54 protein-coding genes, 1 other RNA gene and 1 pseudogene (1 of these 56 running past the window's edge) are annotated in these 57,392 nt (G+C 51.3%); 29 read left to right on the forward strand and 27 right to left on the reverse strand.

The features are described 5' to 3' along the window. A protein-coding gene (locus NDA02_RS09940) for a cysteine peptidase family C39 domain-containing protein (RefSeq protein ID WP_190793218.1) crosses the window boundary here: on the reverse strand, positions 1-875 show its 5' portion. It extends 238 nt beyond the left edge of the window; 875 of the gene's 1,113 nt are visible here — the first part of the coding sequence; its start codon is at positions 873-875; its stop codon lies off the left edge, out of view. 289 nt (positions 876-1,164) lie between these two features. Between NDA02_RS09940 and NDA02_RS09945 the strand changes: the two genes are divergently transcribed. The 3 genes from NDA02_RS09945 to NDA02_RS09955 are packed head-to-tail and all read left to right on the forward strand — an operon-like array spanning position 1,165 to position 3,526. Next, positions 1,165-1,665, forward strand: a complete 501-nt coding sequence (locus NDA02_RS09945; RefSeq protein WP_190793217.1) for an ABA4-like family protein — start codon at positions 1,165-1,167, stop codon at positions 1,663-1,665. 18 nt (positions 1,666-1,683) lie between these two features. Then, positions 1,684-2,874 (forward strand): TonB family protein, encoded by a 1,191-nt coding sequence (locus NDA02_RS09950; protein ID WP_190793216.1) that lies wholly within the window; start codon positions 1,684-1,686, stop codon positions 2,872-2,874. Between the two features lie 4 nt (positions 2,875-2,878). Then, positions 2,879-3,526 carry a precorrin-8X methylmutase gene (locus tag NDA02_RS09955; RefSeq protein WP_190793215.1) on the forward strand — a complete coding sequence of 216 codons (648 nt, stop codon included), beginning with the start codon at positions 2,879-2,881 and terminating at the stop codon, positions 3,524-3,526. 77 nt (positions 3,527-3,603) lie between these two features. On the opposite strand, the gene NDA02_RS09960 is transcribed toward NDA02_RS09955, so the two are convergent. Together NDA02_RS09960 and NDA02_RS09965 are read right to left on the reverse strand one after the other, a co-directional pair. Next, a complete protein-coding gene (locus NDA02_RS09960; RefSeq protein WP_190793231.1) occupies positions 3,604-4,137 on the reverse strand; it encodes a tetratricopeptide repeat protein in 534 nt (177 codons plus the stop codon). Positions 4,138-4,301: 164 nt separating this feature from the next. Then, positions 4,302-5,030, reverse strand: a complete 729-nt coding sequence (locus tag NDA02_RS09965; protein ID WP_190793214.1) for a Bax inhibitor-1 family protein — start codon at positions 5,028-5,030, stop codon at positions 4,302-4,304. Between the two features lie 358 nt (positions 5,031-5,388). On the opposite strand from NDA02_RS09965, the gene NDA02_RS09970 reads away from it, so the two are divergent. The 3 genes from NDA02_RS09970 to NDA02_RS09980 all read left to right on the forward strand — a co-directional run bounded on the left by NDA02_RS09970 (position 5,389) and on the right by NDA02_RS09980 (position 6,965). Then, positions 5,389-6,171 carry an RNA polymerase sigma factor SigF gene (locus tag NDA02_RS09970; protein ID WP_190793930.1) on the forward strand — a complete coding sequence of 261 codons (783 nt, stop codon included), beginning with the start codon at positions 5,389-5,391 and terminating at the stop codon, positions 6,169-6,171. Positions 6,172-6,350: 179 nt separating this feature from the next. After that, positions 6,351-6,623 carry a 2TM domain-containing protein gene (locus NDA02_RS09975; protein ID WP_190793929.1) on the forward strand — a complete coding sequence of 91 codons (273 nt, stop codon included), beginning with the start codon at positions 6,351-6,353 and terminating at the stop codon, positions 6,621-6,623. Positions 6,624-6,656: 33 nt separating this feature from the next. Further along, the gene (locus tag NDA02_RS09980; RefSeq protein ID WP_190793928.1) at positions 6,657-6,965 is read left to right on the forward strand and encodes a DUF3181 family protein; all 309 of its coding nucleotides are present in this window, start codon (positions 6,657-6,659) and stop codon (positions 6,963-6,965) included. 257 nt (positions 6,966-7,222) lie between these two features. On the opposite strand, the gene NDA02_RS09985 is transcribed toward NDA02_RS09980, so the two are convergent. The 3 genes from NDA02_RS09985 to NDA02_RS09995 form a co-directional block, all read right to left on the reverse strand. Next, on the reverse strand, positions 7,223-8,944 hold the full coding sequence (locus tag NDA02_RS09985) for a diflavin flavoprotein (RefSeq protein WP_190793927.1): 1,722 nt from the start codon (positions 8,942-8,944) through the stop codon (positions 7,223-7,225). A 131-nt stretch (positions 8,945-9,075) separates the two neighbouring features. After that, the gene (locus tag NDA02_RS09990; protein WP_190793926.1) at positions 9,076-9,654 is read right to left on the reverse strand and encodes a phosphate-starvation-inducible PsiE family protein; all 579 of its coding nucleotides are present in this window, start codon (positions 9,652-9,654) and stop codon (positions 9,076-9,078) included. Positions 9,655-9,905: 251 nt separating this feature from the next. After that, positions 9,906-11,633 (reverse strand): diflavin flavoprotein, encoded by a 1,728-nt coding sequence (locus NDA02_RS09995; RefSeq protein WP_348254878.1) that lies wholly within the window; start codon positions 11,631-11,633, stop codon positions 9,906-9,908. 393 nt (positions 11,634-12,026) lie between these two features. On the opposite strand from NDA02_RS09995, the gene NDA02_RS10000 reads away from it, so the two are divergent. Further along, on the forward strand, positions 12,027-12,752 hold the full coding sequence (locus NDA02_RS10000; protein WP_190789591.1) for a response regulator transcription factor: 726 nt from the start codon (positions 12,027-12,029) through the stop codon (positions 12,750-12,752). A 76-nt stretch (positions 12,753-12,828) separates the two neighbouring features. On the opposite strand, the gene NDA02_RS10005 is transcribed toward NDA02_RS10000, so the two are convergent. The 7 genes from NDA02_RS10005 to NDA02_RS10035 form a co-directional block, all read right to left on the reverse strand. Continuing rightward, positions 12,829-13,362: an N-acetyltransferase gene (locus tag NDA02_RS10005; RefSeq protein WP_190789590.1), complete on the reverse strand. Its 534-nt coding sequence runs from the start codon at positions 13,360-13,362 to the stop codon at positions 12,829-12,831. Positions 13,363-13,400: 38 nt separating this feature from the next. Next, positions 13,401-14,699: an ABC transporter substrate-binding protein gene (locus NDA02_RS10010; protein ID WP_348254880.1), complete on the reverse strand. Its 1,299-nt coding sequence runs from the start codon at positions 14,697-14,699 to the stop codon at positions 13,401-13,403. 311 nt (positions 14,700-15,010) lie between these two features. Then, a complete protein-coding gene (locus NDA02_RS10015; RefSeq protein ID WP_190792204.1) occupies positions 15,011-15,313 on the reverse strand; it encodes a hypothetical protein in 303 nt (100 codons plus the stop codon). 29 nt (positions 15,314-15,342) lie between these two features. Further along, a complete protein-coding gene (locus tag NDA02_RS10020; RefSeq protein ID WP_190792203.1) occupies positions 15,343-15,729 on the reverse strand; it encodes a hypothetical protein in 387 nt (128 codons plus the stop codon). Between the two features lie 228 nt (positions 15,730-15,957). After that, complete coding sequence (locus NDA02_RS10025; RefSeq protein ID WP_348248954.1) at positions 15,958-16,923, reverse strand: hypothetical protein; 966 nt, start codon at positions 16,921-16,923, stop codon at positions 15,958-15,960. 152 nt (positions 16,924-17,075) lie between these two features. Next, positions 17,076-17,372 (reverse strand): Mo-dependent nitrogenase C-terminal domain-containing protein, encoded by a 297-nt coding sequence (locus tag NDA02_RS10030; RefSeq protein WP_348254882.1) that lies wholly within the window; start codon positions 17,370-17,372, stop codon positions 17,076-17,078. A 51-nt stretch (positions 17,373-17,423) separates the two neighbouring features. Then, positions 17,424-17,672: a hypothetical protein gene (locus tag NDA02_RS10035; RefSeq protein ID WP_190794178.1), complete on the reverse strand. Its 249-nt coding sequence runs from the start codon at positions 17,670-17,672 to the stop codon at positions 17,424-17,426. A gap of 410 nt (positions 17,673-18,082) precedes the next feature. Between NDA02_RS10035 and NDA02_RS10040 the strand changes: the two genes are divergently transcribed. After that, entirely contained in the window at positions 18,083-18,280 is a 198-nt protein-coding gene (locus tag NDA02_RS10040; protein ID WP_190794179.1) for a hypothetical protein, read from the forward strand. A gap of 331 nt (positions 18,281-18,611) precedes the next feature. On the opposite strand, the gene NDA02_RS10045 is transcribed toward NDA02_RS10040, so the two are convergent. Next, positions 18,612-19,010: a response regulator gene (locus NDA02_RS10045; RefSeq protein ID WP_190794180.1), complete on the reverse strand. Its 399-nt coding sequence runs from the start codon at positions 19,008-19,010 to the stop codon at positions 18,612-18,614. 534 nt (positions 19,011-19,544) lie between these two features. Between NDA02_RS10045 and NDA02_RS10050 the strand changes: the two genes are divergently transcribed. Then, complete coding sequence (locus tag NDA02_RS10050; protein ID WP_190794181.1) at positions 19,545-20,045, forward strand: orange carotenoid protein N-terminal domain-containing protein; 501 nt, start codon at positions 19,545-19,547, stop codon at positions 20,043-20,045. Positions 20,046-20,398: 353 nt separating this feature from the next. Here NDA02_RS10050 and NDA02_RS10055 read toward each other — a convergent pair whose 3' ends face one another. Then, on the reverse strand, positions 20,399-22,111 hold the full coding sequence (locus tag NDA02_RS10055; protein ID WP_348254884.1) for a mechanosensitive ion channel: 1,713 nt from the start codon (positions 22,109-22,111) through the stop codon (positions 20,399-20,401). A gap of 682 nt (positions 22,112-22,793) precedes the next feature. Between NDA02_RS10055 and NDA02_RS10060 the strand changes: the two genes are divergently transcribed. The 5 genes from NDA02_RS10060 (at position 22,794) to NDA02_RS10080 (ending at position 26,829) form a co-directional block, all read left to right on the forward strand. Beyond that, positions 22,794-23,252 carry an SRPBCC family protein gene (locus NDA02_RS10060; protein ID WP_190790395.1) on the forward strand — a complete coding sequence of 153 codons (459 nt, stop codon included), beginning with the start codon at positions 22,794-22,796 and terminating at the stop codon, positions 23,250-23,252. A gap of 217 nt (positions 23,253-23,469) precedes the next feature. After that, positions 23,470-24,321, forward strand: a complete 852-nt coding sequence (locus NDA02_RS10065) for a hypothetical protein (RefSeq protein WP_190790396.1) — start codon at positions 23,470-23,472, stop codon at positions 24,319-24,321. A gap of 75 nt (positions 24,322-24,396) precedes the next feature. Then, positions 24,397-24,528 carry a hypothetical protein gene (locus NDA02_RS10070; protein ID WP_277879036.1) on the forward strand — a complete coding sequence of 44 codons (132 nt, stop codon included), beginning with the start codon at positions 24,397-24,399 and terminating at the stop codon, positions 24,526-24,528. Continuing rightward, complete coding sequence (locus NDA02_RS10075) at positions 24,512-25,903, forward strand: mechanosensitive ion channel family protein (protein WP_190790397.1); 1,392 nt, start codon at positions 24,512-24,514, stop codon at positions 25,901-25,903. Before NDA02_RS10070 ends, NDA02_RS10075 begins: the two co-directional genes overlap by 17 nt. Positions 25,904-26,019: 116 nt before the next feature. Beyond that, entirely contained in the window at positions 26,020-26,829 is an 810-nt protein-coding gene (locus NDA02_RS10080; protein ID WP_190790398.1) for a glucose 1-dehydrogenase, read from the forward strand. Here NDA02_RS10080 and NDA02_RS10085 read toward each other — a convergent pair. From NDA02_RS10085 to NDA02_RS10095, 3 genes are all read right to left on the reverse strand, one after another. Next, positions 26,796-27,713, reverse strand: coding sequence for an alpha/beta fold hydrolase (locus tag NDA02_RS10085; protein WP_348254886.1), 918 nt, complete (start codon positions 27,711-27,713; stop codon positions 26,796-26,798). The genes NDA02_RS10080 and NDA02_RS10085 overlap by 34 nt on opposite strands. A 261-nt stretch (positions 27,714-27,974) precedes the next feature. Next, the gene (locus tag NDA02_RS10090; protein WP_190790400.1) at positions 27,975-28,328 is read right to left on the reverse strand and encodes a FeoC-like transcriptional regulator; all 354 of its coding nucleotides are present in this window, start codon (positions 28,326-28,328) and stop codon (positions 27,975-27,977) included. Continuing rightward, positions 28,318-29,103: a MinD/ParA family protein gene (locus NDA02_RS10095; RefSeq protein WP_190790401.1), complete on the reverse strand. Its 786-nt coding sequence runs from the start codon at positions 29,101-29,103 to the stop codon at positions 28,318-28,320. Before NDA02_RS10095 ends, NDA02_RS10090 begins: the two co-directional genes overlap by 11 nt. Positions 29,104-29,205: 102 nt before the next feature. Here NDA02_RS10095 and NDA02_RS10100 point away from each other — a divergent pair, with 102 nt between their 5' ends. The 5 genes from NDA02_RS10100 to NDA02_RS10120 are packed head-to-tail and all read left to right on the forward strand — an operon-like array spanning position 29,206 to position 34,447. Next, complete coding sequence (locus NDA02_RS10100; protein WP_190790413.1) at positions 29,206-29,718, forward strand: cyclic nucleotide-binding domain-containing protein; 513 nt, start codon at positions 29,206-29,208, stop codon at positions 29,716-29,718. 34 nt (positions 29,719-29,752) lie between these two features. Continuing rightward, on the forward strand, positions 29,753-30,538 hold the full coding sequence (locus tag NDA02_RS10105) for an amino acid racemase (protein WP_347277821.1): 786 nt from the start codon (positions 29,753-29,755) through the stop codon (positions 30,536-30,538). A 30-nt stretch (positions 30,539-30,568) separates the two neighbouring features. Next, the gene (locus NDA02_RS10110) at positions 30,569-31,576 is read left to right on the forward strand and encodes an ABC transporter substrate-binding protein (RefSeq protein WP_190790403.1); all 1,008 of its coding nucleotides are present in this window, start codon (positions 30,569-30,571) and stop codon (positions 31,574-31,576) included. 7 nt (positions 31,577-31,583) lie between these two features. Next, positions 31,584-32,957 (forward strand): cation:dicarboxylase symporter family transporter, encoded by a 1,374-nt coding sequence (locus NDA02_RS10115; protein ID WP_190790404.1) that lies wholly within the window; start codon positions 31,584-31,586, stop codon positions 32,955-32,957. 11 nt (positions 32,958-32,968) lie between these two features. Further along, entirely contained in the window at positions 32,969-34,447 is a 1,479-nt protein-coding gene (locus tag NDA02_RS10120) for a cache domain-containing protein (RefSeq protein WP_190790405.1), read from the forward strand. Between the two features lie 73 nt (positions 34,448-34,520). Here the strand turns inward: NDA02_RS10120 and NDA02_RS10125 are convergent, their stop codons facing one another. Continuing rightward, positions 34,521-35,543, reverse strand: a complete 1,023-nt coding sequence (locus tag NDA02_RS10125) for a spore photoproduct lyase family protein (protein WP_199296370.1) — start codon at positions 35,541-35,543, stop codon at positions 34,521-34,523. A gap of 478 nt (positions 35,544-36,021) precedes the next feature. Between NDA02_RS10125 and NDA02_RS10130 the strand changes: the two are divergent. Continuing rightward, positions 36,022-37,085: pseudogene (locus tag NDA02_RS10130) on the forward strand (spore photoproduct lyase family protein). Between the two features lie 73 nt (positions 37,086-37,158). On the opposite strand, the gene ssrA reads toward NDA02_RS10130, so the two are convergent. Together ssrA and NDA02_RS10140 are read right to left on the reverse strand one after the other, a co-directional pair. After that, positions 37,159-37,544, reverse strand: a transfer-messenger RNA (tmRNA) gene (gene ssrA, locus NDA02_RS10135). A 219-nt stretch (positions 37,545-37,763) separates the two neighbouring features. Beyond that, positions 37,764-38,339, reverse strand: coding sequence for a L,D-transpeptidase (locus NDA02_RS10140; protein WP_347277822.1), 576 nt, complete (start codon positions 38,337-38,339; stop codon positions 37,764-37,766). Between the two features lie 99 nt (positions 38,340-38,438). On the opposite strand from NDA02_RS10140, the gene NDA02_RS10145 reads away from it, so the two are divergent. Next, the gene (locus NDA02_RS10145; protein ID WP_348254889.1) at positions 38,439-38,990 is read left to right on the forward strand and encodes a hypothetical protein; all 552 of its coding nucleotides are present in this window, start codon (positions 38,439-38,441) and stop codon (positions 38,988-38,990) included. A gap of 85 nt (positions 38,991-39,075) precedes the next feature. On the opposite strand, the gene NDA02_RS10150 is transcribed toward NDA02_RS10145, so the two are convergent. Both NDA02_RS10150 and NDA02_RS10155 read right to left on the reverse strand, forming a co-directional pair. Then, entirely contained in the window at positions 39,076-40,905 is a 1,830-nt protein-coding gene (locus tag NDA02_RS10150) for a protein kinase (RefSeq protein ID WP_348254891.1), read from the reverse strand. Between the two features lie 414 nt (positions 40,906-41,319). Beyond that, entirely contained in the window at positions 41,320-42,387 is a 1,068-nt protein-coding gene (locus tag NDA02_RS10155) for an SGNH/GDSL hydrolase family protein (RefSeq protein WP_348248926.1), read from the reverse strand. Positions 42,388-42,680: 293 nt separating this feature from the next. Here NDA02_RS10155 and NDA02_RS10160 point away from each other — a divergent pair, with 293 nt between their 5' ends. Continuing rightward, positions 42,681-44,042 carry a DUF3370 domain-containing protein gene (locus NDA02_RS10160; RefSeq protein ID WP_347277823.1) on the forward strand — a complete coding sequence of 454 codons (1,362 nt, stop codon included), beginning with the start codon at positions 42,681-42,683 and terminating at the stop codon, positions 44,040-44,042. Positions 44,043-44,093: 51 nt separating this feature from the next. On the opposite strand, the gene NDA02_RS10165 is transcribed toward NDA02_RS10160, so the two are convergent. Continuing rightward, entirely contained in the window at positions 44,094-44,471 is a 378-nt protein-coding gene (locus NDA02_RS10165; protein ID WP_348254893.1) for a hypothetical protein, read from the reverse strand. Positions 44,472-44,774: 303 nt separating this feature from the next. On the opposite strand from NDA02_RS10165, the gene NDA02_RS10170 reads away from it, so the two are divergent. Beyond that, positions 44,775-45,725, forward strand: a complete 951-nt coding sequence (locus tag NDA02_RS10170) for an aldo/keto reductase family protein (protein WP_348248922.1) — start codon at positions 44,775-44,777, stop codon at positions 45,723-45,725. Between the two features lie 87 nt (positions 45,726-45,812). Here the strand turns inward: NDA02_RS10170 and NDA02_RS10175 are convergent, their stop codons facing one another. Further along, complete coding sequence (locus NDA02_RS10175) at positions 45,813-47,606, reverse strand: alpha/beta hydrolase (protein ID WP_348254895.1); 1,794 nt, start codon at positions 47,604-47,606, stop codon at positions 45,813-45,815. 268 nt (positions 47,607-47,874) lie between these two features. Then, entirely contained in the window at positions 47,875-48,549 is a 675-nt protein-coding gene (locus tag NDA02_RS10180) for a cadmium resistance transporter (protein ID WP_190790411.1), read from the reverse strand. Positions 48,550-48,723: 174 nt separating this feature from the next. Here NDA02_RS10180 and NDA02_RS10185 point away from each other — a divergent pair, with 174 nt between their 5' ends. From NDA02_RS10185 to NDA02_RS10205, 5 genes are all read left to right on the forward strand, one after another. Further along, complete coding sequence (locus NDA02_RS10185) at positions 48,724-49,938, forward strand: class I SAM-dependent rRNA methyltransferase (protein WP_190790412.1); 1,215 nt, start codon at positions 48,724-48,726, stop codon at positions 49,936-49,938. Between the two features lie 880 nt (positions 49,939-50,818). After that, positions 50,819-51,979, forward strand: coding sequence for a Re/Si-specific NAD(P)(+) transhydrogenase subunit alpha (locus NDA02_RS10190; RefSeq protein ID WP_190789877.1), 1,161 nt, complete (start codon positions 50,819-50,821; stop codon positions 51,977-51,979). Between the two features lie 19 nt (positions 51,980-51,998). Next, positions 51,999-52,292, forward strand: coding sequence for an NAD(P) transhydrogenase subunit alpha (locus tag NDA02_RS10195; RefSeq protein ID WP_190789878.1), 294 nt, complete (start codon positions 51,999-52,001; stop codon positions 52,290-52,292). After that, the gene (locus NDA02_RS10200) at positions 52,289-53,692 is read left to right on the forward strand and encodes an NAD(P)(+) transhydrogenase (Re/Si-specific) subunit beta (RefSeq protein ID WP_190789879.1); all 1,404 of its coding nucleotides are present in this window, start codon (positions 52,289-52,291) and stop codon (positions 53,690-53,692) included. The genes NDA02_RS10195 and NDA02_RS10200 overlap by 4 nt, the downstream gene beginning before the upstream one ends. A gap of 429 nt (positions 53,693-54,121) precedes the next feature. Beyond that, entirely contained in the window at positions 54,122-54,727 is a 606-nt protein-coding gene (locus NDA02_RS10205; protein WP_190789880.1) for a pseudouridine synthase, read from the forward strand. Here the strand turns inward: NDA02_RS10205 and NDA02_RS10210 are convergent. Then, entirely contained in the window at positions 54,710-55,810 is a 1,101-nt protein-coding gene (locus NDA02_RS10210) for an EI24 domain-containing protein (protein ID WP_348254897.1), read from the reverse strand. The genes NDA02_RS10205 and NDA02_RS10210 overlap by 18 nt on opposite strands. A gap of 288 nt (positions 55,811-56,098) precedes the next feature. On the opposite strand from NDA02_RS10210, the gene trpS reads away from it, so the two are divergent. Beyond that, the gene (gene trpS / locus NDA02_RS10215; RefSeq protein WP_190789882.1) at positions 56,099-57,109 is read left to right on the forward strand and encodes a tryptophan--tRNA ligase; all 1,011 of its coding nucleotides are present in this window, start codon (positions 56,099-56,101) and stop codon (positions 57,107-57,109) included. Positions 57,110-57,392: the final 283 nt, after the last annotated feature.

Consider the following 57,392-nt stretch of genomic DNA (forward strand, 5'->3'; position numbering starts at 1 on the left):
AACTGCATGAGGTAACGCGCTGCATCCCCTGGCACTAAGACGGTGTCGCCCGGACGCAGAATCGGAACATACTGTTTACGCCAGATTTGCTCAAACTTGGCTCTGGGCAGGCGGAGGATTTTGCCGCGGTCGGGGTCGGCGATCGTTGCCGTATCTTCATCCATTGCGAGTAGCCCGACGGCATGAGGAGCTTTACCCCGTCGCAGTTCGAGCCAGGTTGCCAGCACACCGGGACGGTTGATTTGCCGCATTTGCTCCCAGGTAGGCGTTAGCTCAATTCCGTCGAGGTTCATCTGTTGCAGTGCACCCACCAATTGAGGCATCGAGGTCCCCAGAGAGCTGGTTCCGGCAAGCTGCGCGACGCTCGATTCAGTTGCCTCGATGTTCCAGAGCCGCAAGACAGATGCCAGAGCTGCCGGGGCACAGCTACTATCCGAGGTCTGGCGAAAGATGCCGTTCGGCTGCAAATTGTTTTCTAAAGAACTGTAGATTGGGGCGAGAAAGTACCGCTCGGAAGAATGAAATGCCATTAACCCCAGCAGCCCTAGCAGCGCAACCACGACTACCTGAAGCCGAGCGGTTCGCCAGCTCACGACAAATGCTAGCCCGCAAAACCCGACGAGAATCACGCGCATTGCCGTCCAGGTAAACTGCATTCCCGAAACGCGCCATTCGATCGGGAGTGCCTGCACCTGAGACAGGTAGGACACCAGCACCAGTAGCCCGATGTAGACCCCCAGGAAGGTCAGCGACAGCCAGTTTCTACCTTGAAACAGATTATCTGCCGTTGCCCCTCGCCGCAGCAGTACGCGCCCAAATCGCACTCCGCCTAAAAAGCCCAGCCCACTCAGTAATACGGTGACAACCTGTTCCACAATCCTTTCTCGTTCACGGTGTTTTGTACCTCGCCTGTTTTCCACTGTATGCGTTCTGTTGAAGCTTTGCTAAAACGAGGCATGTTCCAGGAGGGGTTTGGGCAGTCGCAGAGATTCGACATCGCCCCCTAAATTTCCTGGCGCCGTCCGATCGAGATTCCCTTGTCAGATCTGCTCGAAAGGCGATCGAATCCTGATCTGGGGTTAACCCGATCCAGACTAAAGTTGTCTTTCTATCAGAAAATCGCTCACCATAGGGGAGAGTTTAGCGGTTGGTGAGTTCAGAATCATGACACTTGATTTTTTGTTTAACGCAGCAAACTTGTTTGCCCTGCCCTTCTGGTTTTTGATGATCGTGCTGCCGAACTGGGGCATAACACGCAAAGTCATGGGGTCAGTGCTGCCGTTTGTCGCGCTGGCTGGACTCTATATCTATTTGTTTGCCAATAGCCTCGACCCGGAATCAGCACAGGCGTTTTCTAATCCGCAGCTTGCCGATCTTGCTCGCTTGTTTGCCGATGAGCGAGTCACGGCGACCGGATGGATTCATTTTCTTGTGATGGATTTGTTTGTGGGTCGCTGGATCTACTGGGAGGGTCAGCGAACCGGAGTCTGGACGACCCATTCTCTGCTATCCTGCTTGTTTGCGGGTCCGATCGGCTTACTGTCTCATTTAGCAACTCAGGGATTTCGCCAAACCTTTTTAACCCGCCCTGCGTCTACGGCGGAAGAACCAAGCAGTTCGACTGCGTCTGGAGCAATGTCCAATTCTCCGGCAGAGCCGTCTTAAACGAAGTAAAGGATTGCTATGACGAATTCACTCGATCGCAAGCCCAAGTCCGCGATCAGTCAGTGGCGCGTTCAAAAAGGCGATGATCCAGCGTGGCTCTGGTGGCTCGTTGCCGGCAGCTCGATCGCCACTCACGTCCTGCTGTTGAATCTGACGCTTTCCTTCAGCAGCCGTCTATCTAGCCCGTTGTCCAGCAGCAATCCGATTGCGATCGATCTGATTGAGCTAACGCCCGATAAACCTGCTGCAAATCCTCCTGCCAAACCTGCAACGGCGACTCCTGCCGCAGCTTCCCCAGCGAATCCCGCACCTGTCGCAAACCCGTCTGCTTCTGCTCCTGCCCCAACCGCCGCGAATTCTCCTCGCTACACGCCTCCTGCGCCGACTGGTGATATTGCCTTTGCCCCATCTGTTCCACCCATTCCATCCGCCCCGATTCCGCCCGTTTCAGCACCGACTCCCACGACTACTCTTCCTCCGTCCATCCCCGCTCAGACTTCCGCACCGCTTCCCCAGCTTGAGCCTGCACCCCTGCCGCCGAGTTCTCCCGCGATTGCTCCGGAGTTCCCCCCAGGGGTAACAGACAACCCTTTCCCTGAGCGAGATCCTTCCCCGATTCCAGAATCAACTATGCCCGATTCGGCTTTACCCGCGTCTCCACCTGCTGATTCCCCAGTGGAAGGCGAATCTATCCCAAATTCTGAATCGGCTGCTGCGCCTGTTCCACCCACTTCTCCCCAAGTTGTCACGCTGCCAATCGAGATCCCTGTTCCTGATGTAAGCGAAACGCTGCCAGTTCCATCGCCGTCTGTGGCGCAATTAGAACAGGTTGAAACTCCACAGCAAGCAGTTCCGGTAATGCTCACAGCAAGCGTGATCCCGGCTGAACCCGCATCCGACGCGAACGCACTTCCCGAGACGATCGCCCGTCCGCTTCAGGACTCTGAAACCTTTGCTGCCGACCCCCGCAGCTCACCCTGCCTGATTACCCCTGAAGTCATTCCCTATCTAGGCGAAACTGTTGCTGTCCAAGTCACCACTAACGAAGCAGGACAGGCAACTGATGCCAGCGTCCGCCAGCCCAGCAGCAGTCCCGTCTACGATGATCTTGCCGTCTGCATGGTCAAGCAATGGCAGTTTGAACCCGCCGTCTCTCAGGGAAACCCTGTGCCAAGCAATGCGCTTGTCGTCGCCGTTCGCATCCAATAACCCCATGCCCTCCCTCAACCACCCCATCCTGGAACAGAGCTTCGCCGTGATCGATCGTGAAATTGGCTCCCATTCCTTCACGCCTGCCGAGTATGCGATTGTTCGTCGTGTAATTCACAGCACGGCAGATTTTGAGTTTAAGGAGCTGATTCGCTTTAGTCCTGATGCGATCGCAGGTGCAGTGCAGGCTCTTCAGCAGGGCGTGCCGATCGTCGTTGATGTGAACATGGTGAAACAGGGGATTCTCAGCGTAGTTAATCGCACCTTTCAAAATCCGATCATGGTGGCAGTCGATCAGGCAGAGACCGCACTACCCGGAAAAACACGCACCGAAACAGGTCTCCTGTCCTGCTGGGAAGCAGTTCCTGGGGCAATCTATGCGATCGGCAATGCGCCCACGGCACTGTTGGCACTTTGCGAGCGAATTGGTGGCGATCGAATTGCGATGGCTCAGTCTGGCTCTGCCTCTCCCTTTGCAATGCCTCCGCTGGTGATCGGTGCGCCCGTGGGGTTTATCTCGGTCGTCGAGTCCAAAGCAGCTCTTGCCCAAACTCCTATTCCCCAGATTCGCGTAGAGGGGCGCAAGGGGGGGTCAGCGATCGCGGCGGCAATTCTCAACGCCCTGCTGATTCTGGCATGGGAAGCCACTTAGCCCCAAAAACAAAAAGTCCCCCAGAATCGGGGGATTAAGGGGCAGTGTAAGACATCCGCGATCAATCAAACATTCCTTCAGGAAGAAGGAACCAATCGCTTGCGGAGCGAATCTGCCCGTCGCTTTGCCGTTGAATTTTTCGGGTCAATCTTGAGCGCAGCTTCGTAGGTCTCAAGTGCCTGAGCGGTGAGCTGCTTTTTCTCGTAGGCAAATCCCAGATTGTTGAGCACCGTGGGATATTCGGACTGTCGCTCCAGTGCCTCTTTGTATTGCCGGATTGCCAGGTCATACTGCTCCTGAGCAGCATAGGCAAACCCCAGTGCGTTATAAATCAGGGCAGCGTTTTCTCCACCTTCCAAATCTTTTGCCTTCAGGGCTTTTTGGAACATGGCGATCGCCTGACTAAAGAGCCGCTTATCTAGATAAATACCGCCTAGCTCGTAATATTCCTTAGCGGTTCCCTTCTCCTTGGTGAGCTTGCGTTGAAGACGGGCGAACGTTCCCTCAGTGCGGCGCGATCTAAGGATTTGTCGAAAGAGAAACCAGCCTGCGACTGATAGCAGGGCTAACAGGACTGACAGATAGATAACCGGAAGCAAACTTGGGTCAATTGCCATTGCGAATACAGACTTGAACTCTTCCTTTCAGCCTACAACATCACGGAATTGGACGGAGGAGCCTGACTTGGTTCAACTTACACAAAAAAACAAGGGACGAAAGCCCCTTGCCGAAAAAGCGATGCTGTGAAGAATGATGAACCCGCAAAAACAATGAACTAGTCGCGGCTATTAATTGCAATCAGCAGACGCAGGATAAACACAAACAGGTTGATGTAGGTGAGATACATCGAAAGGGCAACGGAGAGATACTGCTGATCGCTGTAGCTACGCGGCAGGATATAAAAATCAACCACCGAAGCACCTACAAACAGCAAAACCCCTAGCCCAGAAATCCCAATTTCTAGCCAACTCGGCGTGAATATCCCAAAGAACGAAAACAGCAGTTGACCGAGAATTACCACAAACAGGGCAATGATCCCAATGCTGATGGTTTTCGAGAGTGCCAATCCATCTTGATCAGACAGGTTAGAGCCGATCGATCGTGCCCCAATAAACGTGACACCACAGCCCAGAGCGGCTGCCACGATGCCCATAATTCCAACCCCCTGCGTTCCCAGCGCGACAAAAATCAGTCCACTCAGGGTGTATCCAGAGAGCAAGCTATAGGCAGCCAGAAGTGGGAGCGCAACGCTGTTCTTGCCCTGCTGAGCGACGCTGGAAGCCACAAAGAAGAGAATCAGCTCGACAATTAATGCCCCGATGAAGGTCGGCATAAACAGGCTGGGATTGGAACTGATAACCCCCAAGCCACCGTATGCGCCCAGTGCGGTCAGAACTAGACCTGCACCTAAAAAAGGCAGTGCTTTAGAAATAACGTTTGGACCGACGATCGGCAGTCCTTTAGCCTCGCGCATCGCGCCGCGAAAATTGCTGGTGTTACTCATGACGCTTCTATTTCCTCAAGTCGATTCGTCAGAAAGTTAATTGACTGAACCACAGATTCACAGAATAAACTCACAGATTGGGTTCACAGGGTAGAGCAAAGCCCAAAAATCCGCTCTGCTTTGATTGTAGGTGATCGCTCCAATTGGGCATCGCGAGTCTAACCATTGGAATGGCTCTAATGCAGCCGTAAATCGATTCTGCACGCATCCGCAGATTGGAGTGTCGGTCATGACTCCGTACTTTCTCGGATTCCTCTGCATACGCCCCTTTCCATTCCCCGTGGAATAACGATGGTTACTACCCCCCTTCTATCCCGACAATGTGCCTAACTCTGAAAGCAAGGTGGTTCTTCAGGTCATGGCTACTCAATCTTCTCTTCGCTCTGACAGCATGGAACTCTTGATGGCATACAAGCAGAATCCATCTGTTGCCCTCCGTAATCGGCTCGTACGTTTGAATGCTGGACTCGTTCGCAAAATTGCTCATCAAATTTGCCACAAGTGCTCTGAACCCTACGAAGACCTGGAGCAGATTGGCTACCTCGGCTTAATTCGGGCGATCGAGCGATTCAATCCTGGCCAGGGCTGTGCCTTTAGCTCGTTTGCGGTTCCCTACATTCGCGGCGAAATGCTGCACTTCCTGCGCGATCGCGGTAACTCTGTTAAAGTTCCCCGCCGTTTGCAGGATCTCGACAAAGAAGGGCAGCGGGTGCGGACAGAGTTAACCAAGCTCCTAGGTAGAACGCCCGAAGACAACGAAATTGCAGAGCGGCTCGGTGTCTCCGCCTGCGAGTGGCGCGAAGTGAAGCTGGCAATGCGAAACCGCATGCCCCTGAGTCTAGATGCCACAATTTCCCACCAGACCGACTCGCCGATGACGCTGGGCGAAACCCTGCCCGATATGCACTACCAAACGCTCCAAAAGCTCGAAGAAGACCGCCAGCAGCTGCAGCGTGCTCTTAACCAGCTCGAAGAGAAAACCAGAGCCGCGATCGAGTTTGTCTTTTTCAGCGATTTGTCCCGCAAAGAAGTTGCAGAGCGAATCGGAGTCAGCCCAATGACTGTCACCCGCCGTATTCATCGCGGTTTAGAGCAAATGCTCACCTTCTTACAGCCCCAAACCCTGCAAACCGATCCCTAAGTTTTCGCGTCTCGTCTCCCTAAATGTCCATATCTCCTTGAGCTAGGGCGATTGTCAACCGATCGCCTTTTTTCATGCCAAAAATTCCTTATCTCCCCATGCCCCATGCCCCTATCCCCCCTTCACTCTTCACCCTTGCAGTAATCTAGAAGAAGAAACCTACCTTATCCCCAAACGCTATGCCTCCCCGTTGGTCGCGCAAACCCGATCGCAAAGATGCTGACTACCGCAAGCTGGACGATCGCATGAATTTTGCAGTTCACGTCGCTTCCTTTATTGCCGTTAACTCCGGTGTATGGTTTGTTCACAACCTGCAGCAGGCAGACTGGGAGTGGATTAGCTGGCTCACTGGGCTATGGGGACTTGTCCTAGCGGCACATGCAATTTATATCTTCACAATTGCAGATTACTCAGAGGCGACACCTGCGCCAACCTTGAGTAAAAAAGAGTAAATCAATACCAATAATCAAAACAGGAACAGAACAATGGCATACGCAACCACCAACGAAGCGATCGAAAAACTCGCTGCGGCGATCGGCGAAAACGTTTACATCGACGTGGCAAAGTGGCATCTCTATCTGCGTGATGCTCACCTACATACTGTTCTGGCAGAGCAGCTTTATCCTCAGATGCAGGATGGCAACCTCCAGGAAAATCAGGTTCTTGATTTGCTGAAGAAAGTCCCTGTGAGACTGGGCGGCGGCAAGCTCGAAGTTCCCCTTTCAGAACTGCTGCCAATGCAGTCACAGGTGCATCTGATGGATGTCCTGGAAGAGTATCAGCGCGAGATGTAACCTGACAGTGATTCTCCAACGATAAAATCCACGGATCTAGCTTGGGGTTAACAACATTAACTCCAACATTAACTCCAGTTCTAACAAAGTCGTTTTCGTTGCAAGTCACAAGACGCAGGAAGTTTTTCAGGACGATCGCGCCAAGGAGCGAGTCTATCTCAGGAAGCGATCGTCCCAGCCATTCAGGTCGTTCAACCCACTCTCCCACGGCAGCATTGTCACAACTTCGATCGCCCTAAGATTGCCATAATACCGTCCTAATACTGACTGCCCGATTTGCGGTGCTGCACGGCGGTGACTCCATTGGATTCCAGCAGTTTTCCGTCTTCGACCAACGCGTAGACGAGCCAGTGATCGCCGCATTCCATTCGATCCTGCACCCGGCATTCAAGATAGGCAAGGGCTTCGTCTAATACCAAGCAGCCATTGTTTGCCGGATGGGTGGCAATTTCGGCAAAGCGATCGTTGCTGGCGGCAGTTCGCTGAAAATAGCGCCTGAGGTTACGCCCTTCTTTGAGAATGTTGAGGACAAAGGAACCGCCGAGCTGTGCTGCGTCTTCGTTGTCTTCTTTGCTGATGGCGATCGTCAATCCGGGAGGGCTAAACGTTGCCTGAGACACCCAGGAAGTCAGCATTCCGCGATTGACTCCGTTTTCCTGCGTGGTTAATACACAAAGCGATCCGGTAATGCGTCCGACTGCATGTCCGGTGCGATCGCTCTGGGATTCGGCAGCAAGCTGACGAGGGGCGCGAATCTTTCTTGTTTTCCGAAGTGCCTGGACAAACTCGCCTCCGGCGGCTTCACCCTGTTTTAGAGTGGCTTCGGTGGGTTTGAACTTAACGCGAATTGGCTCAAATCCGAAGCGGAACCCTGCGTCTTGCAGCTTTGTTTCTAGCAGGTCGATCGCCTCACCGCTCCAACCGTAGGAGCCAAATATCCCTGTGAGTTTGGTCTTGGTAGCAGTAGAGAGGGCAATGCCCAGCGCAGTCTGAATTTGAGTCGGGGCGTGTCCTCCCAGGGTGGGCGAACCAAAGATAAAGCCGTCACACTGCTCCAGAGCGGCTGCGATTTCAGCGGGATCAGTAAACTCGCAGTTGATTGACTGCACCGAAGCACCAGCCTGAATCATGCCCTGGGCGATCGCATTTGCGAGGGTTGCGGTGTTGCCATAGGCAGAGGCATAGAGCAGAGCTACGTTGAGATCCTGAGTTTTTTGCTGTTCACACCATTGGCGGTAGTCAAACGTAAAGCGGCTGAGGCTGTAGCGCACTAAGGGACCGTGACCGGGCGCATAGATCTTGGCGCGAATCTCTGAAAGCTTATCGAGGGCAGCTTCAACTTGCTTTGCCTGGGCTGCATGAATGCAGTCGAAATAATAGCGGCGGTCTTCGTCAAGCTGTTTCCAGTTCTCATCAAAGACAGCATCATCGCAGACATGCGCCCCGAATAGCTTGTCCGTGTACAAAATGCGACTTGCCGGATCGAAAACGCAAAGTCCGTCGGGATGGCGCGGCGTGGGAGTGGGAATGAGCTGAAGCTGATGCCCTTGCCCCAGGTCGATCGTCTCTTCCACGTTTGCCAGAATGATTCGTAAATCCAGATTGGGAAGTGCCGATCGCAGCGCGACTTCTGCCGCACGGGTGCAGACAAAGGTAATTTGCGGAGCCGTTTCGACATTGAGCAGTGCTTTGAGGGTGGCGCAGCGATTTGAGTTAACGTGCCCTAAAATCACATAGTCAATCTTTTGCAGATAGACGTGGTGCGCCAGTTCTTCAATAAAAATCTCTGTGAACGATTCACCAGGCGGGTCGATTAACGCGATTTTGTCTGCCTGGATCAGGTAAGAATTTGCCGTCGTTCCCTTTTGACGAGCATACTCCACCTCAAACTTGAGCCGATCCCAGGTGCGCGATCGTAAGACCAGCGTCTGCGCTCCGATTTCGGCAACTTGAACGTCACGGGGTTTGATGTCTGTCATAGGGGGAGGATAGAAAGGGACTGGAAAACTAGACGGTCGGCAAAACTAATCAGAGCACTGCTCAGATATCGAAGCGGGAGGGATGCGGGAGCTTTTACCGCGCCATCTTTTCACGACTGCACTTAATTTTGTCAAAACTGAGGCTGCTCTAATTCTCGATGATGATTGGCGTGATGATTCGTGCGAGTTGGCACATCAGTCATTTCTTCTTCGATCGCCGCTGCCACCGCCAGTTCTCTTGTTCGTCGCGCAGAAAGCACCTGTTCCGGATCGATGCCTTCAAACGTAGGAGGCAGCCAGACGCGAATCACCAGCAGCATACCCAGCACCAGTAGAAACGCGCAGGAAGCCGCAATCTGTGTCCAGGGAGTTTCGAGGACGCCTCGCACAATCACTTCTCGCAAAATGGAGACGATCGACACTTCAACCGCGACCCCAATCGACACGCGCTGTTCTTGCAGGTAAATAATCAGTAGCCGGAACAGCTCAACCAGAATGAGGAGAAACAAAATATCGGCAGTGACGGCAGTAAAGTCCAGCGGCGGCAGCAGCGACAGCACCATTTCTCGAAGCTGGATCACCATGAAGCTGAATAAGCCGATACAGAGTGAAATCACAATCAAATCTTGGACGGCTTCCAGGGCGCGGACGATGTAGTGACGCTTAATCCAGTTGTAGCGATCGGTTGTGGAACTCATAGCATTCTGCATCGGTTTTCTGTTCCATCAAGATTTCCTCCCTAGCTTACCTTCAAGTTAACTTATCTATAAATAGCTTAATGTTCAAAAAAGCTGATTAATTGAATTAACGTTTTACTGAAGGGTAATGCAGAACAGTTCCAGGATTGGGAGCCAGAAAGGGAAATAGAGGAGGCGATGCAAAACCTTTAATACTGCTCCGATCGCCCCTCATCTACGTGAATATGATCGTTGCCCCAATCTACTGTGCTTAATAGCTGTGCCTAGTAGTGGTTGCCGACCTTGCGGTGGTGAATTGCAGTCAAGCCATCGACCCTAGATACGCGACCTGCCTGAATCGTGCTGTAGACAATCCAGTGATCGCTGCATTCCATGCGGCTAACCACTTCGCATTCCAAATAGGCTAGCGACTCTGCCAGGATCGGCGAACCGTTGGTGGCAGGATAGGTCTTGACACCGGCAAAGCGATCGGCTCCGGGAGCAAACCGCTTGAGAAAATGCTTCATCAGGGTTTGATAGTTGCCTTCTTCCAGCACGTTCAGCACAAATCGATCGCCTACGTGCATAAAGGATTCGATTGCCCGGTCTTTTGCAACTGCGATCGACACGCCAGGAGGCTTCAGGCTTGCCTGTGCCACCCAGGATGCCAGCATCGCGCTGGAGATGTCGCCCTTTTGTGCCGTGATGATATAGAGTCCGCCGCTGAGCCGCCCCAGTGCTTTATCCAGATCGTTGTCGAGAGCCTTCATTTGCTTGACGGTGCGATCGCGGGTGAGCCACTGTCCCAGGTCGGTTCCGGCTTCGACGCAGAGCTGAAAGGTGCTGTCGTTCGGCGTTTCTTTGATCAAAATCGGCGGAAACGCTTCTCGCACCCCCACTTCTCGAAAGCGATTGCGAAGCGGATAGACCGACTCATCCTCGCCGCCGCCTGTTTCAAACAAGCCCACGACCTGCTTGGAGTTCACGGCTGCCAGGATCGTACCCAGTGCCGCTTCCGTGCTGCCGATCGAGCGACCTGGCTGAGGTGGCATCCCGATCACAATGCCCGATGCTAGACCGATCGTTTCAGTAATGTCGTGCGGCTCAGCCGTGCACAGATCAATCAGCTCGACGCCCACGCCTGTTTTCTGGATGCCCTGACCGATTGCCTGGGCTAGCTCGTCGCTGTAGCCGTAGTCCACTACATAGAAAATGGCAACCATTGTTTCGGCTTTTGCCTGTGCCTGGCTCCATTCGCGGTAGCGGTTCACCAGTTCTGAAATGTGGTGCTTTAGCAGGGGGCCGTGTCCGGTGGCGATCGTCTCGATGGTTGGAAGGTTGCCCATGCGCTTCAGGGCTGCCAGTACCGAGCGGGCATTTGGACCCATGAGGCAGTCGTAGTAAAGCTTATAGTCTGCCTCCAGCAGCTCCAGGTCTTCGTCGTAGCTGTAGTCGTCGCAGTAGTGCATCCCAAACACATCGCAGGTGTAGAGAGTGCTGGTTTTGTGGTCGAAGGTCAGAATGGTGTCGGGCCAGTGGAGGTTAGGTGCAGAAACGAACTCCAGCTCGTGCCCATTGCCCAGATCCAGCCGCTCGCCGCTTTTTACCTGGAGCCGCTCAAAGGGAGAATGTACCAGATCTTCAAGAAATTGAATGGCTACCTTGGAACCGACGATGGTAATGTGAGGCGCAAGCTGGAGCAGGTCTTTGATCAGACCGCTGTGGTCGGGCTCAGTATGGCTGACAACTAAATAGTCAATCTGTTGGGGATCGATCAGCCCGGTCAGGGTATCAAAGTAAAGCTCGCGAAATTTCTCGTGCGAGGTATCGACTAAAGCAGTCTTCTCACCCCGGATCAAAAAGGAGTTATAAGTTGTGCCGTTTTGCAGCTCAAATTCAATGTCAAAGCGATCGCGATCCCAGTCAAGCGATCGAATTGCTGTCGTGTTATCGGCTATTTCTAAGGTTTGGAGCGTTAAGCGGCTTTGAATGCGCTCAGTAAGTGCTACCATGTCTGACTTTCCTCACTAACGGGCGAGCCTTGTCCTGTCATTACCCCATTATTGCTCTGCTGACTAGTTTTTTGTAAAGTTTTAATAAGTAAATCTACTTATTATCTCTGCTTATCAATTCTCCCATAAGGGTGACGCAAACTTAATCAATTTCTGACGTGAGGAAGCTAATAGACGCGGCTACCGTCGTTTTAAGGGTATTTTTGCCGTGGCTACGAGCATGTTGCATTCTGTCTCAGAAACGAAAGATTCCCTTGTAAACTGTAAACGGGTTAAATATAAGCATTAAGATTGATGCGCTCAGAAAGAATTAAAGATCCTTGCTTATAATCTGTACAGGAATCTTTTCATTCCTCAACGGTTCTAGAACATCTCTATCAAAACTCTTAAAAGATGCCTCGTATTCTTGTCATCGATGATGACCCTGCAATTGCCGAACTCGTCGCCGTAAATCTGGAAATGGCTGGCTATGATGTCAGTCAAGCTCCAGATGGCATCAAAGGACAAGCCCTTGCGCTTCAGCTCATTCCAGACCTGATCATGCTGGATTTGATGCTGCCTAAGGTCGATGGATTTACGGTTTGCCAGCGTCTCCGGCGTGACGAACGAACTGCTGATATTCCCGTCTTGATGTTGACGGCTCTTGGGCAAACCCAAGACAAGGTAGAAGGATTCAATGCAGGGGCAGACGACTACCTGACGAAACCCTTTGAAGTCGAAGAAATGCTGGCGCGAGTGCGTGCCCTGCTCCGACGAACCGATCGCATTCCTCAGGCTGCTAAGCACAGCGAAATTCTTAACTTTGGTCCGCTGACGCTTGTTCCCGAACGGCTAGAGGCGATCTGGTTTGACCATACGGTAAAGCTGACTCATCTAGAGTTTGAGCTGCTCCACTGCCTGCTTCAGCGACACGGACAAACCGTTTCCCCCAGCGAAATTCTCAAAGAAGTCTGGGGCTACGACCCGAATGATGACATTGAAACGATTCGGGTTCACGTTCGTCACCTGAGAACTAAGCTGGAGCCCGACCCACGCCATCCGCGCTATATCAAAACTGTCTATGGGGCAGGATATTGCCTGGAACTGCCTGCACTGCCTCAGGAAGGCGAGATTGCCTGAGCAAATTCTTTTTCCAGAATGCCTGTTCTACAAGAGGCGATCGAAGTCGTTTCCTTTGTGGTTGATACGCTGACTCCTACTCCAGCGCGTTGAACTCCGATCGATAGCTCACTGTTCCATGGCAGCCCTTAAGGGCATCCGCTGCTAGCTCTACTACCATAAACGCTTCTTCTGGGACGTTGTATTCACATTTCAACCCCTTTTCGCGGGCTGGAACAAACCCAAATCGGGAATAGTATGCCGGGGAGCCCAGCACGACAACAGCTTGACAGCCCAACCGATCGCACTCTACTAAACCCTGGCGAATCAGCAGTGCCCCAATTCCCCGTCGCTGATAGCCGGGTAGAACCGCAACGGGTGCAAGCCCAAGCACGAAGGCATCCGCACATTCCCCGCAGGCTCGATCGACGTTGGGCTGGGTGCGAATCGTGACTGGACTGAAGAAAATGTGTCCGACGATTTGCCCAGATTCAGTCGCAATGAGGGAAAGCGTAGAAGCGGCTCCCCGAAGTCGATCGACTAAATTTGCCTCGTCTTCTCGCCCGAATGCCGCAAGATTGACTTTGCGAATGGCTTCTATATCCTCTGGTTGCTCAGCTCGGACTTCCATAATTTCCTAAGTTCTCAGTTTTGGAATCTGAAGCAGTTCTAGGTCTTGAGCAATGTACGGGTTTCCTGAGCCGCTGCCTGGAGTGCAGCTTCAATCGACATCCGATCGGTGAGGGCAGCACTAAGATAACGCTGGAGAATATCGGAAGCCTGGGCATATTGGGCGATCGGCGGACGCAAAACTGCCTGTTCTACCACCTGCTGCATTGGCGAGAAATAGGGGTATTTTGCCAGCACTTCGGGATCAGCATAAACCGATCGGCGTGTGGGCAGATAGCCATTTTCGAGGGCAGCCATTTTTTGAGCAGCAGCACTGGCATAAAATTGAGCCACTCGCCAGGCAGCTTCAGGATGACGCGAGCTTTTTGCAATGCCAATTCCCCAGCCGCCGAGACAGGCTCCGCTCTGGAACCCTTCTGCATGAACCATCGGCATCACCGCAAACTTTCCTCTGACTAAAGAATCATCCGCGCTCGCCAGCGGATACACATAGGGCCAGTTTCGCAAGAATGCTACCTCCCCACTCTGAAATAGCTGCCGCGTTTCTTCTTCCTGGAAGGTTGTCACTCCGGGAGGCGCAATGCCAGCCGCGATCGTGTCTTTCAAAAAGCGAAGTGCCTGGACTGCCTGAGGGCGATCAATTCCGACTTCCTGCGTTTTGGGATCGACCCAGAAGCCGCCAAACCCCGCCAGCACTTCGATAAACATAGCAGGAAGCCCTTCGTACTGTCGCCCCTGCCAGACGTAGCCCCACTTTGCCGCGCCAGACTGCTGAAGCTGTTTTGCCGCGCTGATCAGATCATTAAAGGTGGTGGGGGGCTGAATGCCTGCCTGTTCTAGCAGATCTTTGCGGTAGTAGATCATGCCGCCATCCGATCGAATGGGCAGTCGATACAGCCGCTCTTGATAGCGTCCGCCTGCCAGATCGCCCGGCATCAAGTCAGCAACATCTTCGGGAGTGAGGCGATCGGTTAAATCCAGTAGCCATCCGGCGGCAGCAAACTTGGGCAGCCAGACGATGTCCATCATCACCAAGTCATAGGGCGAATCTCCCAGCAAAAAGGATGAGGTGTAGAGGTCTTCGACCAGGTTTGAGGCGTTTGGTCCTTCAACAACATCAATTTTGATATCTGGATTTTCGGCTTCAAACGCTTTGACCAGGTGTTCTCCCTGCGCTGCATCGAGGGCAGAAGTCAACAAGCTGACGTGAACTGGTTCTTGAGTTCGGGCAGGGGGAGCTACCCAGATAATGAACAACGCAAACAAAATTGCCAGCCCAAACCAGATTACAGGTTTAGCAAGCCAGCGTGAACCTGTGCGGAAAAGGGTTTTGGGCATTGTGACTCCACCCGGATCAGCGCAAAAGGGTTTGTCTCATTAGACTGTAAACGTCTCAAGAGATATGTCTAGCTTACGCATCTGGTGGATTTAGGGAAAGAGGAGCAAGAGAAGTGACAGGAAAATTTAAGGGAACCTCTGGGAAGAAATTAAGCCAAACGGCTCGAAATTCCTCCTGTGAAGGGAGATTTAGGGAGATCTCAAGCCCTGGAAGACCAATCCGAAGTTCTTCTCAAACCTCCTTGTAATTGATTGATTGATCGTTTTTATAAAAGCTTGTAATAATCTGTCGGATGAATCATTCTGCTCAGTTATTTTGCTAAATCTTGAAGCAGTGCCCCAGCAATTTGTCGCCATTCTGCATCCAGTTCTGAGGTGCATTCTGGCTGCCTTGCGCGATCGTACCAGTAGCGGGCGTTGCTCATATCTCCTTCTCTGCGATGCAGATAGGCATGTACCCAGGCACTCTCTGGATCAGTTCCATCGCCCAAAAACTCATGGGCCTGTTGCCAGCCGTTGCGCTTGTCGTACCAGAGTGCCTGCAATGCAAGGGGTAAATTGAATGGAGGACGATCAGCTACCTGAGTAGAGTGAAAAAATTCGTCGAATGTCATGGTTTGAACTGCTTGCGCTCCCCTGCTGGCTAACGTCGCGTCTGCGAAGAGCCGACCTTATTTTCGGGCTGTAACCGAGCCTGGAAATCGCTACAGTCCAGAGCACTTTCGGTCAAGACGGTTTCTGGACGAACCGCACAGCGCAGATAGGGATTGTTGGTAAAAAACTGGCACTGATAGCAAGGAATTTTTTGGGCAACTTTGACTTTGCGGTTGCCGCCATAAACCAGCTTGGGCAGTCCCAGAAAAACGGCAGTGGCGATCGACCAGAGGAGAACAAAGCTAATCGGAATAAAGAATAAAAGGCTATCCGGGGGCTGTGTTTGTTCCTGTTGAGGAACGTTTGAGGAGACAGCCTGCTGCGAAGCAATCAGCATAGCTTCAGTCTGGTCAGGTGCGATGTCATTGCCGTTCATTGCCGTTCACGATGGTTAGGTAACTGTTGTCTAGTAAGTAACTGTGTTAAGTAACTGTTGTCAGGATCAGTTTTTCAGAATTGGCAGGCGGGGAATAGGTTTAAGGCACAGCGATCGCTTGTGAAACCTCTAATTGTTTCAGGAAGAACCTGACAAGTCCAAGCTCCTCCCGATCGTTCGATCGCCGCAGCTTTTCAGATTCTGATACGGCAAATTTTCAGATTCCGATTAAGAGACGGTTTCCTCTGCTGCCGGAAGCTGGGCTATAGGCTTCATGTCAGAGCCGTAGAGCTCAACGAACCGCTTGTAGAGCCACATCGTATCCCGTTCAGAAGTTCGATTACTAGGATTCAGCAGACGGTTGAGATTGCGCTCAGCCAGCTTTTGCAGGTAAGGCAGATCTTCAAACAGTGTGAGACAAGCTGAGAAGTGCAAAATTGCTTGCAGAATCGGACGGGGCCACTTAAGGTCGCTGTAAATGTCGATCAGAAACTTATGGCGATTTTCGTCGATTGGCACAACGTTAAATAGAACCGTGATGCGCTTGCCGTTATAGGCTGGGATGCTCAGCTCAACGGTGTAGGGAGTCAGCAGCGTCAAATCTACTTCCACAATTGGCTGCCGCCAGATGCGGAGCGCGTTCATGGGCGAATCGAGCGTGGTTTGAAACTTCACTTTGCCGCCGATCGCCGTAGGCTCTACATCGCTTACCTGAATCACTCTCAAGTTACCCAAACTAAAGTTGTGAATGCTTTCCAAGTGTTTCAGGTTCAGCAGGTGGTAAATCTGGCAAACGTAGGGGAATGGCAGAATGTATCCCTGGCTGATCACATGATTCTCGCGCATCTCGTGCATTCTTGCTTGAGTGCGATGGGCAAAGCTTTCAAACGAGTGGCTGAGCTGGGATGCAGCCTGGAGTGCCCTGGTTCCTCCATCTTCTTCTTGCTGGTTGGGCTTGAGATAAAGCCAGGTCAAAAAGAAGAATGAAGCCATGATCAGCTGCAAGACTTCACCGGGCGAGGGCGCACCGTGGGCGAAAGCAGCAATCCCACGATCGGCAATGCCAAAGAGCCAGGAAGGAATTCCAATCATCCAAATGCCGTTTTTAATTTGGGCAATGGACATGGGAATATCAACAGAAGACTGACGCTGAATTGCAGCTTGTTGAGTTTTAGGTTCGATCGAAGTAGACATGGTTAATTCCGGCAGAACGGTAAGTCAGGTGAAACGGGAATCCAATCGATAGGGCCTGAAAACAAGATCTGAAATCAAGCTGGGAACACAAACGAGAAAAGCGATTGGATTAGAGCGGAAACCATCAAAGTGACAGAAGGATTAAACAAACCTTAATGCAACTCTGCAGGGCTCGCAGCCGACTCTAAACAAACCATTGATCGAAACCGAAGTCCGACAAACTGCTCATACAGAGGATTGAGCTTACAAAGGGGCGGGATCACAAATAGAACGCGATCGGCAACCTTAACAGTGCGGGCAAAAGGACAGCTCGCCGGAATAACATGACAGATAACCTGTGCAACCTTCGGGTTTTGAATCTCCACCGAATCGAGCCATTTGCGGATGGGATTCAAGACGTTTAAGCGGGAGGATGTCAAATGAGAGAAGAACTGCACGAGGTTAAACATTTGTCCAAGTCCTGAACGAATAAAGAATGAATCGTTTCGATCGTTCGCGAATTAAGCCGTTTTCAAGCTATATGAAACTGCGGTTGCTTGCCCTTCGGCACTAGAGATAAGTTGCCATCCTTCACGCAAGAGCTTCTGGTAAGTTGCCCAGCCTTTTGAGCCACCCGGAATCTCATAATCTGGCACTGCGCCTCGGAAGGTTTTGTACGACTGCCAGGGTTGACTCGGGGAAGTTCTAATGTGCAGAATCTTAGTTCCGTCGTGACCGAAGCTCGAAAGCCAGCACATTTGTCCAGTCATAAAGCAAACTCCTTGATTTTTTCCCAGCTTCGTTGTCGAAGAATGCGCGCTGGGCGCAGGTGATTACGCACTGGGCGGATAGAGAAGAACGCATCGAAGAGCTGAAATGACAGCTAACTTTTGGTTGCGAACCTTGATAGTTCCAGGATGCTGCGGGACACTCAGAAAATCCTCTTTCTAGAGTGTTAAATATTTCTTTACGTTCCTGCGTCAGTCGATAGAGAACCAGAGCAAAAGGAGATATAGCCCCGAAAACGCCTGTAAATATGAACCTTTCAAGTTTTCAAGCAGTCTATCTACGTAAATACCCCTTGAGTTCTAACGGCTTCCTAAAACTCAAGTCTTGTGGTAGAGGAAAATCAGCGTTGTTCCCAGTAGAAATAAAAATGTGAGTGGGAGAAATATAGGCAATGAAAGAGTTTCCGCGCTTCAACTGTGAGCAAACGGTTCGGTTTATTGGAGGAAAAGGAAAAGTAAAGTCCTACCGGCCCGCTTCAGGCTCCTGGCAGTATTTGGTCGAGATGGAGATGGGACCAGAGCCGGATATGGGAAGAATTGGCTATGAGACCACAATTATGCTGCTGGAGTCCGATCTAGTTCCTTTGTAGGTCGATTGATTGCCAAACCTATCAGCGATCGCATCAACCGCTGCATTCGCCCCTGCTTTCATCGTTGTATTAACGCAACGCATTATAAACTCATGCATTAGCGAAATACATTAACGTAATGCATTAACACAATTATTAAAGTTGCTATGGTCATTGCAGTCTTCTTAGGCTGCATTTTTTTACATAGCTTTTTTACATAGCACACTTCCCAAAACAGAGTTTTAGCCCAGGATAGTGAGTCATTCGGTTAAGTGAACTCGGTAGGTATCACTGCCCTTAATCCAACCTATACGCATCTTAACATTTCTTCAAGCGATTGGCAGGCATTGGCTCATGCCTTCGGTAATAGCGATCGAACTTGATTGATGAGTTCTGTAAAATCGACAGGTTTTCGGATAAACCCGTTAATTCCTAATTCTTGCTCCTCGGCTTCTGAAGGCTGATCAAATCCGGTAATCAGCAGAATTGGAATATAGGGCAACGCTTTATTCTGGCGAATCCGACGGCTGACTTCAAAGCCATTCATCCCAGGCATCATCATATCGAGCAGGATGAGGGCAGGAGGTTCTGCTTCTATTTTTTCCAGAGCGGCATGACCGTTATCCGCGACATCAACCTGATATCCTTCGGTTTCCAAAAACGTTTGGAGTAAGAAAGAATTATCAGAAATGTCATCCACGATGAGAATTTTGGGAACCCCAACATCGGAATGAACCAGCGGTGGATTCATAAAAGCGTAGGTACTAGCTATTAAAAATATCAAAGAGAATTTTAGCGGATTCTTGCACCACTTTAGTAGGTAGACCCGCTATTGATACACATTTCTTGCTCAACACGTTGCTTCTTATCCCTATGCAGCAAGAAAAGGCTCAGCTTACCAATTATTTCTTAACTAAGAATAAAGAAATAAAAATGAGTCACTTCTGATGCTTTTAGCTGCTCGTTTAAGAGCAAGTTTCTCAACGAGTATTTCGGAGAACGAAAATAGAATATGAAAAAGCAGCCCCCGAAGGAACTGCCGCAGTTTCTGGTCTCTCTTCCTTTCCATTTGCATAGTAGATGATTGAAAGAAGAGCGATCGTCTGCCGTTAGACGGAGTTGTCTACGAAACTCTTGGCTTTTTAGTTTCTCTCGATTTCTATGGGAAAACTTCTCCCTGTAGCATAGCCTCTATCCCTGTTGGGATACTGATTTATACCTTGAGCGGGTTAGGTGAGCGAAAAGCGACTGATAAAGTTTCAGTCGATGAGTTAACTAACAATTTATGACATATACCACGTCGAATTCTTCCACTGAGCTAGTACAAGCTTTTCAGAGCCTGGATGTTGATCAGCAGCTTGCACTCTTTTATTTCATTTACAAGGAAATGGGCGACTCTGTGACTCCGGCTGCCCCCGCTGCCAGCACCGTTTCTCCAGAGATTGCAGAAGGATTGTTCAATCAGGTTAAAGAACTCTCTCATGAAGAGCAGCTTCAGCTTCAGCGCGACTTAGTTATGCGGAAAAACAGCTTTATTGCGCGAGAATATGGGGCACTGAGCGACACGACAAAACTTCTGTTCTGGTATTACTTGTCTCAGGGAATGGATCAGGGAACGATTATTCCCATGCCTGCAAACTATGAGCTTTCTGAGCAAGCAAATCAACTCTTTGAGCAAATCAAGGGGCTTGATTTTGGTCAGCAAATTACCCTGTTCCGTGACATTGTTGCACCAATGGGCGTTGACCCGACCACGGCTGAACACAACGAAGAAACCGGACTGTAGAACCGTCTGATCATCGGCTTTCCAGGGTGGGCACTGCTCACCCTAACCAAGATTGAGGGATGAAAACAGCAAAACGGCAAATAGCCCCTAGATGCTTAGTTTCCTGCGGCAGCTTGCCAAATTAGGCTGGCTCCCGCTGCAGTAGCGGTCATTCCTCCCTCAAGCCTTGCTTGCGTTCAGTGCAAAAGTTCCTGTCTGCTCCACGATACGCATTGCCAACTCATACAATTTCCATAAATCCAATTTTTATATAAATCCAATTTCCACATTTCCATATAAATTCAATTTCTATAAATTCAAAAAAAAGGCGGCAGAGCCGCCCTAAGGTTTATCTATAAAACACGATCGAATTTCTATCGCGGGCTATTCTGCCGGAACGACGACACCCATTCGCGCAGTTGGTCGGCCGCCACATCTCGACCCCCTAAACCAAAGGCAAGGGCGATCGCCACGGCAATGGCTCCCACAATAAGACCAAATGCCAGATTCACAATGCTACTGGCAATACCCATTTGCTGAAGTGCCATCGCAGCGACCAGCGCAATAATGGCGATCCGGGCAGTTTGTGCCAGAACTCGGGCTTGGCGTCCGCCGGAACTGCTAATCAGGTTAAACGCCAGATTTGCCAGGTACAGGCCCACACCAAACACGGCGAGTCCAATCAGCACCCGTGCCGAGATTGCCAACAAACCATAGACAACTGCTGTGAGAGACTCAAAGCCCAGCACTTCGGTTGCCGCAACTGCGCCCAGCAGCATTATGCCGACCAGCACCACAATCCCACCAATTTCAGAAGGCGATCGAGCCCCAGACTGCACCACGGTTTTCGCGCCTGGCGCAGGCTTTCCGGGCGGAACCGTTCCCGGAGCAGTTCCAATGGTGGTGGATGGCGGAGCAGGCGGCGGGGTGCGTCCGGTAGTTGCTGCAGACGGGGGGAATCCGAGAACTCTAAAGATATTGTTGAAGCCGATGCTGGTCAGAATACTGGCGACCAGATCTGCCACAAATCGCCCAATCACATAGAAGATTGCCAGAATCAGACCCGCCGTGAAAATCAGCGGCAGAGCAGTCAGGATTTGCTCGAGCATTTGCACTGCCGGGGCAGAAATAGCTTCGATTTGCAGCGCATTGAGGGCAGCGATCGCCGTCGGGATCAAAATCAGCACATACACGATCGTGCCGATCAATGCCGCCAGGGATAGCCCGCCCGCTGCCTGGGTCAAGCCGATTCTTGCGCCGATCTGGTTGGTTCCCACTGCGCTAAGCAGGTTCGTGACAATGCCGCGCACAACTCGCGCAATCAGCCAGCCGACCGCCGCAATCAATATCGCTGTCAAAATTCTGGGCAGCGCAGAGAGAATCTGATCGAGCAAATTCTGCACAGGCTGAAGCGGACCCTGAAGATTTAAAACATCCAGAACCAGGGGCAGGAAAAACAGCAGCACAAACCAGTACAGCGCGTTGCCGAGGGTTTCGTTCAGCAAAAACGGGCTGCCTGCATCAGTTCCGCCTGTTTGCGCCGCTAGCCGATCGTCTAGATTAAACCGCGATAATCCACGGGTAACAACCAGCTTGGTGATCGTTGCCAACAACCACGCCACCAGCAAAAGCACAACGGCTCCACCCAGGCGCGGCAAATAGGCAAAAATTTGGTTCAGCAGACTAGTCAGCGGCGCGGAGACTGCCGGAAGCTGAAGCGCGTTCAGGAATGCCACGATCGCAAACAACATGATCAGCCAGAATACCCCGGCTGAGATCCATCGCTCCACCCGCAGTGAATCGCCCTGCGTCGTTGGGTGTCCAGTAATGGCGTGGGCAATGCGATCGTCTAGATTCGTTTTACTCAAAATGCCTCGAACAACCGAAGCGACCAGCAGCGCGATCAGCCAGCCAATGATCAAAACGGCGATCGCCGCAATCAAACGAGGCAGATAGGCTGTAATTCCCTGAAGCCAGTTGGTTGCTACCGCTGTACTTTCTGTAAGCGGATTGGCTTGGGCAAGCCAGGGAAGCCAGCCCAGCGGCTCAGGCAAATGAAGGGACGCGACGCACCAAATCTCACTCATAGGGTTTTGATACCAGAAACATCACTAAGGACTGAAAAACAAGCGTATTCGTTTTCCTAGGAAAAAATCAGGAGAAACTGTAAAACAACGGAACGGTTTTCAGGAGTCGATCGCCAATTGATCGCCTCGATCAACAGTGCGGGTTTATCTGCTCGCTAAAATTTTGCAGTCACACTAAATACCGATAAGATTATGTCGGAAGCCTTAGAGTCGCCTCTCTCTTTATGAAGAAATAACGAGCGGGATTTAGACAAAACGGTAATGGCGGGCGATCGGAACTGGCAGATCAAAAAATAGAATTGCGATGGAGAATTGCCTTAATACTGATGTAGATTCGTTAAGTTCAGTAAGTTCAATTAATAGCCTGCGGCGAAGTTATCCGAGGCCTGCGCCGTCATAATTTCATGTTGTATTTCAGAAGTCGTATTCTGGAAAATAATTAAACAGTCATGCTGTTTGTCGGATTGCGTGCTCCTCGATTTTGGGCAATCCTGTACCTTTAAGTCGCCTGTACCTCTAAGTTGCCTATGCCTCTAAGTTGCCTATGCCTCTAAGTTGAAGGTTTACTTTATTCCGTCTCCAGTAAACTGCCAGACGCTAGCCCATCAGACGTTAGATTATCTAATGTATTACAGTGATCTTTGGGAACTCTCCTTAGTAACTCTCCCCGACTCCTGCCAGAATGCCGCTGCAAGTCTTTGAGCAATCGATTCAAATCAAGGCTAGCGCAACCGCTGTCGAGCAATGCCTGACGGACTTAGAGCTAATGCACCGATGGCTCAATCCTGCTTTGCGCTGTGAGCCGATTAGCGAGTGGAGTACCGAGTTAGGTAGCCGCAGCCGCTTTGTGATTCAGGTTCCTCTGTTGAAGCCCAAGCTGAGAGTTACAGTGGGCAAGCGGGAGCCGGGGCTGATTGTGTGGGAGTTTCAAGGCTTTTTCAAAGGGCGCGATCGCTGGGAATGCCAGCCTAATGAGCGGGGCACACGATTAATTAATCGCTTTGAGTTTTCGATCCCGAATGCGATCGTTCGCTACGGCTTTAATCAGTTTGCCTATGACTGGACAAAGCAAGATATGCAGGCACAGCTTCGCCGCCTTAAGCGAGTGGCGGAGGAAGTGTATCAGCTCTCTGCGGTTTAGGCACTGTGCGTCGTTGACCCTGGCTTCTGTCCAGCCCACTGCCCAGGGTATCCCTCAGCGTATTGTTCAGCGTATTGCCAGGGTTGAACTGTTACCAGTCTGACTTTAGATATATTTTCGCCAAAATTGCCTGATTGGTCGCGTTTATCGTCCTCCGAGTTGGGTTTGGGTGTTTACCCTGAAAGTATGGCTTTGAAAATTATTGTGGGTGAGTGGAATGAATACCTTACGTTTTAAGCAACTATTTTTTATCTCTAGCCTGGCAGGAATTTTGGTGGCGATGGGCAGTCGATCGGCTCAAGCCGAAACTTTTCAGGCAATGCCACAAGCGAATCAAACTCCTGACACTGCGGGCATCCGATCGGATGCCCCACTAAACGCGCAACCTGACGCAGCCAATTCGTTAACCGTTCAAGAAGAACCGCTTCATAGCGAACCGACTCCTGTAATCAACGCAGAAGCAGTTCCTCCGCTTGATTCCGCCGAAGTTTCAGCAGACAGTTTGCAGGGGGAAACGCAGCGCGGAACTGAGACAGCTCAAATGATTACTCCGCAGGACGACCAATCTGGTATTAATACCGAGATTAATGCGAATATTGATGCACAAGGCTCCAATTCGATCATTACTGCTCAAGAAGTCGATCCGGGTCGAGCCACGCGATCGGGTTCAAGCTACATTGGCATTGGCGGCAATATTGGCTTCGGCGGCGATAGCGGACTGGGCACAGGCAATTTTGCCATTTTGAGCAAAGTGGGCATTACGGAAAATATTTCGCTTCGTCCGGCTGCTTTGGTGGGGGATGGTGTCACGTTCCTCTTTCCAGCAACGGTTGATTTTCCGATCGCCGTTTCGACCACGGTAGATGACGAACGCATCGGGCTGGCTCCGTTTATTGGGGGCGGTATTGCAATTGGCGCAGACGACGATAGCGAAATTCAGCCCCTAGTGACGGTAGGTGTGGATGTGCCAATTACCAACGAGTTCACCGCAAACGCAAGTGCCAACGTCAGCTTTCCTGATGATGTGGAAGTGGGCGTGATTTTGGGAATTGGCTACAACTTCCGTTAAAGAATCTGCGGGGCAGTGCCATTTAATTCATGCATACCCTGCGGCAGGTGACAAGCCCTGAATGAATCTGCCAGCATGGCACGCGACGGCATGGTTGATCTGACGGTTTATCTGACTGAAGCAGGTCTTTGCTTGCTTGTAGCCGTTTTGTATCGATCGTGCCGTCGATGTGATGTTTGCGATACTCGCCATGCCACGGCTGATTAAATTTCAACGGTTTTGGGCGATCGCCCTGATTACGGCATTTGCAGTTTTGAGTGGTCTGCCCGGATGGGCACAGACTGCTCCAGCGAGTTCGCCAGCCGCTTCAACGCCCGTGCCGGAAGCTTCATCCGAAGGGCTATTCTTTGCTGATGTGGTGGTGCGAGGACAGCCCATTTTTCAGATTGGCGGACTGACGAATTTAACCGCGGCAGAGCGGGCACGAATCATTAACCGCCGCATTGGCAGCATTTTGGCACAGTCCGAAATAGAGCGCTCGGTCAGGGTGCGGGTAAATTCCACCCGATCGGTTGCCACGCTGCAAGTTAACAATCGCGTTTTGATGACCATCACCCAGCAGGATGCTCAGGACTTTAATCTGCCTGTCGAAATCTTGGCACAGCAGTGGGCAGACGAGTTGACCGAAGCATTTGATCAGCCGCCTTTAGCGATCGACGTGGGACAACGGTTATATTCCACGATGCGGCAGTTTTTGCGAGATGCGATCGATCAGTTGCCTGCTCTGATTGGTGCGTTGCTGGTAATAGCACTCACTTGGGCGTTTGCAGCGAGTATGCGGCGAGTCGTGCTGGCAGGGGCAGGACGTTGGGAGATTGATCACAACTCAAAAGTGCTGGTGAGCCGTCTGGGATACGGAGCCGTCTGGGTGCTGGGGACGATCGTGGCACTGGGCGTTTTAGGACTGGATTTTGCGGCCCTGTTTGGCACGCTGGGACTCACGAGTGTGGCAATTGGCTTTAGCTTGCGGGATGTGTTGAGCAACTATTTTTCGGGAATTATCTTGCTGGCATCGCGTCCGTTTCGGCTGGGTGATCAGATTGTGATTAAAGAATACGAAGGAACCGTTACCCAGATCCAGCTCCGGGCAACCCGAATCAAAACCTACGACGGACGCACAGTTTATATTCCCAACCAGGAAGTTTTTAACGCCAGCATTGTGAATAACACGATGGTCAAAATTCGCCGTAGCGAGATCACGATCGGCATTGACTATGAAGCCGACATTCAAACTGCTCAGCGAATTATTGAAGACGTGCTGCGGCACACCGAAGGCGTCGAGGCAGACCCATTGCCCGAAGTTCTAGTTTGGGAGCTGGGAGCCAACGCCGTGAAGCTTCAGGTGCGAATCTGGGTCAGTTCCCGTCGTCAGTTGTTTTTAGAAAGCACCTCACGAGCCGCGATCGCGATTAAAGAAGCCTTGCAGGCAGCCGGAATTCCGATGCTGACCGAGATTTATACCATCAGGCTTCAGGATCAGCCCTCGGATTTGCCGCATCGCCACTTAGTGGACTCGAAGGACTCGAAGTCCTTTGCCCAAAGTGATGCCACCCATTCTTCTAACGGAATCTCGATCGATTAAAAGCTGCGGGTTAAAAAGCCGATCGCCGATTTCTTCCTTTGGAGAGGTGGAGCGAAAGCAGAGCTGTGGGTGAAACTGGGAAGCGTTCTGGCATATTGCAAGCTTCTGAGAAAACGATGAAAGGATTAAAGGGAAAAACCGCACTGATTACGGGCGCAAGTTCGGGAATTGGACAGGCGATCGCCGTTCGTTTGGCGCAAGAAGGCTGCAACATTGCGATCAACTACCGTAAAAATCCTGAAGGCGCAGAAGATACCGAAGAGCAGGCAATGCAAAAAGCCTGTGGACAGGCAGAAGAATGCGGCGTGCAGTCCCTATTAGTTCAGGGCGATGTATCCCAAGAAGAAGACATCGTAAACGTGATCAGTGCGACTGTTGACAAGTTTGGCGGTCTAGATATTTTGATCAACAATGCTGGAATTCAGACCGAGCAAGCCTCCCACGAAGTATCAACCGACGAGTTCGATCGTGTAATCAACGTTAACTTGCGTGGAGCCTATCTCTGTGCGCGAGAAACAATTAAACATTTCCTGGCTCAGAACCGCCCCGGTGTCATTATTAATGTCTCTAGCGTTCACGAAGTCATTCCCCGCCCTTCCTACATCAGCTACTCGATCAGCAAAGGCGGCATGGGAAATATGACTAAAACCCTAGCTCTGGAATACGCCAATCGCGGTATTCGGATCAATGCGATTGCCCCCGGAGCCACCATTACGCCCATTAACGACGCCTGGACCCATGATCCAGAACAAAAGGCGATCGTCGAAAGCCACATTCCAATGGGTCGTGCTGGAACGTCTGAAGAAATGGCAGCCGCCGTTGCCTTCCTGGTTTCGGATGAAGCGACCTACATCACCGGGCAAACGCTATTTATCGATGGTGGACTCACGCTCTACGCCGATTTCCGGGAAGCCTGGTCAGCCTGAGCTGCAAACCACTCAATCAATAACGGATTGACGATCTCAGGAGCTTCGTCCTGGGGACAGTGACCAATTCCAGGTAACGGCACAAATTGCTTGACCGCCGGAAATTCCGCCAGGGCTTTCCCCTTCTCAAACGGCTCCCACGGGTCATCGATTCCCCAAGCAATCAGGACTGGAACCTGAACTTGTGGCAGGAGATCCTCTGGTAAAACGCCTTTGGAATAAGTGATGAACGACAGAAACACATCGGCTGCGCCCTCGTCCTGGGCAGGCTTGAGCAAAATTTCGACCAGCTCATCGGTAACGGCTTCTTTGCGGCTATATGCCTTCAGTAGTGCTTTGCGAATCACTTGCGGCTGAGCCAGCTTTGAGAAAAAGAAGTGCCCGATCGCCGGATGCGTCAACAGCTTTTGCACCCGCGGAAAAACAATTCGTCGATACCAGTTCAGCTTTCGCTCATGCTGGAGCCGCAATGCACAATCTAACAGGGCTAGCGACTTTATTTGCTCAGGCTGATTCACTGCTGCCTGTAATCCCACCAAACAGCCGATTGAATTTGCCGCAATATGGACAGGTTCGTCAATCACGTCTCGGCAAAAATCGTTAATTTGTTCGCCCCAGGTCTTAAATCGGTAGTGAATTGCTTCTCCCGGCTTGGGTTTCGCCGATTCGCCAAAGCCAATCAGATCGATCGCATACACCCGATGCTGCTGTGCTAACGCTTCAATATTCCTGCGCCAGTGCCGACAGGATGCCCCCAGCCCGTGAATCAGCAAAACTGCCGTTCCCGCCGTTCCTGCGGTTTGATAGGCGATCGAAAACCCGCGCCACTGCCAAAATTGAGTTGTGAGCTGAGAACCAGACGCGATCGATTGATTGATAATCATAGAAATGGGTTGAAGAAATTGTTGAAACGAAAAACTAGAAAGTTTGTCGATCGGTTCTGGATAAGGATAAAGGGGGTGCTGTCATGCTTTTGAAACAGTGAAAGCAATCCTTAGAGAGTCTTGAGAAGAAGATATATCCGAACTGCCCCCTTTCAGGCATCCCTTTTGTAATAGGCAGTTCTACCCGTCTCAAAGTCCCCCAGTGTTGAGGGTTATCAAGAGAAACAGCGGGGGCAATGCGAAAGTACCCGTCTCACCAACTTATTCCAGTGCGTCCCAGATATTTTTGGGAACACTGCTGCGTCCTTTACGAGAGATGAGATTCGGCTGATAGTGGCAAGTATTGGCTTGTTCAACTTTCTGGATAAATCCTTGAGCAATTAGCTCGCTCAGCAAAGCTTCAATTGCGGACTCCGATTGATCGAAATGAACAGCAATCTCAGAGACCGTTGCCTGCTGGTGACGAACTAGCCAATTCATCAGCGATCGTTCCCTTTCCGCTAGAAACAGCAAATCTGCCATTGTTCGCGTGGATAAGCCTGCGCTGCGGCGGGACTGTTTTCTTGCAGGCTGCTCCGCCTGGGGTTCTAATTGCCATTCGGGATTATCCGACATACTCCAGTGCCAGTAATTTTTGCGCGACGGTATGCACTTCTTCGCTAAACGTATGGTGGGGATGATGCAGCCAAAACACGCCGCCGCTTGCCAGTTGCAGCATTTCCTCGTTTTCGTAGAACAAACCGCCCACCGGAACGCCGTAGCGCGTTTGCACTTGTTCCAGCACCGAAGCACGAGAGAAGGCTTGAGGCGTTTTGTTGACCAGCAGCATAATATTGGGCACGTCGAGCCGCTGCGCCACTTCTAAAGTCACTGCCGTACCCAGAAAATCTTGGCGATCGGGACGCAGAATAATCACCATCGCATCGGAAATTGCGATCGACAGCAGCGTTTCCTCGTTTAAGCCGGGGTGCGTGTCGATAAAAAGGTAGTCCAGGTCTAGCTGTTCGGTGAGTTCCTGAAAGCCTTCGTTCAGCAGACCAACATCAAAGCCTTCTCGCAGCACCTTGGCGATTTCTCCGGCTTTGAGGCTAGAGGGCACCAGATAAACCTTGCCTGCGAGATTAGCGGTTCCGGTGGCAGTTTGGAGCTGAGAAGTGACATCATAGGCAGTTTTTTCAATGGGGCACTGTCCCCATAAATAATCGTTCAGCGAGTAGTTAAAGGAATCTTCGTCCAGACCGAAAATGACGTGAATTCCGGGCGACTGAATATCAGTGTCTACAATGCCAACTCGCTTGCCCTGACTAGCGATCGCCACTGCCAGATTTGCCGTCAGGTTAGATTTCCCCGTGCCACCCCGGAAGGAGTGAATTGAAATGATTTGAGACATAAAGCGTCCCTCTAATAAAACCAGGATTTTGAGATAGGCGATAAACCTGAATACAGTATGGGAACAATGGGCGAGAAACTATCACACTTCAGTAACGACTTTATGGAAAAGCGAACTTATGCACCGGGGGACGTGGTGTATCAGGAAGGCGATGCCAGCGACAACGTTTATCTAATTAAAAGCGGACGGATTGAGCTAGTCGATCGCTATCCCGAAACAGGGGAAGTGGTGGCAAAAACGCTGGGTGTGGGCAAAGTCTTTGGTGAGATTGAGCTAATCGATCGCAAGTCGCGTTCCTCAACGGCAAAAGTGATGGAATCGACGAAAGTTATGATCTTCAGCCACGAAGAAATTCTAGACGTTTTGTTTAAACACCCGGAACAAAGTCTGGTTCTGGCACGGGATGTCTTCGATCGCCTCAGGCAGCTTTACAGCACCGATAGCCTGGACGCAGAAATGACCAAACTGCGCGAAGAAATGCACGAAACCATCAAGAAAGCGGTGATTAGTCATGAATCTCGCGTGGTCAAAAGCCATAATGGCATGGCGGCAATTGCAATTCCGATCGTGTTGCTGGTGGCGATCGTCATTGGCATTCGTGTCTATCTACATTAATTTCGCTAATTTATTCCCGTTGCGAGCTTTTGTCGTGCGACATTTACAACTTACGCCTCAGCAAATTGCAGTTCCCGGAATTATGGGCGGTATGGGTCCGCTTGCCCATCTTGAGTTTGAACAGCGGTTGATTCAAAAAAATCTAGAGCGAGGCAACAGCAGCGATCAAGATCATCCGGTCTGGTTGTTGGTGAACGCATCGAATATTCCCGATCGCACAAAAAGCATTGTCGGAGAAACCGCCGACTGCGTGCCCTGGCTGCTGCACTATGGGCATTTGCTAGAACGGTCCGGCGTTGACTTTATTCTGGTGACTTGCAACACCGCCCATGCGTTTTACGATCGGGTTCAGCCTCAGCTCAATGTTCCCTGGATTCATTTAATGGAACAAACAGTACAGTTCATCCGAGTTGCTCATCCCCAGGTGCGGCGAGTGGGGGTTTTGGCAACAGACGGCACATTAAGAACTGAACTTTATACGCGTAGCCTGACCCAGACCGGGTTAATTCCAATCGTGCCCATGCTGGGGTCGGGGGTGCAGCTCCAAATAATGCAGTCGATCTATCATCCCAATTGGGGAATCAAAAATGCAGGCATTTGGATTTCTGAGCAGGCAATACAAGCGCTTCAGCAGTCGATCGAATGGCTGCAACAGCAGGGCGCAGAGCTAGTGATTGCAGGATGTACCGAGCTTTCCGTCGCACTGACACGCATGGAAACCGTTCCCCTGCCGTGGGTTGACCCGCTCGAAGTGGCAGCATCGCTAACGCTGGATCTGGCGTTTGGTCGGCGATCGCTGCAATCGATTTGGGCAGCCTGAATTAAATGCAACTCCCCCATGCAAGCGACAATGCGGAAACCCCTGATCAAGCTCATCGGATGGACGACGCTGGTGCTGCTGCTCTGGTTGGCGGTTCCGATTGCAATACCAGACGCAGTTGCAAGTCACAGTGCAGCTCAAAGCCCCCCTCAAAGTTCTCCTCAAAGTCCCCCTCAAAGTTCCTCATCAATTCAGGATGGAGAGGGCGAAAGAATCTTAAGGACAAAACAGGCCCCGAATGCAGGCTCCGCAGCCCTGCAAGAGAGCCGATCACCCATGCCGCCAGACGTTCAGCGGATTTTGCGGCGCGGTAAGCTCGTGGTGGCAATGCTAAATCAAGACAATCCGCCTTTTTTTATAACTGCTGAAGGAACGCCAGAAGGCTCCGACGTTCAGGTTGCGCGATCGATCGCGGAGCAGCTTGGGGTTTCGGTAGAGTTTAATCGATCGGCAAAGACGTTTGATCAGGTGGTGCAGACGGTGTATCGTCTCGATGCGGATCTGGCAATCTCGAAGCTGAGCCGAACGCTGAGCCGTGCTAAATTTGTGCGTTTTAGTCAACCTTACGTCACCATGCGGCAGGGTTTGCTGGTGAACCGACTTCAGCTTGTACAGCAGGCAAACGGACGCAGCATTCCTGAAGTGATTCGGAATTTGGAAGGCAAGATCGGCGTGATCCAGGGATCTTCCTATGTTGGGTTTACTCAAAAGCGATTTCCCAAAGCAGAAGTGGTCGAGTTTCCGTCCTGGTCTGCCGCGGTGGATGCGGTGATTCGAGGTGAGGTGCTAGCAACCTATCGCGATGAACTGGAGGTTAAGAAAGTAGTACTCAGTAAACCCGATGCTGCCCTTCAGCTTCAGACGATTGCCCTGACCGACACCGAAGATGCGATCGCCATTGCCCTTCCCTGGGACAGCCAACATCTGCTGGCATTTGTGAATCAGGCACTTGACACGATGAATATCAATGACACCGCAGATAGCCTGCTGCAAGCTTATTCCAATCGGCTTCAGACCAATTCTCAAGGAAAGCGGTAGGAAAGCGATGTCAAAGTATTTCTCAAGATATTTCTCAAAGACCTCCTCAAACTATCCCAAGTTTTTCTCCGTTCCATTCCTGATTCGGTGGCTAAAAAGTCCCTGGACGATCGCCGTTAGCGTTGGGCTGAGTATCTATCTAGGAACTTGTCAGCCTCAGATTGCCGCGTCGATCGCCCCCCTGGGACAGTTTTATTTAAGCTTGCTGAAGATGTGCGTTCTGCCGATTTTGCTTTCTGCGGTAACAGTGAGTACAGGGCGACTGATGATGACGGATAATGCCGCTCGATCGATCCGGCGCATTGCCGCTGTGTTTCCGATCGGGTTGCTGCTGGTGAGCAGTATTGCCGTTGCGATCGCCACCCTGGCTCAGCCGGGGAAAAATCTTTCGGCTTCAGCTCTGAAGAAATTAGGCATTTTAGTCAATCAGTCGGGAATCGATCTGGAAATTTCATTAAGCGGGGCAGAAATACAGCCTGAAGAATTTCCGCTGAATCAATTGCTGGTCAATCTGATTCCAGAAAATATCTTTAGTGCGCTGAGCGAAGGGCAAACGCTGAGAGTTTTAGTGTTTGCGCTCGTCTTTGGCATTTCGCTGGGACTCGTGCGAGAACCTGCCACGCAATCGTTGTTTGCAGCGTTAGAAAGTGTTTATCATGCCTGCAATCGGCTAATTCAAGGATTAACTGTTTTATTACCGCTTGGGTTATGCAGCTTATTGACGACCCAGTTTTCGCAGTTGGGCATTGATATTCTGTTTTCCATGATTCGGTTTGTGCTGATTGCCATTCTCACTTTTGTCATCATTTATATTCTCAGTACCATTATCATTTGGCGACAAACCAATCAATCATTTCTAACCGTCCTAGCACAGCTTAAAGAGTCAACCTTTCTGGCACTGGCAACGTCGAGCAGCCTTGCCTGCATTCCCTCAGCAATCTCCGCGCTGAGCAACGGTTTAGGCTTCGATCGCCAAACAACCCAGCTTTTGACGCCGCTTTCGATTACACTCTGCCGCTTTGGATCGGTGATTTACTTTGCCCTGGCTGCTCTGTTTGTCGCCCAGCTTTACAACAAAGATTTGAGCGGGGGACAGTTGGCACTCGTCGTGGTTCTCTCGATTCTAGCGGGCATGGCAACTTCGGGCGCAACGAGCGTGATCACGCTGACCATGCTCGACATTGTGCTGAATCCCCTGAAACTTCCCTTGGAAGCAGTGCTGGTGCTGTTTATTGCGATCGATCCCATTGTTGATCCCTTCCGCACCTTGGGAATTGTCCATACAGGGATTGCCGCAACTGCCCTAGTTGCTCAATCCGAAGCGGAACCAAGGATCGATATTTCAACCCTTCCGCCCTGTTTACCCGACTCTACGCTGTGAGGAGATTTTCCGTGACCCGACTTCGCTCGCTGCAAAACTATCTCCGGTCAAAAGCAGGTACGCCTGGTCTCAAAGTCAGCCTGGTAGGAGCGATACTAGCAACCGTAGGCGCAACGGCTGCGATCGTCTATATTCCCTGTGCAATGACTTCGCGACGCAACGTGAATACGCTGATGACTCAGGTCAATCAGGAAATTGCCAATGCCACCAGTCAGGAAGTCAAGCGGCTGTTTCTGAGTGCCCAATCCGCGCAGCAGCTTGTAGACAGCAGTTTTACGCAGGAACTGATTGACCTGAACAATTGGCAGGAGCAGGAAGCCTTTTTCCTGAGTACCCTTGCTGCCAATCCCGACTTTACCTGGATTCAGCTTGGCTTTGCAGACGGTGATTTTGTCGGCGTACAGCGCACTGCGGATGATTTGCTGCACTTTCACGTTCGCGATTGGGATGGCAGGACTCGCACTACCCACAGCACCATTCGCACCTATCAGGTAGAAAATCAGGAATTCAAGCAAATTGATCAGCACTCCGCCCCGATGGAGCCTGCGTTTTATGCGCCTGATCGCCCCTGGTATAAAAGTGCAATTCGTACTGACGGAAAGCCTGCCTGGACGGTTTATATTTATCGATCGACCAACGCGCCAGGAATGGATACAACGATTCGTCTACAGCAAGATCAAAAGACGATCGGAGTGATTGGAATTGGAATCGAGTTGGCTCAGCTTTCACGATATCTCGAACGCATGAAAGGCGATCGATCGGGAGAAGCCTTTATTCTCAATCCTGAACAGGAATTAATTGCTTCAACCGATCCGCAGGAAGTTTTTTCAGAGGCAAAACGTCAAACCCAGCTTCAGCAATTGAGCCAGGCGCAGAACCCGCTGCTTCAATTAGCAAATCAGACGATTCAAGCCCAAAAGATAAACCTTAGTACAATTCAAAATCAGCAGGAATACGTTTACGTCGATCCCAAAACCGGAGAGAGCTATCGCATCTCGCTATCGCCCGTGGGCTATCTGGATTGGGTCGTGGGTGCGATTATTCCTGAGGCTGGCTACCTGGTTGAAATTAACCGCAGCAGGCAGGTTCTATTGATTGTGATTAGCGTGTTTGTCTTGATAGCCGCGGGTCTGGCAATTATTGCAGTCGATCGGATTGTGGCACGTCCGATTCTTTGCATTGCCCACGTTGCCGCAGACATTGAAGCCGAAACCTTTGAGCTAGATCACCTTTCCCCGGTCGCCCGCCGTACCGATGAACTGGGACAACTCGCCCGCATTTTTAAAAAAATGGCACAGCAAGTTTATCTACGCGAACAGCGACTCAAGCAGCAGGTTCAGGAATTAAAAATTGAGATCGACGAAGCCAAGCGACAAAAGCAAGTTAAAGAAATTGTCGAAACCGACTTCTTCCAGGATCTTGTCGGCAAAGCACAAACGATGCGCCGGCGAAAACAGTCTCGATCGGCTCACGGAGCCTCTCAATTGTAAAAACTTGATTGCAAAAAAGGGGCAGATGCCCCCCAAATTGTCGTCAAAGTTGTCGTCAAAGTTATAAAGTCACCTATGTCCAGTACAGCACCTGCGCCTGCGGAAACCGCTTATTGATCTCCCCTTCAAAGAACTGGCGAAGCTGCCTCATCGTATTGCCGTCGTACACATACTTCGTGCCGCCAAACTTGTTGCGCTTGATAATGCGATTCTGCTCGTCCATATCTAGCTTGCTGTTGGGATACCAGGCTTGCAGCACTTCCTTAGAGCCGGGCGTAAAGCGGTGCGAAATCAGCTCAAACGTGAGGTCACAGGGGAAGTCGATCGCCTGCTCGATCTGATCGAACAAATCGCTGTAATGCTGCTCCCAGTCTTCGATCGGCATAATCGGCGCGATCACTAAACCGATCGGATAGCCACCGCCGCCCTGCTCACGCGGAAGTCCGAGCTTGCGGAGTGCCTGAAGCCGCTGAGGAACAGTCGCCGTACCGCCTTCGAGCTTCTGGGAAACCCAGGCAGCATTGACGCTAACCCGACAGCGCGTATGCCCGTTATGCGGCAAATCCAGCAGCCCGTCTACGTTGTCAAACTTGGACACCCAGCGCAAATAGCCGTCCTCGCGTGTGCCAAAATAGCGAATCGCTTCTGCCAAGCTGCCCGTTAAATGCTCAATACCAAGCGGGTCGGTGTAGCAACTCACCTCAAAGCTAGTCGCCTTGCCCGGCTGCTCATACTTGCCTAGGTTGGCGAGAATCTGCGGCAGGTTAGCAAACACGCGAATCAGAGGTGGACCCTGCAAACTGCCTGCTAGATAGCAATATTGACAGTGACCCGGACAACCTTCAGCAATGTGAAACTGCCAGTCTGCGGAAGGTGGAATCGGGCTGAGCTTAAAGCTGCTGGGCGGAGCCGTCACCACTGCCAGCGTCCGCTTTGCTCTGGCATAAGTCTCGCGCTCGGTCTCACCCTTAACGCCTGTGATGCGATTGCGGCCTAACTCCTCGATCGGCAAATCGAGTGACTGCGCCCGTCGATAAAGCTCCTGTCCCCATGGCTCTTCGAGTGCCATCGGCGTAAACAAAACGCGCTCAGGCAACCACAGCCGCGATGAACGAAACGCACTCAGCTCGGGATGAATCGGTGCGGTAATATCAGTCGTTGGCTCAGGGGTTGTAGCGGGATCAAACGGACTAGTCTTAACAGTTTTAGCGTCTAAACCCGTAGTCTCTGCGGTCTCAAGGGGAAGCGTGAGTTGAGTAGGTGTAGCGATCAAAATCCAGCTCCATGAATGACCTACTTTTAGTATGACGCACTCTCAAGGAGCATGAAATCTAGAAACAGCGCGGATCCCACCACTTTCAAGGACGGTCTTCCCCGGTCAGTTAACCTGCTTTCTAAAGGCGGATATCGCGCCTGTTCGATCGCCCCTCAACCTCATTACGATCAAGACAGATCACAACCAGGAGTTTGCTTTGCATACTGCCCCAACTGCAACTGATCTTCAGATCAATGCTGAGATCAACGCTCCGATCGCTGCTCCCGCTTCATCTGGCGGCAATTCCACTCCAGAAGACATTTCGCTAAACCGTCTGCTGCAAGTCAAAGAGATTTACTATGAGCCTGCTGTATTAGAGTATGGGCGCGGACAGGAGATCCTCTCGCGTTATCCCAATGCGCGTCAGGTTGAGGTCGCTTCGCACTGGAAAATCCCCGATCTGCACGCCAACGAAGATTCAGTTGAGCATTGGAACCTGATCAAGCGCACGGTGCTGGTGCTGGGCGTGAAGAAATCGATCCAGGTGCGTCCAAACGATCGCAGCGCAGACTTTATTGCCCGTCCCATTCAAACGGGTGCGCGATGGCTTGCTCCTATTGCTTTGTTGCTCGCCGCAAGGGTTTCGCCAATCCAATTACGACGTTTGTGAATATCGAGCAGATTCAAAAATATCTTAAGCGACACGCTGCACGACAGGGCGAAAAGACGATTTCTTCTCAAACTGATCCCCAAAACTGGGTATATGAGATCGGAGAGAACAGCGATTGCTCGGTGGATGCTGCGATCTGCGATAACGTAAAGGATTTGATTACGCTCTTTCGTGATATTCCAAATGCCAAAGCGACCTTTGCGACGAAGCGAGTGAATCGTGATTTGCTCAATTACGATCCACAGGGCAAGACTCGAATTCGCTTTAGCGTCATGCCTCAATCGATTGCTCAGGTGGTAGATATTAGAACGTCCAGCATTGACGATCGCATTAATGCCGTGAATGATTTTGTGAGCGCAGGCTATGAAGTGCATCTCAATTTCGCGCCCGTCATCTATCACGAGAACTGGAAAGAAAACTACACCGCTCTGTTTCAGCAAATCGACGACACTCTATCCCCTACAGCGAAGGCACAGCTTCAGAGCGAGGTGATTTTCCTGACGCACAACGAAGGGCTACATAGCGTGAATATGGGCTGGCATCCGCAGGGCGAGAACCTGCTGTGGCGACCCGATTTGCAGGAGCCGAAGTATTCCCAGAATGGCGATGTTAACGTGCGATATAAGCGCGGCTTTAAGGGACAGCTCGTGTCGAGCTTCTGCGATTTGCTTAAGCAGCATTTGCCCTACTGCAATATTCGCTATGCGTTCTAATCTAGCTCGATAGAAACAAAAGAAATAAAAAAAAGGGGGCTGAGTTGCCCCTCATTTATTTAGTGTTGATTTTAAGTGGAGCCGACGGGAGTCGAACCCGTGTCCAAATTGGGTATTTGCATGCCGATCGTTCACAGGTTTAGCTTCTCTGATCCTCGAAGCGGGAACCGTCACTTATCCCGGACGATGGGATTCTCTGGTAAAGTCTTAACTAGATCGTTGACCAGAGGCAATAATCTAGAGCATCCGTTGAGGTTTGTCTGTAACTCTTAACGGAGTCAAATCACAGACGCTCGAACCAGTTTTTGGTGTTAGGCAGCAGCTAGTGCTTGCTTACGAGCAAAGGGCTTAATTTCATTTGCACCTATTGTGTTGAGCCATTGATTTTCGAGAGGTAGCTCGCTCTCGACCTGCATCACGACATAACGTTCGCCAACCTGTCGAAACCGTTACAGCCCCGTGCGTATATTTATTATAGCATCAGAATTTTGCTGTGGATGTAAAGCTACGGGAAGAGCCTTTATTGATGGGTCAGCGTTAACAGGATTACACCTCTCCGATCGGTTGCTGCATGGGGGCTAACAAGGAATGGCTTTGCCAGTCAATTGCTCCAGCATCGCCATCCCCTCGCTTGATAAACCCGACCGATCAGTTTGCAGTTAGTGGAGTCAGGTGGTTTTATGGTTCCACCGTAACCGGAGTTCCCACTTCAACCAGCTCATAGAGCTTACGAACATCTTCGTTATACATCCGCACGCAGCCGTGGGAAGCAGCCCTTCCGATCGACTCTCGATTAGGTGTTCCGTGGAAGCCAATCCAATTGAGTCCATCGGTCCAAAACCCAATCCATCGATCGCCGAGCGGATTATCGTTACCGGGCGGCATCTGTTCTCCAGTTAACGGGTTCGTCCAGCCTGGATGCTCCAGCTTTTGCATGACCGTAAAACTGCCCGTTGGCGTTTCCCAACCGGGTCTGCCGATCGCCACCGAATATCTGGCTTTCACTTCGTTGCCTTCATAGACATATACACGTCGCTCACCCAGCTTTAGCACCAGCCGTACAGTTAAACTTTCGGGCAAAACTGGCTTGATCGGCGGCAGTTCGGGAGGAAAAAAAGGCAGCGCACTACTGCGAACAGACACAGAGGATTCTGCTGGAACGGCAGGAGCAGTTTGTGCAGTTACGGGCAGAGTCACCATCAGGAGGCTAACCCCCAGAGGAATTTGAAGAAGGCGAGTAAAAAGAGACACGATCGCAGTTGGGTAGGAGAATGACTGAGTTCGATTTACAAAACTTCCTGCTTCGGTTTTAACCGATTCGCAACCGAGGTTTACCACAGAGCGCGAGGGCTAGTGTTATTAGCTCCTGTTGGCGGTGTTGTTCTGGGTGAGGTTGGGCTGGGCGAAGGAGTGGTGCGCGGCGTGATGCCTGACGGAGCAGGGGAAGGCGTCGGAGTGGTGCGGGGTGTAGGCAGCCCAGGCGAAGGAGAAGGCGTGAACGTTGGAGCAGGACTCGGCGTGGGGCTTGGTGTAGATAGTCCAGGTGAGGGAGAAGGGGTGAACGTTGGAGCAGGACTCGGCGTGGGGCTTGGTGTAGATAGTCCAGGTGAGGGAGAAGGGGTGAACGTTGGAGCAGGACTCGGCGTAGGGTTTGGTGTAGATAGTCCAGGCGAAGGGGTGGGTGTTGGAGTAGGACTCGGCGTGAGAGGTGCTGGCGAGGGAGAAGGAGTGGGCGTTGGAGCGATCGGCGAAGGCGTGGGTTGGGGGACATCTTGGGCTAGCCCCTTTTGCATATCACCAATTCCTGCCGTTAGCAGCAGAACGGTCAGGGGCAACGAAATCTTGAGAAAAGCAGATGACTGCTTAGCCATAATCACTCCTTACTTCACTTCAGTATTTCAGTAACGTTATCACTTCAAAGCGGTTCTCTGCCCTGGCACAATGTTGACTTTAGCCCACACCTTGCCCAGCTTCGAGGGGGGTGGCTCTTTTAGCGATCGCACGACAAATTGCCATTGACCAGTTTGCCGGTTTGCCAGGTGCCGCGCTGTGATCGTCCATCATTGAACAGAAAAATTCCGTCTCCATGACAGCGATTGTTCTGAAATGCACCCACATAGCGGTTGCCATCGCCCAAAAGCCAGATGCCCAGCCCCTCAAAGCGATCGGCTTTGAACTGTCCGATATAGCGTTTGCCGTTCGAGAAGCTGTAGGTGCCGCATCCTTCACGCTTGCCATTGCGGAATTCTCCGTCATAGCGATTGCCTGTAGGAAACACCATAATTCCTCGTCCGTCAGCAGGGCGATGAATCGCAGTTTCCCCTTTGAGGGAATTGGCATCTAGGGAGCCGTAATAACGAGTGCCATCAGCATACTCATAGCTGGGCTTGCTAGACGACGGTAAGGAGGGGGGTGGAGGTTCCCGACAGGGTAAATTAGGCAGAACAGGAGCCTGGTCAGAAGGTTGCTGTCCGGGCAGAGTAGCAGATGGCACACTGGATGTTGGCACAGTAGAAGCTGGCACAGTGGACTGGAGGCGAGAGGGTATCAGGTGGCTGGATAGCGCAATTGCCGCTGCAACGAAACCACCGATCGCCAACCGCAGTTTCCAGGGCGAAGTCTGAAATCCAGCTAGGGTAATTGTTTTGGGAGTGGTTGCCGAGGCAGGGAGAACGGGGAACGGGCTAGGAGCAAGGGTGGGAGCAACCTCTGAGGGTGAGAACTCTTTGGGGAGGAATGTTCCCTCTAAGTTTCCGTCAGCAGGAAAGCTTTTTTCAAAGGCTGGACTTACTGGGTCTGCGGCATCTTCTGCGGCAGTGACAAACGGCTCAGCGACTGAAACAAAGGGTACTATTCCTCCAAAGGAAGAATCTTGACCCATCGCCTCTGCGGCCTCGTCGGATTCCTCAAATGCCATGAGCGTGGTGAAATCCCCGATTTCCTCAGGTTCGTCATCCGGGCATTCGCCTTGCTCAGCAATCAGTTGCTCGATCGCCTGCAAGGGTTCTTCAACCGTTTGATAGCGGTCTTTGAAGTGGTAACGCACCATGCGATCGAGGATTTCGGCAAATGCCTCGCTCACGGGTGGATCAAGCGCTTGCCAGAGGAGTTCGCCGGTCTGGAAATCGCGCTGAAGCTGACTGGGGCGCACTCCCGTCAACGCTTGAATCCCAATCATGCCGACAGCATAAAGGTCACTGCTGTAGCGTGGACTGCCGCTAACCTGCTCAGGCGGCATATAGCCCTGTGTGCCAATCGAGATGGTGAGGGGTTGCTCCAAGGGCGAATCGTCCAGTAGAGTGCTGACTTGCTTCACGGCCCCAAAGTCGATCAAGACGAGCTTGCCATCTTTATGACGGCGGATTAGATTCGAGGGTTTAATATCCCGATGAATGACTTGCTGCTGATGGACAAAAGACAAAATCCCTAAAATGTCGTGCAGCCGTCGCAGCGTTTGCCCTTCCGTCCATTGCAGCACGCGGTTGTCGAGCGGTTGACCTTCAATAAATTCTTGAACCAGGAAAAATTCCTGGTTGTCTTCAAAGTGAGCGAGCAAACGCGGAATCTGATCATGATTGCCCAGGCGGTAAAGCACGGCTGCCTCTGTGTCAAACAACCGCTTTGCGACCTGCCATCGCGTCATGTTTTTGCTGTGAGGATGAAGCTGCTTGACCACGCAAAGGGGATACCCCGGCAACTGCGTATCCTTTGCCAGGAAGGTCTGGCTAAATCCACCCGATCCCAGTTGCCGAATTACGCAATAGCGTCCGCTAAGGAGCCGATCGGGAAGCAGCTTTTGAAATCGCTTAATGGAGTCCAAGGTTCTCTAGTCTCTGAAGAAGATTCCATAAACTGAAGCTCAAAGTTAAGCTCAGAGGACGTAGATGCACTCTACAACAATAATTATGTCCAATTGATGATTGCAATGTTCACTTAGGCAGAGAAATTTGTCAGACTTTAGTACAGGATTCCCTTATCCGCCTTCATCTTCCCACCCCTTTTACCATTCCCATTATGGAAAAAGGAGAGCTGAATCAGAAGTTTCTCGGTTTCTCTACCTGTCTGCATGGGAGCGGGATTGAGGGTGCGGGCAAGCTTTCAGGCAGGAGGCTTCACTAACCGCTCGTCCGCAATCGCTCGTCTGCAATCAGGCGTCTGCAATCGGGAAAAACAATGGCGCAAAAATAGCAGGGCAGCAGGGTGCGTAAGCCAACCTCATCCCCCATCTACCTTCTTATCCCTCCTTCGCCCGATCGCGCCTTTGCCGCCAAACTGCCCCTGCCCCTGCGAGAACGCCCAGTGTGCCGATCGCCGACAGTCCGCCTAACGGAAAAGACGTGGGCTGGACAGCTGTGGGTCGATCGATCAGCGTGAGCGCATTATCGCTAATTTGTTGATGGGCAGCCGTGGTGGGATGGAGGTTATCCCAGAATAAATGGCGATCGGGCTGGGCGCAAATGGTTCCGGTCGTGCGGCTGTAGCAGGGCGTGGTCAGGTCGCTGAAGTCGCGATTGTCTGTGGCTTGCACATAAAGTCTGCCGATATCGAGCCGCATTAAATCGACTTCAGGTAAGGCACGCTGCAACTCGTCGAGCTGTTGGCTGAGAAGCTGGTTGTGTCGATCGCTCAGGCGATTAAGGGTCTGAACGACGGTTTGACCTTGCTGCTTTGCCAGAGGTGTTTCACCCAGGGCGGGCAGATTGGCAACCAGAAAATGCCTTGCCCCCGACTGATAAAGGGACTCGATCGCTTTCACAATGTTTTGCACCGGGACGGACGGATTCGGTTCCTGCCCGTTTGGATTGGAACGGTTGATGCCCGACAGATAATCGTTTGCGCCCATCCAGATCACATAAAGCGCGTTGGGGTCAGCAGTTCGATCGGCAAGGAGCTGTTGGAATTCAACAATCTGGGTTTGCAGTCCCGGAATTGCGCCACTGATCGCGCTGCTAGTTCCCGTGGTGGCTCCGCCATAGGCAAAGTTCACGCTGTCTATGCCAGACGATTCGCTGCTTTGAGGATTGGGCAGGACGGCGATCGGGGTGGGGGTGAGGTTGAGCTTTTCTGCCAGATAGTCGATCCACACTGGACCATTGGAAAACCGTCCCTGGTAGTAGGGCGAAGGCGGCGCACCTGTACCTAGGAACTGTTTTGAGGCATTGAAGACGTTGCCTGTGTCGGAGAGGCTATCGCCAAACACATAGAGTTTCTGAAAGGGAGCGGCGATCGTTCTGCCAGGCAGCAAACCTGTGAATAGGGCAGCACTCGCCAGCAGCAGCGGCAGTTTTAGGCGGTATCGCATTGATGGTTAGCGTCCTGTATCAGAGGGTAGTAAGTCTTTTCTGGTGTAGCGAATCGATCGGGGTTTTGACAGTGCCTAGAAGAATAATTGTGGAATGGATGCGCTTGACGAGAAGCTTTGAGGAGTTGTAGGAATCTTGAGAACCGCTCTAAAAAACGCCGAAATCCAAAATTCAAAGCCCATGAATTGCCCTTAAATTCCGAGTGAAGAAGGTGACCAAAACGTACTACAATCCGTCCGATCGCTTCAAGGAGAAAAGGGCAATGCTGAGCGGAATCCTGGCAATGGCAGTTATGGCGCAAACTCCCCCCCAACCCGCACCACAAACTCCGGCAACTCCCCCCCAACCCGCGCCGCAGGAGATTGTGCAGCCGCAGGAAGTTCGATCGCTTTCCGGCAGTCTTGATCGAGTTCCGGTGTTTAACAGCAACAGCCCTGAACTGGTGAAAGAAGAAGGCATTTTGCTCTCGACCTTTTCGCCGGAGGGCAAAGCCGATCGATCAGCGCATCTCAACTTTCCGTTTAATGGACGGTTTGATATGTTTGCTCATCACGTTTACCGCGCCGATAACCCGGAAGATTTGCGGAGTCTGTATCTGGGCGTTTTGGTGTACAATCCGGGCGATCGTCCAGTGAGGGTGGAAGTGCTGCAAGGCGCAAGCTATCTGAGCCAGCCCGATGCCCCCTTTATCACGCTGCCGCCCGTGGTGGATAATCCGCAGGGAACGGTGTTTGCAGGTCCCGGCAGTCGGGTGATGAGCGATGTGCTGCGCGGCGATCGAGAAGCGATTTTTCCGGCACAAATTGAGATTCCGCCCCGCTCTTATCAGCTTTTAATGAATCTGCCGATTCCGGTTGCCACGCTGACTCCGCCCCTAAACGGACGATCAACCCTGATGCGGCTCCGCAGTAATGGATCAGTGTATCTGGCAAGCCTGGCACTCAGGGCAAGGCAAAATCCAGACGGCTCCGAGCTTGCCCCCACCCTAACCGAATGGACGAGCCTGCTGGAAACCGGAAAGCTGGCTTCCTCTCGCGATCGAACTCCCACTCCCCCTGATCAAACGAGCGGTCAGGTTATCTACGGTCGAGTTGCCGGGGTCGCAGAAGGATCACGCTGGGAAGCTCAGCTCACCGATTCAGGCGCAACCGATCTGGCAATTCCGGCGCCCGGTGCGGCGTTTTCCTACGGACTCGCAACGCTGCTGGGCGGCAGACTCGGAACCGAACAAAATCAGTCGGCTCGAATGCTGGTGCGCTATCCTGACACGGCATACCAGGCACACGGCAATTACGGCATTGAGTACGATCTGACGCTGCCTTTGCACAATCCTGGCAGTCAGCCGCAGACGGTGACGATCGCTCTAGAAACCCCCATCAAAGAAGACACCCTGAGCCAAAACGGGCTACGCTTTTTCGAGCCATTGCCCACCCAGACTTTCTTCCGGGGAACGGTGCGGGTGCGCTATACCGACGATCGGGGCTTACCTCAAACGCGCTATGTGCATCTGGTGCAGCGACGGGGGCAGCAGGGTGAACCGATCGTGACACTCAATTTGCCTGCGGGAGGTCGACGACTGGTGCAGTTCAGCTTTTTGTATCCGCCGGATTCAACCCCACCGCAGGTTTTGACGGTGAGGACGGCGCAGCCTTGATCCGACCTTGATCTGCTCTTGATCTGCCTTGATCTGCCAATGTGCGATCCGCTAGCTCTGGGTCGGGAAACAGCGCAACGATCCACTTGCCACCCGGTTTACCGCTTCGTATGCCCAGTCATTGGGGGTGACGTCGGGAAACTTAGAGGCAAACTGACCCGCCGGACAGGAAATGGTCGGCTCCTCGGTCAGGGGGCGTGGATCGGGGCGGCTGTCTTCCTGAGTAAATCCGGGTGTGTCGGTCGATCGATTCGGAATGGGCGAAGTCGGTGAAACTGGGCTGGGCTGGGTTTCGATCGTTGGAGCCGGAGCAGGAACGGGAATCGTTTGAGCCGAAGCCCCACTGAAACCCGGAAGCACGGCGACAGATGCCAGCGCGATCATGCCAGGAAGCGTGCGAAAAAGGGTACGAAGCGTTAAGCGATTCATAAAGCGATTTATGGAGATAGTTCGAGATAAATCTGGATAAACAGCGATGCAAGGCAGTTCCCCGAATGGGGTCATCGATTGAAGGGGCGATCGCAGTGCATTCCATTCTAAAAGGTTTCGATTCTGGACAGTGTTTGAACAGATATTGCGCTTGCTCAATCGATCGCCCGATCGCCCCCCGTCCCAGGAAAAATCCCTGCTTATCAAGATCCACCTTAAGTAAGGGTTTCTCACTTGATCAAATTGCTAGAGTTGCCAGTGCAGCTTTGACGGAAAACGGGCAAAAGCGACAAGGAGGCAGCGTTGCAGTATCGGCACTTAGGAAAATACGGGGTTCGCGTTTCTGAAATTTGCCTTGGTTCGTGGCTGACCTACGGCAATGCCAAAGACGAGAGTGTTGCCCGCGACTGCATTCATACTGCTTATGATCTGGGCATTAACTTTTTTGATACGGCGAATGTCTACGCCCGCGGCGAAACCGAGAAAGTTGTGGGCAAGGTGCTCAAAGACTTTCCACGCGAATCCTTTGTGCTGGCAACCAAGGTTTATTTCCCGATGGGGCCAGGACCAAACGATCGCGGACTGTCGCGCAAACATATTATCGAGCAGTGCAACGCCAGCCTGAAGCGATTAGGCGTAGATTACATTGACCTTTATCAGGCACACCGTTACGACCCAAATGTGCCGCTCTCGGAAACCCTGATGGCATTTGATCACCTGGTGCAGCAGGGCAAAATTCTGTATTACGGCGTGTCAGAATGGAGTGCCTCGCAGATTGCTCACGCGACCGATATTGTGCGGCTGGGGGGACTCGCGCCGATCGCCTCAGACCAGCCTTATTACAACCTGCTCGATCGCGACATTGAGCAGGAAGTTTTGCCGCTCTGTCAGCGAGAAGGCATTGGCATTATCAATTTTTCGCCTCTGGCTCAGGGCATTCTCACCGGCAAATACAAACCGGGTGAACCGTTGCCCCAGGGGTCCCGCGCCACTGACCCGAAGCAAAACGCTTTTCTCAGCGAAGAACATCTGGGTGAGGATGTGCTGACGCGAGTGCAAAACCTAAAAACGATCGCTGAACAAGAAGGACTGACGCCGAGTCAGCTTGCGCTCGCTTGGTGTCTGCGCCACGAAATTCTGAGCAGCGTGATTATTGGTGCAACACGAGCAGAGCAAGTGAAAGAAAATGCGGAAGCAGCGGGTAAAAAACTGTCGGCTCAAACGCTAGAGGCGATCGATAAGCTGTTTAGCTAATATTTATGTTTAGATGATATTTGAATGCCATTGGATTCAGATTCTGGATAAATCTGTTCGATTCACCAAGGGCACTGGTGCGGCGAGCTAATTCGCGCCCGGACAGGAACTACCCAGCGTTTCAGCCAGCGGACGCGCATTTCCCCCGTTCATCAAAGTCAGATCCAGGGGCGATCGACTAATTGATTTGGCATAAGAAGCTTGGAGGTAATCGCGGTAGTCGGGCTGCGCGGCGACATGGACTTTGGCAAAGGCAAGACTGAGGGCTTCGAGGTATCGCTGTGCCTGTCCGGAGCTTGGATTCTGGGTTTCTCCGGGAAAAAGCGATCGGCTACTCGAATGGCTACTATAAACGTGCGTTCCTTTTTTGATCACAGCCAGGTATTTGTCGGGCATCGTTAGCCAGGTAAACGGACAAACCTGTTCCAGCAGCACGGGCGAAATCAAATCATCACTGCCGCCGATCATCATGACCGGAATCTGGATTTGCTGAAGTCCTGCCTGCCCAAAAATGCCGTTGCTGGCAGAATTCATGGCAATCACAGCTTTGACGCGATCGTCTTTAAGCTGCAGGGAAGTGGGCTGAGTCGTGTGCAGGGCTTCGCACTGAAGCAACATCGAGAGATTGGTGATATTGAGGTGAGTTAAATCGGGCTGACACTGCTGTTTGAGCAGGTTGAAATTCAGGTTTGCCCCTGCCAGTGCAAGGGCAGTATAGCCGCCGAGCGAATGCCCAATCACACCAATTTGATCGAGATTTAAGCGGTCTTTGAAATTGCCCGATCGATTGAGTTGCTCTACCTGGTCGATTAAATAGCTGACATCCTGCGGACGATGCACAAATTCATCGGGAGCTGTCATTTCATCGGCTAAACCGCTTAACCAGTTGTGGAGCTGCTGCGTGTCACTACCCGGATGATCCAGTACGGCAACCGCAAATCCGTAGGAAACCAAATGCTGCGCCAGCTCTGAAAAATCACCGCGATCGGCAGCAATTCCGTGAGAAATAATCAGCACTGGGGCGGGTGTTTGAGCATTGGGTAAATAGAAATCGACGGCAAAGGCTCGATCGCGGCGGTGATCAGTCAGGGTCAGCGTTTGCTTTTGCCAGTTTGCAATTCCAACCTGCTGTAAATCAGTGCGGCGATCGAAACTTAAGGGCTGAGCGGCGGCATCGGCTGCGTTTTGCTGAGCGATAAATGCCGTAATGCGATCGGTTTGTTGGGCAAGCTGCGAAAATTCGTCTGCCACCTGCATTGCCCGATCCGCCCGCACTCGAATGCTGTGAGAAGGAAACTGTTTGATTAAGTTTAATAGCGACAATCCTTCGGCATCGGCTGCGGCTGCAATGGCTGCCGATCGCAATGCATAAAAGCCATTTTGTCGCGACTCAGTTTGAATCACCTCTCCCAAATGCTGAAGCGATGTTTCCCCCACCGAGGAATAAGTAACCTGCGAAATTTCGCCGACATCCAAATCAATTCGATCGCGCAAAACTTGACGAAATTGCTCTTTGTTTTCTGAAGGAATAAACCGGGTATAAAAGCGCAAACTGCGATCGACTTCACCTGTTTCAGCATAGGTTTCGAGTGCCTCGATCGGAACTGAAATTTCAAGCGGACCGTAGGAAATATTAACCTGCTGCGCGCATAGTGCCGGAAGCGTGGTCAGGAACGAGGAAACACTGCCGAGTAAACCAATTTGACCGAAACGCTTTACCCGTTTTCCTAAATTTGAAAATCGTAAGTTTGAAAATCGGGTAATTTTATGGTTTTGTTGTTCTGATTTGCTGTGCCGTTTCTGATCGTTTTTACCCAACACAATTTGTCCTACCGATGACATAGCATCGATCGGAACCGCACTGTCTTGATCGCAGTTCATAGTTTCAGCCGCTTTTGAAATTGAGCCGTCTTGATCACACTTTGATCGAAAGCCAATGCAAAACAATCCGCCTTTTATAAGAATTATCTGGTTCAGGAAATCTACACCCTGATTGAAATTGCATCGCATTTGAAAAAGGACAGAGTTTGAAGCGTTTTGGTTTCCTTCAGAACCGATAAAAAATTAAAGCCTGAAAAGCTCACAGATACAGAATTCGGAAATAATAGCGCAGCTTCTCCAGGATGACACGCTAAATGTAGAGCAATTTCTAAAATCCTGCACCCTGTAGTAGCAAATAAGAGTGGCTTGCAATCAGAATATAAATCCCTAATCCAATCAGGACGATCGGCACAATCCAATGACTGTAGCGCGCTAGCAAAGGTGCAACGGTCGGATGCTGACTCAAATAATTTGCCACAGCACACCAGACCGCAATCATTAGCCCAAATATAATCAGAATCACCAGCAGTGATGGGAGATTGCTGGCAGCAAATAAAGGCACATAAGTGGCAATATTATCGCCGCCATTTGCGATCGTCACCACAGCAATTTGCAGCGTTTGGGGATGGAGCAACTGAGCCAGCTTGGCCCGCAGCAAATTTTTATGAGCTGAATTCGTGACATCAGAGACAAGCTGAATCTCTGCCTCGTCTGATTCAGGACGAATTAACTGCTGAATCCCGATCGCGATTGGCAAAAACCCCAGTAACCCAATCCACGGATCAGGAATCAGCATCCCGCCGACAAAACCGGGAATCGCAGCGATGATCAGCACCAGAAAGCCCAAATACTGCCCCACCACAATTTGCCAGGGACGCAGAGAACTGGGCTGTGCCGGATTGTTTGCCTGAGCAAAAAAGAGCGTCAGCATCACGATATCATCAATATTCGTCGCGACAAAGGCAAAAACGCCCGATACGATCGCGCTGATCACCCAATTCATTTTGTTTTTTTGATTGATGTAGATTAGTTCACGATCGCCAAACTTATATTATGCACTGGAGTTGTTACCCTGGAGATTGCTCTGTTAATGAAGGGGGAATGGAAGATCCTTTACGCTCTTCAGACCATTCTGAACAGAAGCAAACCTACAAAAGCAACAAAGAAGCGTATTGCAATGGCAAAACTTGCCACCGTTCAACTTCCTGCCAACCTGAAAGAACGCCTGATGCAGGGACATCCGTGGGTGTATCGCAATCACGTTCCGCCGAATCTGCATTTGTCCTCTGGAAGCTGGGTCCGGGTGCAGTGCGGCAACTGGAAAGGGTTTGGACTTTGGGATAATCAAAGCCCGATCGCCATTCGGCTCTTTTCCCGTCAGGAACCTCCCACTCCCAAATGGATTCGCGAACAGGTACAGTCTGCCTGGGATCTGCGATCGAGTTTGCGTCAGCAAAACTGTACTGCCTATCGCTGGCTGTTTGGCGAAGGCGACGGGTTACCCGGAATTACGGTCGATTTATACGATCGATTTGCCGTGGTGCAAACTTACATGGAAAGTGCAGCGGTGCTGCTGAATTGGTTAGTTGATGCGCTTCAGGCAACTGCTTCCCTGGAAGGAATTTATCTCAAGACCCAGCATCGCTCTCTGGAAATGAACGACCGGGATGATGAGTCTGCGAACGCTCCATCCGATAGCAAAGTAAAGCTGATTTGGGGACAACCTGCACCCAAAGCGTTAATTGTAGAAGAACACGGTTTGAAATTTCAGGTAGACCTTCATGCGGGACAAAAAACAGGCTTATTTTTGGACCATCGCGAGAATCGCAAATACGTTGAAGGCTTGAGCAAAGGACGAACCGTATTAAACTGCTTTGCCTATACGGGAGCTTTTTCGCTCTACGCGCTGCGCGGTCAGGCAAGTTATGTCACTAGCGTTGACATCGGGAAAGGGCTGGCAGAAGCCGCATCGACAAATATTAAGCTCAATGGGTTGGACGATCGCCGCCACACCTTTATCACGCAGGACTGCTTCACGCTGCTCAATGATTCTATTCAGCAGGGCAAACAGTTCGATCTGATTATCCTTGATCCGCCCAGCTTTGCCAAAACCAAGCAAAATCGCCATGCTGCTCAGCGAGCCTACAGCAAAATTAATACACTTGCGCTTCGCTGTCTTGCCCCAGATGGCTTACTGGTGAGCGCAAGCTGTACGAGTCAAGTCAGCCCGGAAGCCTTTAAAGAAGCGATCGCCGCTGCCGGAGCTACCACCGGACACCAGATTCAAATCATTCACGAAATAGGTCAGCCCATCGATCATCCGGTTCCCGCCCAGTTTCCTGAAGGACGTTATCTAAAATTTGTGGTGGGGCGGGTAAGGCGATCGAACTGACCAAAAGGGGATTCGGCAATGCCAGATTCCCCAGGGATTTCATTGACTTATATCAGTTAGGCTTTTAGGCTTTAAAGTGAAATTGAGAGAGGTTTGAGCAGGATTCGGGTGCTACGTTGCCCCCTAAATTCCTCAAAAATTCCTCGAAATTGAGGGACTTTGAAATCAGGATTTTGAGATCACGATTTTGAAATTAGGATAAAGCGCAGTTTTTACGAGGATGAGCGACTGGGTCTCCATACTACTAGGTCTCTATAAAGTTCAGCAGCAGGATGTGAAGAAAAACAATCGACCGATCGCGTCCTAACAGCATTAACAAATTTTTTTGAATGAATTTTGAATGAAAGAGAATAGCTTTATAATCTGTATTTCTTTTTCTCAGAGAAGCAGGTCATTCTTTAATTGAGATTCTACTAATTAAGACTCCACTAATTGAGATTCCACAAATTCTTAATCATCTTTCGATTAAAACGAGCAAAAACAGTTCAGCTTTTGCTAAATCCCAATCGGGTTTCACAGCACAATTTTTGGAAGACATCTAAATTCTTGTAACGATTCGATCGCGGAACTGATAAATTACCTTGATCCCCAAAAGCGATCGCTTCCAAACAATGTTAATTGATTTAGCGTTTGTTCAATGTTTGTGAATAACCCTTCGCAAGGACGATCGATTTGCGTTACACGAGAGTAAATCAGACTCAATCGGATTCAAGATAATGGGGGTGGGCAGCCGTCCACCCTTCACCTGTAACAGGGGCAACTTCAAACGGCACTACCCATTACAAATAAACGTCATTGGTTGAAGTGCTTCACATTAAGCGTTTCAAGAAACTTGAGCAAACTGACGAGAGACAAAACCAAGTTGAGGAAGGAAGAATTCATGAGGATTGCAGTTCCAAGAGAGATTGAAATGGGAGAGCGGCGGGTTGCCCTGATCCCGGATACCGTGAGTCGTTTAACCAAGCAGGGGATCGAAGTCTGGATCGAAGCCGGAGCGGGAGAAGCCGCCTATTTCTCAAATGCGGACTATGAAAAAGCCGGAGCCACGATCGTCTTTGATCTAGAGGCACTCTGGGGGTCGTGCGATGTGCTGCTCAAGGTCAAACCGCCCCAGCGTCGAGAAGACGGACGGCATGAGGTGGATTTGCTGCGCTCGGGTGTAACGCTCATTAGCTTTCTCGATCCGCTTGGCAATCCAGAACTGGCAGGACGACTCGCCGATCGCCACATCTCTGCCCTCAGCATGGAGCTAATTCCGCGTATCAGTCGGGCGCAGAGTATGGACGCGCTTTCGTCTCAGGCATCGGTTTCAGGCTATCAAGCGGTTTTGATTGCAGCAGCAGCGTCGCCCAAGTTCTTTCCAATGTTGACGACGGCGGCAGGCACAATTCCCCCTGCCAAAGTGTTTGTGATCGGGGCAGGAGTGGCTGGTTTGCAGGCAATTGCAACTGCGCGTCGGTTGGGAGCGGTGGTCGAGGCGTTTGATATTCGTCCTGCCGTGAAAGAGGAAGTCCAGAGTTTGGGCGCGAAGTTTGTTGAGGTGAACCTGGAAGAAGACACTGTTGCCGCAGGCGGATATGCCAGAGAAGTGTCTGAGGTGGCGAAGCAGAAGACCCAGCAGGCGATCGCCGACCATGTGAAGTTATCAGATGTAGTCATTACGACGGCGCAGGTTCCCGGCAAACGCGCTCCGATCCTGGTAACGGCTGACATGGTGGCGCAAATGAAACCGGGGGCGATCGTGGTCGATATGGCAGCCGAGCAGGGCGGCAACTGTGAGGGCACAAAGGCAGGTCGCGATGTGGTCAAGAATGGCGTGACGCTGATTGGTCCCACGAATTTGCCTTCGTCGATGCCCGTTCACGCGAGTCAGATGTATGCGAAAAATTTGCTGACGCTGGTGCAGCATTTGGTGAAGAACGGTGAACTGCTGCTCAACTTTGAAGATGAAATTACTCGCGAAGCTTGTGTGACGCATGCAGGCGAAGTGCGCCATCCGCGAGTGCGCGAACTGTTGAATCAAATGGCGACGGTGGGTTAGCAAAAAGGATTCACAAAACATGACAGAAGCATTAGTTACAGGCTTAGTCGTCTTTACGCTAGCCGCCTTTATCGGGTTTGAAGTCATTAATAAAATCCCGCCAACGCTCCACACGCCGCTGATGTCTGGCTCCAATGCAATTTCTGGAATTGCGGTCGTGGGTGCGGTGCTGGTGGCAGGCGAACGTCACTGGAATCTAACGGTGATTTTGGGATTGATTGCGGTCATTCTCGCAACCATTAACGTCGTGGGTGGATTTCTCGTCACCGATCGCATGCTGCAAATGTTTAAGAAGAAGGAAGGCAACGCATGAACGAATTTCTCCCCTCAGCAATTCAGTTGAGCTATCTGGCTGCGTCTGCCCTGTTCATTATTGGCTTAAAACAGCTTGGTTCTCCGGCAACGGCTCGTCGGGGAAATGGGATTGCGGCGATCGGAATGCTGATTGCCGTCGTGGCAACTTTGCTGGATCGGCAAATTTTGAACTATGAAATGATTGCGGTGGCGATCGCGATCGGTTCCATCATCGGCATCGTCATGGCGCAGCGCGTTGAAATGACCGCAATGCCACAAATGGTGGGTTTACTAAACGGATTTGGTGGCGCAGCGTCCGCACTTGTTGCCGTGGGCGAATTCTGGAAATATCTGAATGGATTGGAACTCGTTCCCCTCAGCGAAACGATTACGATCGTCCTCAGTGTTTTAATCGGCGGCATTACCTTCACCGGAAGCTTGCTCGCCTTTGTCAAACTGGAAGGCTGGATCAGCGGTTCACCTATTACTTTTCCCTTTCAGCAGCCATTTAACCTGACGTTGCTGGCATTGTTCCTGGGTGCAAGCGGTTTATTGCTGTTTAATCCACACGATACCGTCACCTTTCTCATTCTCGTTGCCATCTCTCTTGTACTGGGAATTCTGTTCGTTTTACCGATCGGCGGTGCAGATACACCCGTGGTCATTTCCTTGCTCAACTCCTTCTCTGGGCTTGCTGCAAGTGCTGCCGGATTTGTGTTAACGAACAATATGCTGATTATTGCCGGAGCATTGGTCGGCGCATCGGGCATTATCCTGACGCAAATCATGTGTAAGGCAATGAATCGATCGTTGGCAAACGTCCTATTTACTGCCTTCGGTTCCGCAAAAACGGCTTCTGGCGGAAGTTCAGACGCATCAGGGGATCGAACGATTCACAAGATCGATCCCGAAGAAGGCGCGATGATGCTGGGCTATGCGCGATCGGTGGTAATTGTCCCCGGCTATGGCATGGCAGTGGCTCAGGCACAGCACACGGTACGCGAACTCGCAGACCAGCTTGAGCGACTGGGCGTAGACGTAAAATACGCGATCCATCCCGTCGCAGGCAGAATGCCCGGACACATGAATGTGCTGCTAGCAGAGGCAAATGTGCCCTACCCCAAGCTGCACGACATGGACGACATCAACCCAGAGTTTGAGCGAACCGATGTGGCTCTGGTAATTGGCGCAAACGATGTGGTCAACCCCGCCGCCCGTCACGATACCGCTAGCCCGATCTATGGAATGCCCATTCTCGAAGTTGATCGCGCTCACCATACGATCGTGATCAAACGCGGCATGAATGCAGGCTTCTCCGGTGTGGAGAATGAGCTTTTCTACAAAGACAAAACCATGATGCTGTTTGGTGGCGCAAAGGATGTGGTCGAACAGCTTGTCTCCAGCGTCAAGGACCTCTAGATCGAGCGTTAATCGACTTAAATTAATGCAACGGGGGTGCGATCGTCGTGCCCTCTTTTTTACTGTATTCTCTAGAAACAGTATTCTCTAGAAACTGTAGACAAATTGGCTCACGTAATTTTGACTCAAGTAATTCGACTCAAACAATGGATACGTCTTCCACAGTTCTCGATTGGCTAGCGGTGGCTTTTTACATCGGCTTCGCTGGCTTCATCATCTGGCAAGTTCTAACCAGAACAAACCGATAGCAGTGCTCTGCCTTTTCTGATTCTTAAACATACTCATTCTTCAACACACCCTGATCCAAACCCTTCGATCGCCTTCCCGATCATCGCTTTTATATTTGCCAAGATCAGAAAAGCTCTAGCAACCTATCACCAAACCGATAACTGATTCGTATATTCGATCGCTCACGTTCCATTCAATTCCATGCCTCAAATCAAGCCCCCTTTTTCCGGGGAGAACCGCTACCTTGTCTTCTTCAAACCGTTCGACGTTCTTTCACAATTTACAGACGAAACTGCCGTCGATCGTCTGACGCTCAAAGCTTTTATCCCAGTTCCCGATGTTTATCCGGTTGGACGGCTCGATCGCGATAGTGAAGGACTGCTGCTGTTAACCAGCGATGGCGGCTTTCAGCATCGCCTGACCGACCCAAAGTTTTCCCATCCGCGCACTTATTGGGTGCAGGTGGAGCGAATTCCCGACGAGGTAGCCCTGCAAAAACTGCGATCGGGCGTGAAAATTCAGGACTACAAAACTCGTCCGGCTCAAGTGCGTCTGCTGGACACCGAACCCGATCTGCCGCCTCGCGATCCACCCATTCGCTTTCGCAAAACGATTCCCACAGCCTGGATCGAAATGACGCTGACCGAAGGCAAAAACCGCCAGGTGCGACGCATGACCGCTGCCGTTGGTTTTCCCACGCTGCGATTGGTGCGAGTAGCAATCGGTCAACTCCGCCTCCAGGGACTCCAACCCGGAGAATGGCGCGATTTAACTCCAGAGGAACGAGAACTAGCCTTCCGGCGATAGCTTGCGCTCCTCAGTTTTTTCAGAACGATACCAGGGCAAAATCCGATCGCAAAAGAATAGGGTTCCTGCCGCCACGCAAACCGGAATCGCCAGCAAATTCACAAACGGAATGCTCACCAACACCAGACAGACGATCGCAAACCCTGCGCTACCGGGTAGACTCCGCCCAACAATTCCCAATTTCTGACGAAACGAAGGACGACGCCGCTCCACCGCAGAATCCAGAAAATCAAGACAGACGATCGTATCCGCCAAGATAATACCGCCGATCGTTGCAATTACTGTACCGATGCCGGGAAAGAAATTGAGCAAAAAGAGCGGTAGACCAAAGACGATCGTGAGAATTAGCTTGTTGAGTTCGTAGGTGATTGCCCGCCCGATTTCTGTCAAGAAACTAACGTTCACCGTTCGGAGTTGTCCAGTTTTGAGAATTTCAATTTCTTCTGACAGCTTGCCGTACCAGGGCGCACCCAGCAGCACCCCAAACTGAAGCAGCACAAAGCCCGTCAGCAGCAGCAGAATTACCGTCAGCAGCCCCCGCAGCAAAAACACAAATAGCCGCAGCGTTTCTCCCGGCACGGCATTGAGCCACTGAAGTAGCCAGTCGGGAAGGCGTACAGCAGGTAAATTAATTTGCCATTGGGGAAACTGCCACTGCGGAAACTGCCACTGGGGAAGTCGCCAGTCAGGAAGCTGAATTGCCGGCAAAGCAATCTGCGGTAAAGGAATATGAGGCAAATACGCGGTCAAATCAGGCAATTGAATCGGGGGCAAATGGACTGAAGGCAGATCAACCTGGGCGATCGATCCCCCCACCTGAGACAACTGCGCTAGCCATCCGGGAATCCCTGCAATCAGCGCATCAATTGCCCAATATCCTGCCGAGAGCAGCGCAGCATACAGCGTCACGCCCAGCACCAGATTGATCACGATCGGAATCAAGATAAATTTCCGCAGTTGGGGCAATTTGGCAAATAGCCAGACAGCTCGAAGCGGATAGGATGCACCTGTGATCATGCTACCGGGTCCGCGATCGATGGGCGGCACAGCGGAGATAGGTTGGGAGTTTGGCTGCTGAGTCATCGTTATACGGTTTTCTGCCTATATCACTATCAATCACTACCAATTCGACTATGACCTGGAAGCAATGTGCCCTGGAAGACCGACGATCGCTTCCCAGCCTGATATCTTGAGCTTAAATCAGGTGAAAGATTGTTAATGCAGCCTTCGGGCTGCTTTTTTTTGGGCAATCAGCTCTCTTTTGCAAAAGAATTTACTCAAAATCTAGCTCATAACGTTCCACCGAAACCACTGCATCTGGTCGCGATCGGGCAGAATAAATAGAGTATGTAAGGGGAATTGGGAAACGTTATGGGTAAGCCGCGTGTGCTTTCAGGAATTCAGCCGACGGGTGAACTGCATCTAGGCAACTATCTGGGGGCAATTCGTAACTGGGTTGAGATTCAGCAGGACTATGACAGTTTCCTGTTTATGGCTGACCTCCACGCGATCACCGTGCCCCACGACCCCACTCAGCTTGCCACAACGACTTACAAAGTGGCAGCGATGTATATGGCTTGCGGCATTAGCCTGGAGCACGCCACCATCTTTGTTCAGTCCCACGTTCCTGCCCATACGGAACTGGCATGGCTGTTTAACTGCATCACGCCCTTAAACTGGCTCGATGACATGGTGCAGTTTAAAGAGAAAGCGATTAAGCAGGGAGAAAACGTCAGTGCTGGGCTGCTGACCTATCCTGTTTTGCAGGCATCAGACATTTTGCTGTACGAGCCGGACAAAGTACCCGTTGGCGAAGACCAGAAGCAGCACCTGGAGCTAACTCGCGACATTGCCGCCCGACTGAACTACCTCTACGGCAAAGAAGACCAACCGATTCTCAAACTGCCCGATCCAATGATCCGCCGCGAAGGGGCACGGGTGATGAGCCTTACTGATGGCACGAAGAAAATGTCCAAGTCCGATCCTTCGGATGCCAGCCGCATCAATCTGCTCGACCCCCCCGACGAGATTCAGCGCAAAGTTAAACGCTGCAAAACTGACTCGGTACGCGGACTTACCTTTGATGATGCTGATCGCCCCGAATGCCACAACCTGCTGTCGCTCTACATGATCCTGTCAGGACAAACCAAAGAAGCCGTCGCCGCTGAATGTACTGATATGGGCTGGGGACAGTTCAAGCCCCTGCTGACCGACACCTTGATCAACGCACTCCAACCTATCCAGGAGAAATATCACGCCATTATGAACGACAAGGGCTATCTAGAATCGGTGCTGCAGCAGGGACGAGAAAAGGCAGAGTCGATCGCCAATGTCACTTTGTCAAAAGTCAAAGACGCGCTGGGATATTCTAAACCCCTTTAAGGAATGGTTTGAGGAATCTTAGAGATTTTGATTGCCCCCTAGATCCCCTATTCATAGGGACTTTGAAATTTGTAGAAAGCTCAGTTTCTCCCAGCATGGAATGACGGTGAGCAAACTGGCGATCGACATACCCAAGCTTCTCAGTCCCAAGCTTCTGAGTGAACTGCCCCCAGCCTCAAATTCTAAGGAAACTCAAAGTCCCCACCGATGGGAGATTTAGGGGGTCGCAATGCCTAAAACGAAGCTTATTTCGCTGTAGGGATACGATCGCCACAATTGGACA

It is taken from the genome of Leptolyngbya sp. ST-U4 (genome assembly GCF_039962215.1).
Taxonomy (GTDB): Bacteria; Cyanobacteriota; Cyanobacteriia; order Elainellales; family Elainellaceae; genus Leptolyngbya_A.

Coding starts and splice junctions, on each gene's coding strand:
- NDA02_RS10205 (WP_190789880.1), top strand. CDS start 54,122: ATGCCTCAAATCAAGCCCCCTTTTTCCGGGGAGAACCGCTACCTTGTC.
- NDA02_RS10040 (WP_190794179.1), top strand. CDS start 18,083: ATGAAAGAGTTTCCGCGCTTCAACTGTGAGCAAACGGTTCGGTTTATT.
- NDA02_RS09955 (WP_190793215.1), top strand. CDS start 2,879: ATGCCCTCCCTCAACCACCCCATCCTGGAACAGAGCTTCGCCGTGATC.
- NDA02_RS09975 (WP_190793929.1), top strand. CDS start 6,351: ATGCCTCCCCGTTGGTCGCGCAAACCCGATCGCAAAGATGCTGACTAC.
- NDA02_RS09945 (WP_190793217.1), top strand. CDS start 1,165: ATGACACTTGATTTTTTGTTTAACGCAGCAAACTTGTTTGCCCTGCCC.
- NDA02_RS09965 (WP_190793214.1), bottom strand. CDS start 5,030: ATGAGTAACACCAGCAATTTTCGCGGCGCGATGCGCGAGGCTAAAGGA.
- NDA02_RS10080 (WP_190790398.1), top strand. CDS start 26,020: ATGAAAGGATTAAAGGGAAAAACCGCACTGATTACGGGCGCAAGTTCG.
- NDA02_RS10110 (WP_190790403.1), top strand. CDS start 30,569: ATGCGGAAACCCCTGATCAAGCTCATCGGATGGACGACGCTGGTGCTG.
- NDA02_RS10075 (WP_190790397.1), top strand. CDS start 24,512: ATGCCACGGCTGATTAAATTTCAACGGTTTTGGGCGATCGCCCTGATT.
- NDA02_RS10190 (WP_190789877.1), top strand. CDS start 50,819: ATGAGGATTGCAGTTCCAAGAGAGATTGAAATGGGAGAGCGGCGGGTT.
- NDA02_RS09985 (WP_190793927.1), bottom strand. CDS start 8,944: ATGACAGACATCAAACCCCGTGACGTTCAAGTTGCCGAAATCGGAGCG.
- NDA02_RS10165 (WP_348254893.1), bottom strand. CDS start 44,471: ATGAATCGCTTAACGCTTCGTACCCTTTTTCGCACGCTTCCTGGCATG.
- NDA02_RS10050 (WP_190794181.1), top strand. CDS start 19,545: ATGACATATACCACGTCGAATTCTTCCACTGAGCTAGTACAAGCTTTT.
- NDA02_RS10000 (WP_190789591.1), top strand. CDS start 12,027: ATGCCTCGTATTCTTGTCATCGATGATGACCCTGCAATTGCCGAACTC.
- NDA02_RS09950 (WP_190793216.1), top strand. CDS start 1,684: ATGACGAATTCACTCGATCGCAAGCCCAAGTCCGCGATCAGTCAGTGG.
- NDA02_RS10085 (WP_348254886.1), bottom strand. CDS start 27,713: ATGATTATCAATCAATCGATCGCGTCTGGTTCTCAGCTCACAACTCAA.
- NDA02_RS10060 (WP_190790395.1), top strand. CDS start 22,794: ATGCCGCTGCAAGTCTTTGAGCAATCGATTCAAATCAAGGCTAGCGCA.
- NDA02_RS10030 (WP_348254882.1), bottom strand. CDS start 17,372: ATGTTTAACCTCGTGCAGTTCTTCTCTCATTTGACATCCTCCCGCTTA.
- NDA02_RS10010 (WP_348254880.1), bottom strand. CDS start 14,699: ATGCCCAAAACCCTTTTCCGCACAGGTTCACGCTGGCTTGCTAAACCT.
- NDA02_RS10185 (WP_190790412.1), top strand. CDS start 48,724: ATGGCAAAACTTGCCACCGTTCAACTTCCTGCCAACCTGAAAGAACGC.
- NDA02_RS10035 (WP_190794178.1), bottom strand. CDS start 17,672: ATGACTGGACAAATGTGCTGGCTTTCGAGCTTCGGTCACGACGGAACT.
- NDA02_RS10195 (WP_190789878.1), top strand. CDS start 51,999: ATGACAGAAGCATTAGTTACAGGCTTAGTCGTCTTTACGCTAGCCGCC.
- NDA02_RS10015 (WP_190792204.1), bottom strand. CDS start 15,313: ATGACATTCGACGAATTTTTTCACTCTACTCAGGTAGCTGATCGTCCT.
- NDA02_RS10155 (WP_348248926.1), bottom strand. CDS start 42,387: ATGCGATACCGCCTAAAACTGCCGCTGCTGCTGGCGAGTGCTGCCCTA.
- NDA02_RS10020 (WP_190792203.1), bottom strand. CDS start 15,729: ATGAACGGCAATGACATCGCACCTGACCAGACTGAAGCTATGCTGATT.
- NDA02_RS10200 (WP_190789879.1), top strand. CDS start 52,289: ATGAACGAATTTCTCCCCTCAGCAATTCAGTTGAGCTATCTGGCTGCG.
- NDA02_RS10180 (WP_190790411.1), bottom strand. CDS start 48,549: ATGAATTGGGTGATCAGCGCGATCGTATCGGGCGTTTTTGCCTTTGTC.
- NDA02_RS09995 (WP_348254878.1), bottom strand. CDS start 11,633: ATGGTAGCACTTACTGAGCGCATTCAAAGCCGCTTAACGCTCCAAACC.
- NDA02_RS10175 (WP_348254895.1), bottom strand. CDS start 47,606: ATGAACTGCGATCAAGACAGTGCGGTTCCGATCGATGCTATGTCATCG.
- NDA02_RS10095 (WP_190790401.1), bottom strand. CDS start 29,103: ATGTCTCAAATCATTTCAATTCACTCCTTCCGGGGTGGCACGGGGAAA.
- NDA02_RS10160 (WP_347277823.1), top strand. CDS start 42,681: ATGGCGCAAACTCCCCCCCAACCCGCACCACAAACTCCGGCAACTCCC.
- NDA02_RS10070 (WP_277879036.1), top strand. CDS start 24,397: ATGGCACGCGACGGCATGGTTGATCTGACGGTTTATCTGACTGAAGCA.
- NDA02_RS09990 (WP_190793926.1), bottom strand. CDS start 9,654: ATGCAGAATGCTATGAGTTCCACAACCGATCGCTACAACTGGATTAAG.
- NDA02_RS10005 (WP_190789590.1), bottom strand. CDS start 13,362: ATGGAAGTCCGAGCTGAGCAACCAGAGGATATAGAAGCCATTCGCAAA.
- NDA02_RS10115 (WP_190790404.1), top strand. CDS start 31,584: ATGTCAAAGTATTTCTCAAGATATTTCTCAAAGACCTCCTCAAACTAT.
- trpS (WP_190789882.1), top strand. CDS start 56,099: ATGGGTAAGCCGCGTGTGCTTTCAGGAATTCAGCCGACGGGTGAACTG.
- NDA02_RS09970 (WP_190793930.1), top strand. CDS start 5,389: ATGGCTACTCAATCTTCTCTTCGCTCTGACAGCATGGAACTCTTGATG.
- NDA02_RS10025 (WP_348248954.1), bottom strand. CDS start 16,923: ATGTCTACTTCGATCGAACCTAAAACTCAACAAGCTGCAATTCAGCGT.
- NDA02_RS10045 (WP_190794180.1), bottom strand. CDS start 19,010: ATGAATCCACCGCTGGTTCATTCCGATGTTGGGGTTCCCAAAATTCTC.
- NDA02_RS09980 (WP_190793928.1), top strand. CDS start 6,657: ATGGCATACGCAACCACCAACGAAGCGATCGAAAAACTCGCTGCGGCG.
- NDA02_RS10210 (WP_348254897.1), bottom strand. CDS start 55,810: ATGACTCAGCAGCCAAACTCCCAACCTATCTCCGCTGTGCCGCCCATC.
- NDA02_RS10100 (WP_190790413.1), top strand. CDS start 29,206: ATGGAAAAGCGAACTTATGCACCGGGGGACGTGGTGTATCAGGAAGGC.
- NDA02_RS10055 (WP_348254884.1), bottom strand. CDS start 22,111: ATGAGTGAGATTTGGTGCGTCGCGTCCCTTCATTTGCCTGAGCCGCTG.
- NDA02_RS10090 (WP_190790400.1), bottom strand. CDS start 28,328: ATGTCGGATAATCCCGAATGGCAATTAGAACCCCAGGCGGAGCAGCCT.
- NDA02_RS10065 (WP_190790396.1), top strand. CDS start 23,470: ATGAATACCTTACGTTTTAAGCAACTATTTTTTATCTCTAGCCTGGCA.